This window comes from Oscillospiraceae bacterium CM, assembly GCA_022870705.1.
Taxonomy (GTDB): domain Bacteria; phylum Bacillota; class Clostridia; order Oscillospirales; family Oscillospiraceae; genus Sporobacter.
The window spans coordinates 893,063-950,733 of sequence record CP072107.1 but is presented as its reverse complement, the minus strand read 5'-3'; the positions used below and the strand labels follow the sequence as shown (position 1 = coordinate 950,733).

Genomic DNA, 57,671 nt, shown 5'->3' with positions numbered 1-57,671 from the left:
CTCTACTGCCGGAGCGGCCCGTTCTTTGAAAAAATCCGGTATGACAAGATCAAATACCTCGGTTTGACTGAAAATTTTCTCTCATCGATGGCGCTGTCGCCAGAGCGGATTGAAATTCGCCAGCATGGCAAGGGGTATATTATGGGCACGACGATGATTTCGCCGGAAAACCGCGAGGATTTTTTAGAGAAGCTGAAGGCGCGGTGCAAAAACCTTGACCCCAACGAGAAATAAATCGCCGAAAGGGTGACTTCGATGTGTGGGCGCTACTATATTCCGCCGGAAGACGACGATGCCGGTTTTCAGGCGCTTTTGGAACACCTGAGCAGCGCTTATCATGCGTCACCGCTGGCAGCCCAGATGAAGCGCGGCGAAATTTTGCCAACGGATATCGCACCCGTTCTGACGGATGGCGACGCGGCCTTGATGACATGGGGCTTTCCGCGCTTTGACGGCAAGGGTGTGCTGATTAACGCCCGCTTGGAGACGGCAGCCGAGAAACCGATGTTCAAAAAAGCCTACGGCGCACAGCGCTGCCTTGTTCCTGCCGCTCATTATTTCGAATGGCAGAAGGACGGCGTGAAAAAGCAGAAATTTGCCCTCGGCACTGGCGATATGATCTACATGGCGGGGCTGTACCGTTTTGAGCAGGGCCAACTGCTGCCGTCCTTCGTCATCCTCACCCGCCCCGCCGCACCCGATATTTCTTTTATTCACGACCGCATGCCCATTATCCTTCCAGAGCCTTTTCGAAAGCACTGGCTCTCTGAACCGATGGACGCAGCGGCACTCCTGGAAGCCTCCGAGGAGAATATCTCCTACAAGGCTGTTGTATAAGCCAAAAGACGCCCGGCCAAAACCGAGCGTCTCTCTTTTTTCTCTCTTGCGTTATCACCCGAACCGACGCTTTGACGTCATCTGTCCCACTTGCTGGCGAGAGCTGTAATCTGATCGGCAAACGCCGCAAGGTCCTTGTTTGAACCGCCATAATTTCGGGTGATGACGTCTAATAACCGTGTGCCAGCGGTGAGCAGGCGTGCGTACACCGGCGAATCTTGCCTTCCCTGTGGCTTATTTTTTTGGCCGCCTGTTGCCTGCTCTTTCTCTTTTTCAGCACAGCGCGTCATCTCTCTGCCCTCGGAAGTAAGCGCCCCGCTTATAATATCATAGGAAGCCGTAAATTTCGGTGCGTAGGCGTCGTAGCCGTCGGACCGGAGCTTTTCCGTAAAGATGTCACAAACCTCCTCCTCGCCATGGACGACAAACACCTTTTCCGGTTTTGGGTCAAACGCGCCGACCCATTTTAAAAGCCCGTTTCTGTCAGCGTGGGCACTCATGCCGCGGAAGCTGTAAATCTGGCATTTGACGGCGACCTCCTCGCCGAAAAGGTTAACTTTGTCGACTGTCCGGTCGACAAGGAGCCGACCGAGCGTCCCCTTTGCCTGAAAGCCGACGAAGACGACGGCGCACTCCGGCCGCCAGAGATTATGCTTGAGATGATGGCGGATCCTGCCGGCGTCACACATGCCGCTGGCGGAAATAATCACCTTTGGCGTCGTGTCAAAATTGATGGCCTTGGAATCCTCCGCGGTCTCTGAGATGCGGAGATTGTCAAACGACAGAAACTTTTTGCCGGCGCGGATAACTTCGATGGTCGACTTATCGAGGTACCCGTCAAGCTCGCCTTCATAAATGCGTGTTGCCGCGTTGGCCAACGGACTGTCGACATACACCGGGAAATTGGGCACACTTTTAACAAGCCCACGCTCTTTGATTTCACGGATGAAGTATAAAAGCTCCTGCGTTCTGCCGATGGCAAACGATGGGATGACGACGTTGCCGCCCTCGCCGAGCACCTCGTCAATCAGCCTGCCGAGATCCTCCGTATAGTCGGCGGCAACCTCATGATTGCGGTCGCCATACGTCGACTCCATGAGGGCAATATCAGCCTCTTTAACATACTGCGGGTCACGGATGATGGGCTGGCCGATATTGCCGATATCGCCTGAAAAGACAAGTTTTTTAGTGACGGCGTTTTCCGTCAGCCACATCTCCACAAACGCTGAACCCAAGAGATGCCCGGCATCGGCAAAGCGGATTTTGATGCCCTTGTCGATTTCAATTTCCTGCCCATAGACACATGGGACGAAGTATTGAAAAACGGCCTCGGCGTCTTCAACCGTATACATCGGCTCGGTCTTTTCGTCACCGGTGCGCCTGCTTTTCCGCGACTTCCACTCGGCTTCCATCTCCTGAATGTGCGCGCTGTCGCGCAGCATGATCTTCAGTAGGTTGATCGTCGCCCCTGTCGCGTAGATTTTGTTGCGGAAACCCTGCTTGACGAGCAGCGGAAGCCGGCCCGAATGATCGATGTGCGCGTGCGTCATGACGACATAGTCAATTTTTCCGGGATCAAACGGAAAATCCTGACAGTAATTGTTGTCGCTACCCTGAAGCATGCCGCAGTCCACAAGCATGCGGACCCCACCCGCCTCAACGCCGTGGCAACTACCCGTGACTTCTCTGTCAGCGCCGTAAAAAAACAGTTTCATGCTCATACCTCACCTGTCTTTAAGATTTTAAAACAACGTTGTTTTCACCGAACATCGTGTTGAGTTCCTTGATCAAAGCTTCGTGAACAAGGCATTTTGCCCCATGCCGCTTTTTTGTATCCTCGAAATAGACGACAAGCTGGTCGTCACCGGGGAACATGATTAAAATAAGCTTCAGGCGCTCGTAGAGGGCGCTGTCTTCGCCCGGAACCCGGACATAGAGCTTTTGTTCAGCCGGGGGCGTCTCCCCAGCCATTGGGTCAAAGTCATTGAGCGGCCGGAGCGACTCCAGAACAAGCTGCGGCTCCTTCTCGTCGCGCGATGACAGCCGCCCCGTGACGTAAACGGGTGTGTTTTCCTTGACATAAACGCCAGACGCGTCCAAAACGCGCTGAAAGGCCAAAAGCTCCATACTGCCGGTGGCATCCTCCAGTGTGATGTACGCCATCAGGCTGTTGTTGCGCGTTGTTTTCGTTTTAACGGCGTCAATGACACCGGCGATTGTCACCGTCTGATCATCCTGAAAAACCGTGTTGCCGCCTTCCTTGGCAAAGTCGGCCAGAATCCGGCCGATAGCGACGGCGCCAAGATGCCGCACCGCCGATGCAAACTCGTCCATCGGATGGCCCGTTAAGTAAAGCCCCGTCACCTCATGCTCCATAGCCATCAGTTCGCCTTTTGAAAATTCCGGAACATCCGGCAGCGGAACAGACTGGCCCGGCGCTGTTTTATCGGTCTGCTCGGACAGGCCGAACAAGTCAAGCTGGCCTTCCAGATTGCGGCGCTTCGCGTCGGCCACCGCGTCAAGCACCAACTGGCAGACGGTCATCAACTGGCGGCGGTGGACACCGAAGCTGTCAAACCCGCCGCATTTGATAAGGCTTTCCAACGCGCGGCGGTTTAAGTCGCCGCCGTACATCCGCCGACAGAACTCCTCAAAATCGTGAAACGGCCCGTTTTCCGCCCGCTCGGCCATGAGGTCACGGATGAAGCCGCGGCCGATGTTCTTGACGGCCACAAGACCGTAGCGGATGTTGGCGCCGGAGACGGTGAACATATCATCGGACTCGTTAACGTCCGGCGGCAGAAGGCCGATGCCAAGCTCACGGCACTCAGCCGTATACTCGGCGACCTTTTCGGGGTAATCAAGCACCGAGCTTAAAAGCGCCGCCATGTATTCCCGTGGGTAATGGCATTTTAGATAGGCCGTTTGGTAGGAGATAACGGCATAGGCAACGGCGTGTGCCTTGTTAAAGGCGTAATTAGCAAAATCATAGATCTCGTCGTAGATGGCGGCGGCAACATCACGCGCCACGCCGTTTTTGACAGCACCGCTGATGTGGCGCTCGTCGTCGCCGTCGATAAACGTTTTGCGCTCGCGCTCAATCTCCGCCTGCTTTTTTTTGGACATGGCCCGGCGGATCATATCGGCCTGGCCGAGTGAATAGCCGCCGAGGCGGCGGAAGATCTCAATCACCTGCTCCTGATAAACAATGCAGCCATATGTGACCTTCAAAATCGGCTCTAAAAGCGGATGCTTATAGGTGATTTTGTCCGGATGTCTGTTGTTCTCCAGAAAGCGCGGGATGGAATCCATCGGCCCGGGTCGATAGAGGGCGATGATGGCAGTGATATCCTCAATGCTCTTTGGGGCAAGGCCGGTGCATACGCCCGTCATGCCGGTCGACTCCAACTGAAACACGCCCGACGTTTTCCCGGCTGCCAGCATGTCAAACGTCATCTTATCGTCGTCGGGAATTTCGTCGACGGAGAAAGCGGGTGTTGTTCTGCGGATATCATTTTCGGCATCGCGGATAACCGTTAGGTTCCGAAGGCCGAGAAAATCCATTTTGAGAAGGCCGAGCTCTTCCAGCGTCGTCATAACATACTGCGTGGCGATAGAATCGTCCTTTTTTGACAGCGCGAGCGGCACATAGTCACTGACGGGGTTTTTTGTAATCACAACGCCGGCGGCATGCGTGCCGGAGTCCTTCGGCATATCCTCCAGCGCCATGGCCGTGTCGACGACGCGGCGAATGCGCGTGTCGCCGTCATACATTTCCTTTAAGCGCTTTGAGGACACAAGCGCCTGCTCGAGTTTAATATTTAAGACACTAGGAATTTCGCGCGCCAGTTCGCTCTCCTCGGCAAACGTCAGCCCAAGCGCTTTGGCAACGCTCCGGACGGCGTTTTTCGCTTTGAGCGTATTAAAGGTGATAATCTGCGCAACGTGGTCTTCCCCATATTTTTGTTTGACATAGTCGATGACTTCACCGCGGCGTCGCTCACAGAAGTCAATGTCGATATCGGGCATTGAGACGCGCTCCGGATTTAAAAAGCGCTCGAAATAGAGCCCGTATTTAATGGGGTCAACCGTGGTGATATCAAGACAGTAGGACACAACGCTGCCCGCCGCTGAGCCGCGCCCCGGCCCGACGGGAATGCCTTGGCGCTTGGCAAACGCGATAAAGTCCGACACGATGAGAAAATAGTCCGTAAAGCCCATTTGGGCAATCATGTTCAGCTCGTAAAAAAGCTGTTTTTGAACGTCTTCCCTGCCTGGTCCGTATTTTTTGTCAAAACCGAGCAGACAGAGCTCTTTTAAATAGTCGGTGGCATGTTGATTCTCCGGCGGATGAAATTCCGGCAGGTGGTAGCGGCCGAATTCAAATCGGACGTCGCACATGTCGGCAATTTTTGCCGTATTGTCGGCGGCCTCCGGCCTGTCGGGGAACAAATCGCGCATTTCCGCCTCGTCTTTCAGGTAAAACGCGTCTGTTTCAAAGCGCATGCGGTCGCTGTCGGTCACTGTTTTCCCCGTCTGTATACACATGAGAACATCCTGCGCATCGGCGTTTCCCCGTGTGAGATAGTGCACGTCGTTTGTCACGACGAGGGGGATGCCCGTCTCATGGCTTATTTTGATGAGTCCGTCGTTGACGGCCTTTTGCTCGCGGATGCCGTGATCCTGCAGCTCCAGATAGAAGCTGTCCGGCCCGAATAAATCGCGCATTTCAAGCGCTTTAATTGTCGCGTCCTCAAAGCGGCCTTGCTGCAGCAGCCTGGGGATTTCACCGGCAAGGCATGCCGACAGGGCAATGAGGCCCTCGTGATGATCGCGCAGGAGCGCCAGATCAATGCGCGGCTTGATATAAAACCCCTCTGTAAACGCGCGGCTGACAAGCTGGCAGAGGTTTTTGTACCCCGTTTCGTTTTTGCACAGCAGCACAAGATGACTGCGCCCGGCATCCGAATGATGCTCGGTGTCAAACCGGGAGCGCGACGCAACATAAACCTCGCACCCAATGATTGGGCGGATTCCGGCTTTTAACGCCTCCTTGTAAAACTGGATGGCGCCGTACATCGCGCCGTGGTCGGTCACGGCGACGGCCGTCTGCCCGAGCTCTTTGGCGCGCGCGACAAGGTCTTTAATGCGGCAGGCGCCGTCTAGCAGGCTGTATTCGCTGTGCACATGCAGGTGTACAAAAGCCACGCACCGCACCGCCCTTTCAAATCGAGGTATATTATGTCTATTTTAAACCTTAACCGGTGTGAAATCAACCGTTGAAACCTTGCTGCAAATTTGACTGGATTTTTTCACTTGTGTAAGATAACATACTGTTATTGCAAATATTTTCTGTCATCTGACGGATAAAATCGAGGAGGCCATTGAATGAAAAGTCTTGTCGTCTGCTATTCGCTCGAAGGGCACACAGCGAGCGTTGCCGATATCATCATGAAGGAAACCGGCGGTGATATCTGTCTGCTTCTTCCCAAAAGTTCAACGGGTAAATCCGGGTTTTCTAAGTATTTTTTGGGCGGTATGCGCGCCTTGTTTCATCAAAAACCAAAGCTTTTAAATGACATGCCTCGCCTTACTGCTTACGACACCATTTATATCGGCACACCGATTTGGGCTTCGCGCCCCACACCGGCCGTCAATTCATTTTTAGCAGCCTGTGATCTCACGGCGAAAAAGGTCTTCTTTTTTACGACGAGCGGCGGCGGTGACGCCGGGCAATGCCTGACGCTGCTTAAAAGCCGCCTGAGGGGCGGCACCGTTTGCGGAACGCTCTCCTTAACACAAGAGGAAGCTGCCAACGCGGCTATTGCCGAAGGTCGTGTTAAGGCGTGGCTTTCACGCACCTGAATAATTGACAACTTAAGGGGGCGCGGCAATTGCCGCGCCCCGCACTTTTTGCTGCCGAACTGTCACGTTACATTGTTAGCGTGCCTTTGTCACTCTCCTGCAAAATCAGAATCCGCTCCTCCGCCCCCGTTATGGCGTTGATATAGACGATATAGCGGCTGCCGCTTTCGTTGACGCATTTGAATTCATGGCAAAATGCCTCATTCTTCCCGCTCGTCGGAATAATTGCCAGCTCATGCGTCTGAACGCTCAGATGCGGCGAGACTTTGGCCTTAGCCGCCGCTTCCGTCACCTTTACCGCTGGAATGTCACGCGTGTGGTGGTTCATTACATAACCCTGGCTTTCAAACCCGACGATACTGCCCTTGTCAAGCGCGACAGAGACCTTGATGAGGTCGGGGTAGCAGATAACGCCATGCGCTGTATAGGCGTAATTCACCGTCAACGTATTGCCGTCAATGCTATAATAGCTCTCCTTCATGTTTTTATAGCCCTTTTTCTCCAGATAGCGGGCGGCAATACCAACGGCATCCTTCGCCGGGATAATACTCTTTTTAACGATCCGTCCGTTAAACGCATCGAGGACGATGCCGCCTTTTTTAGTGACCTCCACGCTAAGCGTGCCCTTGTCCATATTTGTGTAAAACAGATAGACCGGCAGATTGCCTGCACGCTCGCCGTTTGGTTTTAATGCGCTGGCATCAATCCCCAGAAACGCGGCGGCCTTTTCCTGCGCTTTTTCGGGCGTCACGTCACTTTTGCCTTCGAGAAATTTCGGGGTGAGACCGGCGATGTGCGAGGAAAACGGTCCGTCATAGATGAGTGACGGCGTTTCCGGGAATTCTCCCTCGATGGCCGAAAGGCTTGTTTGAAACGCATCAGGGGCAGCATTCTCCCCCATCATTCCCGCCTCGGCAGTCAAATCGTTGATTTTCGATAGAGAGACATTACCGTTATTGATTTCACCCATCAGGTTGTTTAAATTGCCCGACAGGACGTTGGCTGTTTCCGAAAGACTGACGAGATTTCCATGCTCCTCTTCCGTCCCGGCTATGCCTGTTCCGGCTTTTTTCGCGAGCATAAACGCGTAGTCGCCGACCTTTGTCACAAAGCCTGCCATGTTCTGCAGCTGGCTGCTTGATTGCGGCAGCTCGCCGAGCGCCAGCAGCACCGACTGCGCCTTGCCGTACACTTCCGTACAAACGGCGGCCAGCATCGGCGGCGTCGTCGCGTACAGGCTTTTCTGCAGCGCCGCGTCGAGGTCGCCGACGCCGGACGCGAGTTCGGAAAACGCATGCTGATATGTGTTTTCCATTTGCAGTTTATATCCCTCGGCCGTCATATAATTATAGAGCGCAAGCCCGCCCAAGGCGGCAAAGCCTGCCAGCGTATAGCTGATTATTAAAATTTTCAGTTTTTGTCGTTTCATATACCGCTCCGTTTATCTCCCAAAATCGCCGTGCTAATTTCCGGCATTTTGTCATTTTGCGCAAAAAATACCCCTTTATGGCTTACTATCTGCCATAAAGGGGTGTTTATGTCATGCAAAAAATGGCGTTATGCGGCCGAGAGCGACAAGGTCTTGAGCAACTGCCCCAACAGAGCTCTTTCGGCATCCTGATGTTCAAGGCTTAAGCTTGTCACAACCGCGAGAACACCCGCGTCCGTGTTCACAAGCCAGGCCGTCACTTCAGTTGTCCCGTCGTCGGCTGTCACGGTTTGACCGGAAATCTCCGTGCCATCGATGTAATTATCCCCGGAATTGCTGAAATTTTTAAAATCAATGTAGGCATTGAGAAAACCCGGTGCAATTGACGCGGCATTGGCGTCTTGGATAAAATAGAGCTTCAAATAGGCGTTTTTGTCTGCCAACAAGCGGAAAATGTACCCGCCGTCGGCCGTTGTTACCTCGAACATCGCGTCGTCAACCGTCACCGTGCAGGAGATGGCGGGGTCTTTACTTGTGACGGTAAACGCTTTTCCCGCTGCTGTGACGGGCGGCTCTTCGCTCGGTGTTGTGTACCCCGTCACGGCGACGGACGGTGACGGCGTAGACGATTTGCCAAGCGGGTCGATGACGAATATTTCGAGCAGTACGCCCGCCGTGACAACGATGATGAGCAGAATAAGAAAAATAAGCCCCTTTTTGATGATCTTGATCACTGCGCTCCCCCCGATAATTTTTTTATTCCGGCTTCCAAGCGTAATAACGTCTCCTCGCGGCCTAAAATCGCGCATATTTCAACGGCGCCGCCCGGTGTGACGGCTTTGCCCGCGGCGGCGATGCGCACCGGCCATAAAAGCGTTGCGTTTTTGACCGCCAGCTGCTCGGCAAGGCTAATAAGAGCATCGTGAATCGCCTCCTGCGTCCACGCGCCGACAGCGCGCAGCACAGGCAGCGCAGCCTCGAGCATCTGAAGCGACACCGCCTCGTCCGTCTTTGATTTTTTATGAACGTACAGCGCCGTGTCATAATCCGGCAAATGCTCAAAAAAGTCAATTTTCTCCGGAATATCCGTCAGCTTTTCGCAGCGCGGCTGTAAAATCGCCGCGACGGACAAAACGTCAACCGCCGGATTTTGAATAACCAAACGGATCGTCGGCCCGGCGATGGCGGCAAACGCCTCCGGCGTGAGCGCGCGGATATAGGCACTGTTAAAATACGTCAACTTGTCGAGGTCAAAGATGGCGGGCGACTTGGATATACCCGAAACGTCAAAGACAGACACGAGCTCGTCGAGCGTGAAGAGCTCGCGCTCGCCGCCGGGGCTCCAGCCGAGGAGCGCCACATAGTTGACGATGGCTTCCGTGAGGTAGCCCTCTCGGATCAGGTCTTCAAAAGAGGGGTCACCGTGGCGCTTGGACATTTTATTCTGCGCGTCGCGCATCACAGGGCTGCAGTGAATATAGACAGGCACGTCCCACCCAAACGCCTCATAAAGCAGGTTATATTTCGGTGCAGAAGAGAGGTATTCACTTCCGCGGACGACGTGCGTGATGCCCATGAGGTGGTCGTCTACAACGTTTGCGAAGTTATACGTCGGCAGCCCGTCGGATTTAATAAGGACGTTATCGTCGAGACTGTCGTTCGGCACGGTAATGGCCCCGAAAACGGCGTCTTGAAACGTCGTTACCCCGTCACGCGGGATTTTCTGGCGGATGACATACGGCTCGCCCGCTTGAAGCTTTAAGTCGATTTCGGCGGCTGTCAGATTGGCACAGCGGCCGTCGTATTTTGAAAAGCCCTCGTCCGCCGACTCTTCCTTCCGGCAGAAGCAGCGGTAAGCCCCGCCCCGCTCGATGAGCAGCTCGGCGTATTTGGCGTAGAGCGCGCGCCGCTCTGTCTGAACGTATGGGCCGACCGGGCCACCGATGTCCGGCCCTTCGTCATGGGAAAGACCGCATTTTTTGAGCGTGTCATAGATGACGTCAACAGCGCCCGCGACGAAGCGCTCCTGATCGGTGTCCTCAATGCGGAGGATAAACGTCCCGCCCCGGGCGCGGGCGATGAGATACGTGTACAGCGCCGTTCGGAGGTTGCCGACGTGCATATAGCCGGTCGGGCTGGGCGCAAAGCGCGTGCGCACCGCATTTTTCGGAATTCGTGCTTCCATCTCGTCAAACCAAGTGTGATCTAGTGCCATCGTTATTCCCGCCGAAGCGGGACTCCTTTCCGGTGTTGGGTCTGCTGTGAAATCGGGCGTATATAGGCGATTGATAATCGCCCCTACAACAGGACAGTGGATTATGCACTGTCCTGTTGGCTTTATAACGGTTTATGGTGTATTGGGCCTATTCAATTCAATGGGGTCATAGGGGCGAAGCCCCTATACATCTGTTGGGCGGGGGGTGGGTTTAGTTAAAACGGGGCGTCGTCCGGCGGCGATGAATAGTCATCGCGGATGCCAAGCTCGGGGCCGGTCGGGGCCGTCCCCTGGATATATTGCATTTCACGCCACTGCTGGCGCGTGATGAGCAGCGGGCGCGGCTTCGAGCCTTCGAACGGGCCCACAATGTTCATCTGCTCCATCTGGTCCACGATGCGCGCCGCGCGCGAGTAGCCCAGCTTTAGCCGACGCTGCAGCATGGAGACGGACGCCTGCCCCGATTCAAAGATGACATCAACGGCCTGTGGCAATAGCTCGTCATAATCGACGCCACTCGCGGCGTCTCCGTCGCCCTTAGAATCGGACTTCTCCTCAGCCGCTTTGTCAATCTGGCGGATAACCTCTTCAGAGTAGTTCGGCTGGGCGCTTTTCTTTATGAATTCAACGACTTCCTCACGCTCGGCGTCCGACACCCACGTGCCCTGAATGCGCACGGGCTTGGCCGACCCGATCGGCGCGTATAGCATGTCGCCATTGCCGACGAGCTTGTCGGCATTGCCTCCGGCGTCAAGGATAATGCGAGACTCCAGAGCGCTTGAAACCTTCAGCGCGATGCGCGAGGGAATGTTAGCCTTCATGAGGCCAGTAATCACGTCGGCGCGCGGGCTTTGTGTGGCGATGACGAGATGAACGCCTGCCGCGCGCCCCATCTGCGCGACGCGGCAAATGGACTCTTCCACCTCTTTGGCAGCCGTCAGCATGAGGTCGGCCAGCTCGTCAATGACGACGATGACCTGCGGCAGCGCCGCGCCGTCTTCCGACTTCCGCATGATTTTGTTGTATCCGTCGAGGTCTCTGGCGTTTGCTTCCGAAAAAAGCTTATACCGCTTCATCATCTCGACAACGGCCCACTGCAGCGCGCCGGAAGCTTTCTTCACGTCGGTGACGACCGGGACTAAAAGATGCGGAATGCCGTTATAGACGCGGAATTCCACCATTTTTGGGTCTATCATGATGAATCGGACTTCATCGGGTGTCGATTTATAGAGAATACTTAATATCAGTGAGTTGAGGCAGACGGATTTTCCTGAGCCTGTCGTTCCGGCGACCAGCATGTGCGGCAAGCGCGCGATATCGCCGACGATGGCTTCGCCGCCGATGTTTTTGCCGATGGCAAAGGTGAGCTTTGACGGTGCGTTTTTAAACGTCGGCGAATCGATGATGTCCCGGAGAAAGACCTTGCTGACAAGCTTGTTCGGCACTTCGATGCCGACTGTTGAAATTTTGTTCGGCATGGCCGCGATGCGCACGCCGCTGGCTCCCAGCGATAGGGCGATATCGTCGGCAAGGCTTGTGAGCCTGTTAAGTTTGACACCGGCTTCGAGCTCGGCCTCATAGCGCGTCACCGTTGGCCCGCGCGTATAACCAGTGATGCGGACGTTAACGCCGAAGCTTTTGAAGGCGGCGACGAGGCGCTCCACATTGAGGCGCACTTCCTCCGACCCGTCAACGCGCCCGGCTGGTGACCCGGCCGCCAGAAGGTTCAGCGGTGGATAGTTATAGGAGCCGCTGCCTGCCTTTGCCGTGTCGCCAAACGGCTGCGCCGATTTCGCGGGCTCCATGCGCGCAGGCGGTGTTTGATCGGCTATGTCTGTTTTACTATCTGTCTTGGTCTCCATAAACGGGATGTCAAACGGCACATCTCCCGTTTGCGTGCGCTTTGCCAGCGGCTGATTGGCAGCTGCGAGACCGCCGAGCACCATGTCCGGCGGCTGAACGCCCGCGTTTTGGTCAAAGAGCGGCGCGTGCTTTTTTGAGCGGAAGACGGACGCCGTCCCGCGCGGCTTCGGGTCGTCGAGCGGAATATCGATCATACGGCGCTGCGCTCTCGATGTAACCGGCAGAATTGGCTGAGCTGTTTGTTCCGGCTCGTCTGCCGCGTCGTCATACGCGTCTTCCTTCAGACGGTTATAAAAGGCACGGAAGGCGTCTGCAATGTCTGAAACCGTTTTATTGAGCGCCACCATCAGAAAGAAGGCTGTCATACTGATGAAAATGACGGCCGAGCCAAACATGCTGAAAAGATATGTAAGAATGACCGACAACGAGCCGCCGACGGCCCCGCCGCTTTTCAGATCGTTACCGGCGTCCCACAGGCTATGTACCATGGCAAATGAGACCGGATAATATGTTTTATTCAAAAACAGATGCGCCAGCGCCCCGGTCGTCATAAGCAGCAGCAGCGCCGAAATGACACGGAAGCGGACGGGCTCCCCCCTGTGAAAAGCCAGAATAACGGCGCAGAGAAACAAAACAGGCGGCGCGGCAAGATATCCCCAGCCGAAAAGTCCCTTCAGCAGCATGCAGAAATAGCCAAGCAGGACGCCGCTGGCGCCGAAATATCCGATCAAAGCAAAAATGCCGAGCAACAGGAAGATGACGGCCGATATTTCGCGCACGTATGATTTCCCGCGGCTGACGGCCTCGGCCGCTTTTGGGCGGCCTGGCTTTTTCTTGGCCGGGCTTTTTCGTTTTGCTTTTGATTGTGCCATAAGCCACCTCAAAGCTAGAGTATGAAGGATAAAATCACCGTTAAAAAGCCCGCGCCCCAGAGGTAAAAGGAAAAATACTTAAGCCTGCGCTGCGCTGTTAAGATGCGAAGCGTTTGAATCGCGAGATAACCCGTCAAAACGGACAGAATAAACGCGACAAGATAGGTAAAGAAGGACGGCCACGTCATGCCGCCTTTGAAAATCGAAAAGAAAGAAATAAATGTTGCAATAATGAGCGACGGCAGCGAAAGCCAAACGGAAAAGCGGACGGCAAAATCCTTATCAAGCCCCTGCGCGAGAGAGAGCGAGAGCGATGTCCCAACCCGCGACAGACCCGGTATAGCGGCAAACGCCTGTGCCAAACCAATGATGAGCGCGTCTTTTGTATCCATCGTCTTTTCTGTCTTCTTGCCATATTGGATAAATCGATCCGACGCGAACAAAACGGCGCCCATGGCGAGCATCGCGCAGCCGACAAACGTCACATTTTGCATCAGAATATCGGCCCGCTGATTAATCGGCACGGAGAGAATGAGCGGCAGCGTGGCGATGACGATAAAGTATATCATGCGCAGCGGCGGTGTCAGCCGCCCCTCACCCACATGATTTGTCTCTGTTTTGCCGCGCAGAAAGTCCGCGCCCTCACGAAACATCGAAACAAGCTCGTCCCGCCAGACGAGAAAAATCGATACGAGCGTGCTTAAATTCATCAGAAAATTAAAAAACCCGATCCCTTCCGAGGGGACGTCCAGATGAAACAGATTATGAATGATGGCCTGATGGGCCGATGTGGAAACTGGCAAAAATGACGTGACACCCTGAATGAGCCCCAGTAAAATTGCCGTAAAAAACGACATGCTTATCCCTCCAACCGGGGCACCGAGCGCCCCTATACGGCAGGGCCTCTCTACACAGTCTTCCCCTCTTGCCCGCCGTACCGACTGATGCGCAAAACATCCGCAGACACCTTGCCAATCATCAGTTTTATATCACATCTTATCATAATGGACGGATAATTGCCAGTATTTTTATACGAAAAGCCTTCTGATTGCGCCATTTTACGGCATTTTCACCGCATCACGGGGCAATCTGCTGCGCCTTTAGCCCAAGCCACTTGCGCCGTCCTTTTCCTTTTTCTCCGCGGCAATTTGCGTGTGGAGCCAGCTGAGCGCGTCCGACAGGCCGCCGAGCTGGTCAATCAGGCCGCTCTGAACGGCCTCCTCACCGTAAATGACCGTTCCGACGTCGGCAGCAAGCTCGCCCGTTTTGAGCATCATATCAATAAACCGCTCACGCTTAATGCCGGAATTCGTCGTTACAAACTGGACGATGCGCTCTTGAATTTTGCCGAAGTAATTATACGTCTGCGGTACGCCGATGACAACGCCCGTCAGGCGGACGGGATGAATCGTCATCGCGGCTGACGGGGCAATAATAGAGCGCTTGGCCGCGACAGCCAGCGGAACGCCGATCGAATGGCCGCCGCCAAGGACAAGTGAAACAGTCGGCTTTTTCATGCTGGCTATCAGCTCGGCGATGCCGAGCCCCGCCTCAATATCACCGCCGACGGTGTTGAGCAAAATCAGAAGGCCTTCTATCTCCTCCGACTCCTCAATGGCCGCCAGCTGCGGCATGACGTGTTCATACTTTGTTGTTTTCGTATCCTGCGGGAGAATCTGGTGGCCTTCAATCTGCCCCACGATTGTCAGGCAGTGGATGACGCCCTTGTTGGTCCGCGTTGTCGTAGAGCCCATATCATTGATCTGCGCGCGCTGGTATTCACCGATGATCTGCGCTTCCTCACGCTTACTTTCATCATGGGTGTCCTTATTTGTCTCTTCCAAAAATAATCACCTCTGCGACAGTATTAGCCCGCAGAGGTGAAACAATGCATATGAACTTGGTCAGGCGTCAGACAACCCATGTTTCCTCGGCGGACTCCCATTCGCGCCGTTTCGAGCGGCTCATGAGATCCTTCATCGCCGTCATCGCCGATTTTCCTTCGTACAACACGCGATAAGCCTCCGTCGAAATCGGCATGTCGATGCCTGTTTTTTGGGACAGCTCATAGGCGGCCTTCGCGGCATAATAACCCTCTACAACGGCCCCGACTTCCTGCATGGCCTCCTGAATATCCATCCCTTTGCCGATCAAGACGCCCGCGCGCCTGTTGCGCGAGTGCTTGGAGGTGCATGTAACGATCAGGTCACCAAGGCCGGCAAGACCAGCCAGCGTTGATTTCCGGCCGCCAAGGGCAACACAGAGCTCCGCCATTTCAGCCAAGCCGCGCGTCATCAGCATGGCAATCGTATTGTCGCCGAAGCCGAGCCCGTCACTGATGCCTGCACCGAGCGCGATGACATTTTTAAGTGCCGCGCCGAGCTCAACGCCGATAACGTCTGTCGATGTATAAACGCGGAAGTAGTCGTTCATGAAAATATCCTGCACCGCCTCGGCTGTCGCGATATCCTCGGACGCGGCGACACAGGCCGTCGGAATCTGGCGGCCGACCTCTTCAGCGTGCGTCGGGCCGGACAGGGACACAAGGCGTGCGCCGTCGCCGAGCGCCTCACGCAGGATTGTTGAAAACAGGCGCGTCGTATCCTTTTCAATGCCCTTTGAGACACACACAACGATGCAATCCGGCTTGAGCCGGTCTTTCAGCAGCAGCGCCGTTTCCGCCACGGCAAACGACGGCGTTGCCATAACAGCAACGTCCAACCCGTCGGCCGCGTCGTCAAGCGACGTTGTGATGGCAATGCCTTCCGGAATTTTAACGCCGCGCAAAAGCGGGTTTTCACGCGTTTTGGTCAGCGTTTCGACTTCCTTTTCAAATTTGGACCATAGCGTGACGGCATGGCCGTTTTCATGCAGCACTTTTGCGATGGCCGTTCCCCATCCGCCGCTGCCGAATACAGAAATTTTCATATTCGATTCCTCTAAGCCTCTTTTTTTCTATGGAAACTGAATTTCGATTCCGTGCCCTTGAAAAGCCGCTTGATATTTTCCCGATGCCGATAAATCAGAAGGCCCGCGCTCAGCGAGGCTACGACGATCTCCCAGAAGCCGCCGTCCCCGAGCACGCCGACCATGACAGGATATGACAGGACACCAATAATAGAGCCCAGTGAAACATACCGCGTGACGAGTGTGAGAAGTATAAACACACCCCAGCAAATGAGCGCGATGCGCCAATCGATAAAGAAAACAACAGTGCCTACTGCCATAACGCCCTTTCCGCCCCGAAACCCGTAGAAGAGCGGAAAGCAGTGGCCGAGAATGACAAAGAATCCGGCCCAAGCACTGCCGAAGAAATTCAGCCCGAAGGCGGCGCCGTTGCCACTGGGAAAAACTGACGGATCGACAAAAAGACCAAACAGAATACCGCCGATAATCACAGGGCCAACCGTTTTCAGCACGTCAATCAAAACAACAAGCGCGGCACCGCCCTTGCCGAAGACGCGGAAAAAATTCGTCAGGCCGGGGTTGCCGCTGCCGAATTTGCGGATGTCTTTGCGGTAGAAATATTTTGATGTGATAATGGCGCCGTTGACGCCGCCGATAACGTATGCCTGCGCGGCCGTTATTAATAATAATAAAATAAGCACGTTCGTAATCCTCCGATGATGCGTGTCTGGCGATAGGCATAATTCGTCACTTCTCGTCGTCGCCCTTTTGACGAATAAACAGGCGGATGGGCGTTCCCTCCAGCCCAAAGACGCCCCGGATTTGGTTTTCCAGATAGCGCTGATAGGAGAAGTGAAAGAGCGCCGCGTCGTTACAGAAGCAGACAAAGGTCGGCGGTCGGACGCCCGTCTGCGTCATGTAATAGATTTTCAGGCGCTTACCCTTATCGGTCGGCGGCTGGACGCGGGCAGTGGCGTCCGCTAAGACGTTATTGAGCATCCCCGTTGTGATGCGCATTGACGCCTGATCGTTGACGAAATTGATAAGCTCAAAAAGCCGCTCGACGCGGCGGCCGCTTTTAGCCGAGATGAAAAGGATGGGCGCATACGTCATAAAGCCGAGGTCGCGCATAACCTCCTGGCGCATCCGATCCATGGTATTCGTTTCTTTTTCGACGAGGTCCCATTTGTTAACAAGGATGATGCTCGCTTTCCCGGCCTCGTGGGCAAGCCCCGCCACCTTCGTGTCCTGATCGGTGACGCCTTCGCGGGCATCGATCATAATGAGGCAAACATCGGCGCGTTCGACGGCCATTTCTGATCGGAGCACACTGTATTTCTCAATACTGTCGTTAATCTTTGAGCGGCGGCGGATACCTGCCGTGTCAATGAAAACATAGCGGCCGTCGGCGTTTTCAAACGGCGTGTCAACAGCGTCGCGCGTTGTCCCGGCGATATCACTGACGATGACTCTGTTTTCACCGAGAATGTGGTTGATGAGAGACGACTTGCCGACGTTCGGCTTGCCGATGACGGCAACCTTGATCACGTCGTCCTCTTCCTCCGAGCCGGATGGCGTTGGAAAATGGCGGACACAAGCGTCGAGCACGTCTCCCGTGCCGTGGCCGTGTGTGGCCGACAGGGCGATCGGGTCGCCAAGGCCGAGCGCGTAAAATTCATAAATAGCGGGGTCTGACGGCCCGATAGAATCCATTTTGTTGACCGCCAGAACGACCGGCTTATGTGAGCGGAGCAGCAGCGCGGCGATCTCCTCGTCGGCGGCTGTGACACCCGTCGTGATATCTGTCACAAATAAAATAACGTCGGCCATGTCGATGGCTAACAGCGCCTGTTCGCGCATGAAAAGCAAAATTTCGGAATCGGCCGTCGGTTCGATACCGCCCGTATCAACGATGGAAAAAGCGTGGCCGCTCCAGTCGGACGTGGCGTACAGCCTGTCACGCGTGACGCCGGGCGTGTCTTCCACGATTGACAACCGTCTGCCCGCTATTCTGTTAAAAAGCATGGACTTGCCGACATTCGGCCGACCCACGATGGCAATCAGCGGTTTCGCCACGGTGTTGACACCTCTTTCACTTTTTACCGGCGCACCGGATCATTCCCCGCAGATTGCCCGGATAAAATCCGCGCCATCCTGCGCAACAAATCGGACGGATACACCAAGAACTTTTGAAACGTCTTCCACCGTCACGTCGTCCAGAAAGACGGCCTCGCCGTGCCGGAGCATGCTTTGCGACAGAAGAAGCCTCTTGCCAAGGTCCTGCCCGCGCAACTGACGAATCAAGTCACCGCCCGTAATAAGCCCCGCAACGTCGATGGACGGCCCGAAGAAGTCGTTATCGACAGGTATTATTTTGCCTTTTATCTTAGCATATTTTTCACGTGCTGTGTTTAAAATTTTTTCTAAATAAGAAAAAGCCGCGTGCCCTGTGGCAATTGTAAATGCCTCCCCTGACGGATTTGACGCATTTTTCAGGGCTGATTGCGCCTGTGTTTGGAATAGCCGGAGCATCCCAACGCCATTTTCAAGCTGCGGATAGCCTTCATAAAACGACTCCGGCGGTATGGCGCAGTCGGCCTTTAAATAAAGTTCATCGGCCGGGTAAAAAAGACGCGTGCCAAGCTTGTGGCGGCAGCGATTGGCATATTTTTCGACCTGAGCAAGCGTCTCTCCGGCGCTCTGCCGGTCAAACGGGCGCAGCGGGTACAGCCCGTCTCGAAATTTCGTCAGCCCGACCGGGACGACAGAAACGCTTGCAACATGCGGATACAGCGCGGCGAGATCCGCCATCGTGCGCTCTAGGTGCGTGCCATCATTCAAGCCGGGGCAAACGACAATCTGGCAGTTCATCGTGATCCCGCTTGCGGCAAACGCGCGCATCGTCTCAAGGCCGCGCCCGGCATTTTTCACGCCAAGCAGGAGACTGCGGCATGCCGGGTCCGTCGCGTGGACGGAAATATTGAGCGGGGACAGGCGCATGGCGATAAACCGATCGACATCTGCCTGCGTGAGGTTTGATAGCGTCACATAATTGCCCATCAAAAAAGACAGGCGAATATCGTCGTCTTTAAAATACAGGGAATCCCGCAGCCCCTTGGGAAGCTGGTCGACAAAGCAGAAGACGCACCGGTTGACGCAGGCGCGCGCCGTGTCCATTAAAAAATCGTCAAACAAGAGCCCGAGCGGCTCCCCCGGCGCTTTATGCACGCGGATGAGCTTTATCGCGCCGTCCCGGCCGCGCGCCTCCAGCAGAAGGCGCGCATCATAAGAATAATACTGATAATCGAGCACATCACGGATTTTGTGCCCATTGAGGCGCACGAGCGTATCGCCCACCGTTAGGCGTCTCCCTGCCAAGGGGCTATTATCCGTCATGCCTGTAATAACGGAACCCATGAACGCTCCATAACACCGCCAAAACGGTGCGCCGCCGCTTTCGGCTGGCGGCCCGCCGTGATTAAGTACAAAAAAATACTGCGTCAAAATTGGCCGGTGACGAAAAATGCGGCGGGGTTTTCCCCCGCCGGACACTTTTTATTCAGCGCTGACTTTGATCACTTCACGACCGTTGTATGTGCCGCAGGCCTTGCAGACCCGATGCATCAGACGAAGCTCGCCGCATTTGGAACACTTGACAAGACCGGGAACATCCAGCTTCCAGTGGGAGGAACGCCTCTTGTCTCTTCTCGCGCTCGATGTTTTTCTCTTTGGAACCGCCATGGTGACACCTCCTGTTATGTTTCATTTTCCAGGAGCTGCCCAAGGACAGCGAGCCTGGGATCAATCTGAGCTCCGCACGTGCACGGCCCATTGTTTAAATCGGCCCCGCAGGTGCTGCAGAGGCCTTGGCAGTCTTCTCTGCACAAAATCCTCTGATCCATGTTCAAAACGAAGTCCGTCAGGATAATTTCATCCACGTCGGCATAATCTCCGTCGAGAACATATTTATCCGCTTCGTCCTTGTCGTGCTCCTGTTCCGTCAGGGTGGCCTGACAGCGGAGGTGGACGGATTTGTCAAATTCCTTCAGACATCTGGCACAGGCGCATGCCAAAACGGCATCAACCTCGGCGGTAAAATCGAGTACCCCGGCATTATTTTTAATAAACCCGACGGCGCGTACCGGCGCTTTGACACCTCTGACGGAGCCGAACGCCGTGTCCGACAGATCAGGCGCATAGTCAAACGTGACGGATGCACCGGGAATATTGATAATTTCACGAAGATTAAGCCGCATACCGCACCTTCCATAGTCGCTTTGACATTATAAGTCATCGGGCATATGTTGTCAAACAATTTTTTATATTGTATGATGTCACTGGCCGTTTACAACGGCACCCTCGCCAAGCGCAGCAAACATACGACAGATGAAGGACGGTAAGCGTTTTGAAAGAGTTTACAATACGGCCAAACGACGCACAGCAGCGGCTGGACAGATTTGTCTCAAAGGCCGTGCCGCTTTTGCCTGCTTCTCTCCTCCAAAAGTATATTCGCCTCAAGCGTATCAAGGTCAATGGCAAGGGCGCGGCGCGTGAGACGAAGCTGGCGGCCGGTGATACCGTTCAGATGTACGTTAACGATGAGTTCTTTGAAAAACCGACGGCGGAAAACGCCTATTTAAAGATTACCGCGCCCGCTTTAGACATCGTTTATGAGGACGATAACATCCTGCTCGTCAACAAGAAAGCAGGCGTTTTGTGCCACAGCGACGGCGCGTGGTCGTATAACACGCTGATTGCCCAGATACAAGCGTATCTGTATGCCAAACGTGCGTGGCGGCCGGGCGATGAAAACGCATTTGCCCCCGCCCTGTGCAACAGAATTGACCGGAACACCGCCGGGATCGTCATCGCGGCGAAAAACGCCGAGGCACTGCGTATCATGAATGAAAAAATTAAAGCGCGCGAGGTGGAAAAGTTTTATCTCGCCGTTGTCCACGGGGCGCTGCGCCCACCCTCCGGGCGGTTGGAGGGCCAGCTTTTCAAGGATGCCGTCAAAAATCAGGTCTTTATCAGCGACAAAAATCAAAAAGGGTCAAAAACAGCCGTCACCGAGTATCGGACACTGGCCGTTCAAAAAGGGCTGTCCTTAGTGGAATGCCGCCTTGTCACCGGCCGGACGCATCAAATCAGGGCGCAGCTGGCCCACGCCGGTCACCCGCTTCTTGGCGACGGCAAATATGGGCGCGAAAAAGACAACCGCCCCTACGGGGAGACGGGGCAAGCCCTCTGCTCCTACTGCGTTGTTTTCGATTTCAAAACGGATGCCGGGATTCTCAACAATTTAAAAGGGCGCACCTTCAAGCTGGCGTATGTCGATTTCGCGGAAAAATATTTTCAAAAAAGCTTTCAATAAGCAATTCTCGCGGGAACTTTTTCCGGCACCTGCCGTCTAATGACCATCCGGGACATTCTGATGAACTGTGAGGTCTTCACCATGAAAAAATCGATTTTCCCGCTTTTTCTCACGCTGGCACTGATGCTCAGCCTGATGACCGGCTGCCGCGCGCAGAATTCCGGCACCGGCAAAACGAGCGCAAGCCCCGGCCCGACAGCGCTTACCCTAGTTTCATCATACGCCGATCTTTTCAGCGCCCTTCAGAAAGCAGCAGCCGGGCCAAACGGTGCTTACAAAACGGCTGACACGGCCGCCGGAACAGCCGCGCAGGACAATGGGCAAACGGTCTCATCGTCGCCGGAGGCAATCAAGGAGCCGACACCCACGGACGCCGATTACTCGACGACGAATGTGCAGGTTGACGGTGTTGACGAGGGTGACATCGTCAAAACAGACGGACAGTTCATTTATGTGCTGCGCCAGAATACACTCATAATCTTTCAAGCCGACGGCGCCGCCACAAAACAGGTGTCCGCCTTAAAAATCGGCGGTGACAGCAGCGGCAACAAGACAGCGGACGGCAATTATGCCTCCGAATCGGCAACAGAGCTCTATGTCTCCGGCGACACCGCCGCCGTCGTGACCTCCTATTCAAGTTATATCCCGTATTTGGCCGCCGAATCCGGCAGTGCCGATGCGAAAGTCGCCGCCGGGGCTGTCACGACTGACATCGCGCCGGCAAACAACACGCAGCGATCAACGCTCTATCTCATCAACATATCCGACAAGGCTCACCCCACTCTTAAAAAATCGCTCGGGCAGGACGGCTACCCGCTGACGTCGCGCCTCGTCGGCTCGACGCTGTATCTCATATCGACATATTATGTGTACACGATGGATCAAAACGATCCGTCAACGTATGTCCCACGGCTGTATACGGACGGGAAGGCGTCTCTCGTTGAAGCGGGCCGCATCTCCATCATGCCTATTATCAATTCGGCCGCCTACACTGTTCTCTGTGCGTATAACCTTGACAGCGGCGCACGCGACGCCAACGAGTCTGTCATGGGCGGCGGCTCGGTGGTCTATATGAATAAGGAAACGCTTTATCTTACCTGCAGCACGACGGAACAGACGGCAGGAGACCCGTATACCGACAGTGTCTACACCGTTATCGATTATCAAAGCGAGAGCAAAACGGCCATCACGAGCTTTGACATTTCCGGCGGCGGGCTCAGCCGAAAAGCCGCAGGGACCGTACCCGGCAGCCTCGTCAATCCATATGTGCTTGACGCGTCAGGCGGCAACCTCCGCGTCGTCACAACGACGTATTCCCAAAGTTGGTCGGAGTATACCGACAAAGCCAAGGGCTTTATAAACAGCATCTGGAAGGACCCTGTTTCATCAAACGCCCTTTTTGTCCTTGACGGCGGGCTCAACGCCATTGGCAGCGTCCAAGACCTTTCCAAGGGCGAGCAGGTTTACGGCGTTCGGTTTGACGGCAGCATTGCCTATATCGTCACGTTCCGGCAGGTTGACCCGCTCTTTGCCGTTGACCTCACCGATCCGAAAAACCCGACCGTTTTAAGCGCCTTGAAAATCCCCGGCTTCTCAAGCTATCTGCACGTCTACGGCGAGGGGCGGCTCTTCGGGCTTGGTATGGACGCCGACGAGAAGACAGGCGCCACAAGCGGCATGAAGCTCTCCATGTTCGACACGACAAATCCGAAGGATGTGACCGTTAAACACACCTTAAAGCTCAAGTCAAGCTATTCAAGCGCCTTGTATAACCCGCGGGCTATTTTAATCTCTCCCGATAAAAACATCATCGCCTTCCCTGCCGACAACGGCTATGATATTTACGGCTATTCCGACGCCGAGGGCTTTTACAGCCGCGCGCACGTTGACGCGCTCGACTGGGGCGGCGACAGCCGCGGGCTTTATATCGGGCAGTACGCTTATATCGTGGATGCGAACGCCGTTTATATCCTCGATATGACAAGCTTTAAGCTCGCTAAAAAGCTCGCCTATTCATAACCATCATAATAAATGCCGGGCATCAGCCCGGCATTTATTATTTTTACTGAATTGGCGCTGCTGTTAATCTTTCTTTTTTAAAAACGCCGCCAGCTTTTTCTTCTCGTTATTCTCTTTCCGGTCGATCTTTTCCGGCTTCATTTTCTTCTCTTTTTTCACACGCAGTTCCTCTTCCCCGCGCCGGGCCTTTCTATCGCGGATGATGAGGTAGATATACCCGCCGAGCAGGATGACAAAAACGGCGGCACCGAGCTGAAACCAGATATTATGAAGCGTATCCTGCAACCGCTTTTGGATGAACTTTCCTTTATCCAGACGCACGTCTGATGCTGCGACGAGGCCGACCGTTCCGCAGTTTTCCCCGTCAACCGTTATCGTCATCTGCCCGAGGAGCTCGCCGCTCCGAACGGGCGCCACGAGCGTCCTGCCGCCGGATGTCCCGTAATAGACGATGTCCTTTTTGATGTCAACATCCGTCAGGTCACTGCGGACGACGGCTTTAATGGTATCAGACGGCAGTAGATTCACAATGTCCGTCCCTTCGGCAAGGTCAATTTTCTCGGAGGCAACGGCCGTGTTCTGCTCTGTCAACACCTTCCAGGCAAAGCCCGCAAAGCCCCAGTCCAGAAGGCGCTTTGTTTCCGTAAAGCGCTGATCGACAATGGCACCGTCTGGCGCCGGAATGTCGCTTGCACCGAACGTGACGGCAATCAGTGTCAAATTATCGTTTTTCGAATAGGCCGTCATGCTTTTCTCCCCCGCATCGGAGGACGCGGCGCAGCCCGCAACACTGTTTTTCTCATAGTAGGGGCTGGAATATTGAAGCATTAGATTGCCGTTTATTAGTGCGCGCGGCTTGGACTTGTTCGTCGCCTGCATCTGATAGGCTGTAGTCTCGGCGATTTTCAGAAAAAGCGGGTGGCGCAGCGCTTCCTTAAAGATGAGATACTGATCCCAGGCACTTGTCGTCTGAGTTGCGTCCGCCGTACCGAAGACGTTTGTGAAATGGGTGTTTTTGCAGCCGAGCGCGGCAGCCTGTTTATTCATGCGCTCGACATAAGCGGCGGTGCTCCCGGCAAGGCATGTTGCGATAATACCGGCGGCGTTCGTATCCCCCGCCAGATACGCGTCATACAACAAATCCTCCAGCGTCAGCATCTCGCCGGAGACGATTTTCGGCATGGCGCCACTTCGGCCCGACGGGTCAAACGCGGCGTCGCCCGCAAGGATAGCGTCCGTCAGGGCGGCCTGTCCGTTTTCAATTGCCTCGACCGCCAACAAAACCGTCATCATTTTGACGGCGCCGCCCGGATCAACGGCGGCGTCTTTATTTTTATCATAGAGAACCTTGTCGGACGTGACCTCCACAAGAAGCGCGGAGGACGCCAAGACGGCCGGATCTGCCAGCGCGGCGGCCTGCGGCGGCAAGACGGCGGAGACGAACAGCACAAGCGCGAAAAAGACGATGAAAATGTTGAATTTCCTCATACATATCTTCCAATTTTATGTTATAATAACCGCATGGCGGCGCTTATAACGAATTTTGGTCTGCCTGCTGTGGTAGGTCATGGCGCGGCGCTGTCATGCTGTCGATTTATCTGTGCGGCCTATATCGACACAATTCCCGAAAATAACAGCGATTCCTCTTTGGCCAGTATATCAAAATTTATGCCTGAAACGCAACAGGCATGAAGGTTTTCTGATAATTCTTTTGAAAGAGCGGATTGGGATGAAAAAGCTCTCGCCGTCTGAAGGCGTGCTCATCGCCCTGGCCATCGCCGTTTTGATCTTTACGGCCGGGTTTTTTACCGGCAGATTAACGGCCGCTCGCGTCGTCACGGTGACCGGCCTCGCGGCCGACGCGTCGCCCGCCGGGGCCGCCACCACGTTGCCTGTGCCATCCGCGAGCGCCAAAGCACCCGCTGTAGCGGGGAAAATCAACATTAACACCGCCACCGCCGCCGAGCTGGAGGCGCTTGACGGCATCGGCCCCGTTTTGGCGCAGCGCATCATCGATTACAGGACGCAATACGGCGCTTTCCAAAGCATCTCCCAAATCAAAAACGTCTCGGGCATTGGCGATCAGAAGTTCGAGGCCATTAAAGACTTCATTGCAGTCGGATAGAGGTGAACCGGTGAAAATATTAGTTGTTGACGACGAAAAGCTGCTCGTTAAGGGTATTAAATTCAATCTCGAATCAGAGGGTTATCAGGTTGACGCCGCTTACGACGGCGAGGAGGCCGTTGAGCTTGCCAGGGGCGGCAATTTTGATCTCATCATTCTCGATGTGATGATGCCGAAGCTGGACGGGCTAGAAGCCTGTATGCGCATCCGGGCGTTTTCAAACGTCCCGATCATTATGCTGACGGCCCGCAGTGAGGATACGGACAAGATCATCGGTTTTGAATACGGGGCCGACGACTATGTCACAAAGCCCTTTAACATCATTGAGCTCAAAGCGCGCGTCCGGGCGCTTCTGCGCCGCTCGTCGCTCGTCACCCAGAATACCGGCGACGCGGAAATCACCGTCGGGCCGATCACGATCGATACGGAAAAACGCACGGCGAAGAAAAGCGGCGTTCCCGTCGAGCTGACGGCGCGGGAATTCGACGTTATTGAGCTGCTGGCCAAAAACCCGGACAGGGTCTACAGCCGCGAAAACCTTTTAAACATCGTCTGGGGCTACGACTATCAGGGCGATATCAGAACGGTTGACGTCCACGTCCGGCGGCTGCGCGAAAAGCTGGAGAAAAACCCCGCCGAGCCTGAGCGGATCATGACCAAATGGGGGGTTGGGTACTATATCAAAGGATAACGCGAAAAAATGGCGGGTTTTCGGCAGTATTCGGACGAAGCTGGCGCTGATGTTTGTCTCCACCATCGCCGTCGTCCTGATTCTGATGAACACTTTTTTTCTGACGGCCTCCCGCGATATGATTTTTACCTCAAAGAAAGCCTCGATTGAAAATCAGGCTCGCCTCATCGCATCCAACCTGACGGATACCGAGAGCATCCTCACGATTGGCGGCGTCGAGGACGTGATGACGCGGCTGGACGTGACGGGCCTCACACACGTCACCGTCGTCGGCTCGAGCGGCAACGCCCTCTACGATTCCAACGAGGAGGACGAGAGCGTTGACCCCCTTTTCGTCACCGACAACATCAAAAAAGCACTTGACGGGTACGACGTATTTTTCTCAAAGTTCTCTGGCAGCGCCTTTTCCAGCAGTGCCTTCATGCCGGTTTATAACAGCGACGGGCTCGTCGTCGGAGCTGTCTACGTCCATGAAAACGACGTGGTGCAGGGCGCTATTTTAATCGGCCTGCAAAGTACTATCAAAAGCATTTCGTTTGTGATTGCCGCCCTGTCGCTTCTCATGCTCGGCTTTCTCATCTGGACGATTATGCGCCGCATTACCTCCATCCTCAAGGCGATCAAATCCGTCCGTGAGGGGGAATATAATTATAAAATCCACATCCGCGGCAGCGACGAGCTGACGCTGATTGGCGACGAGTTTAACAGCCTCACAAGCCGCCTGCGCGAAACGGAGGAGGTTCGCCGCCGCTTTGTGGCCGATGCCTCACACGAGCTTAAAACGCCGCTGGCTTCGATCCGCCTCTTGACGGACAGCATTCTGCAAAACGAGCGCATCGATCTCGACACCGCCCGCGAATTCGTCACCGATATCGGCAACGAGGCTGAGCGCCTGTCCCGTACGACGGCAAAGCTGATGACCCTCACACGCCTCGACAACAACGTCACCGCCGCACGCGAGCGCGTTGACATCCGCCACGTCGTCGACAACACCTTGCGCATGCTCCGCCCGCTGGCGCAGAGCTATCAAATCCGGCTGGACGCCGCGCTTGACGACGGCTGTTACGTTTTTTCAACGGAGGACGATATTTACCAAATCGTCTTCAACCTCGTTGAAAACGCCATCAAATACAACATGCCCGGCGGGCGCGTTGACGTGACGCTCGCGCACACGCCGGACGGTATTTCCCTGACCGTTGAGGATACCGGCATCGGTGTGCCGGAATCCGACCTGCCTTATATCTTTGACCGCTTCTACCGTGTTGACAAGGCGCGCAGCCGCGAGGCCGGCGGCAGCGGCCTTGGCCTTGCCATCGTGCGCGACACCGTCCGCGACAACGGCGGCGTCATCAGCGCCGAGCGGCGCGAGACGGGCGGTATGCGCTTTATCGTTCAATTCCCGCCAGCCGAAACACCGCTCAATAACACTTGAAGGGGCAATTACAGATGACATACCGAAAAGATACCGAATGCGTTCAGGCCGGTTATGAGCCGACAAGCGGCCAGCCGCGCATTCTGCCGATTATTCAGAGCACCACCTATAAATATGATACGAGCGCCGATATGGCCCGATTGTTTGACATGGAAGCCGACGGCTATCTCTATTCCCGCATCGCAAACCCCACAAACGACGCCATCGCCAAAAAAATCTGCGCGCTGGAGGGCGGCACGGCCGCGCTGCTCACCGCCTCCGGGCAGGCCGCCGTCTTTTACGCCGTTTTCAATATTGTCTCCTGCGGCGATCACGTCGTCTGCTCGTCCGCCATTTACGGCGGCACATATAATCTCTTCTCCGTCACGATGAAGCGCATGGGCATCGACTTCACGTTTGTGAGCCCGGACGCCACGGCAGACGAGCTCCACGCCGCCTTCCGCCCGAACACAAAGGCCCTTTATGGCGAAACGATTGCCAATCCGGCGCTCGCCGTTCTTGATATCGCGCTGTTTGCCACGGTCGCCCACGCGCACGGCGTGCCGCTCATCGTGGACAACACGTTTCCCACGCCGATTAACTGCCGCCCCTTTGACTGGGGGGCGGACATCGTCGTCCACTCCACGAGCAAATATATGGACGGGCACGCCGCCGTCATCGGCGGGGCCATCGTTGACGCCGGGCGCTTTGACTGGGACGCCCACGCCGACAAATTCCCCGGCCTCACAACGCCGGACGAGAGCTATCACGGCGTTGTCTACACGAAGCAGTTTGGCCTTTCCGGTGCGTATATCACAAAGGCGACCATGCAGCTGATGCGCGACCTCGGTGCCGTCCCCTCCCCGCACAATTCGTTCCTCTTAAACCTCGGGCTGGAGTCGCTCCATGTGCGCGTAGCGCGCCACTGCGAAAACGCCCTGAAAGTCGCCGCGTTTTTAAAGGCGCATGACAAAATTGCCTGGGTGCGGTATTGCTCGCTCCCCGGCGACACATACTATGAGCGCGCCGTGAAGTATCTGCCGAACGGCTCGTGCGGCGTTGTCTCCTTCGGCCTCAAGGGCGGCCGCGCCGCCGCCGAGACTTTTATGAAGGCCTTAAAGCTTGCCGCTATCGTCACGCACGTGGCCGACGCGCGCACATGCGTGCTCCATCCGGCCAGCGCCACACACCGGCAAATGAGCGACGAACAGCTAATCGAAGCCGGTGTCTCAGCCGACCTTGTGCGCCTGTCCGTCGGCATTGAAAACGCCGACGATATCCTCGAAGACCTCAATAACGCGCTGCAAACTATCGGGTAAAATTTTCTTGACAACATGGGTGAAAGACGCTATAATTCAGTTCTGCTGAAGCCTTTTACCCATCATCTAGCGGGATTGTGTAATGGTAGCACGACAGACTCTGACTCTGTTTGTGAGGGTTCGAATCCTTCTCCCGCTGTTAAATAAACGCCCTAAAATGCCTCGTTTTTGGTGTTTTAGGGTGCTTTTTTGCCCATTTTTTATTTCACATCTGTCACAGGATTTTTCAAGAAAAAACATCACTAATTACATCACCAAGTTCAATTTTTGCATTAGTCAATGCCATTTTCAACTTCCTCAAAAAGTCATATTGTTTTACGACTGTATGGCCACTTATTGTCGCACTTGTATTATTTCCTATATTCCTAATAATTTCTTATTTCAACAAATTATGTATTGATTTATGTTTTTTACAGTCATAAAATAGTGTGAGAATTTTGTTGAGGATTGCATATGGATTTTATTTCTTTAATAAAAAAATATGAAGTTGAAAATTTAATCCAGACTTTTTCGTATCAGTCAATTTTAATGTTTAAAGAAATGAAGTCATTTAAAAGGCTTGTTTTTAAAGTTAAACAATTTGAGTTTGTTAATAATATCGAAATCGGTTTATCTGTTTGGGACATTATAGGAATTCAATATGCAGCAGTTTGTCATAGCACCGACTATAGGTCGCAAACAGTGGATAATGATACCAAGTTTTTAGGATTAGTTAATCAGTATAGACGATACGAAAACAAAATTATTGATCCGAGTATTTTAGAAAACGCTTCATTTGAGACCATCAATAAATATTTATTCGGGCTTTCAAACGAGCAATTTCAGTTCTTTAACATGAATTGGATATTTAATAGTTTTAATAGAAATTATCACATCTTAAAGAAGATACAAGATATATCTGATTATGATGCCATATTTAATGAACTATTTAATTTAACAATAGATGAATATTGCAATATTTTGACAATGTTATTTTGGCTTTGTATGCAGAGTCCAGACCCATTAAGCGCCCCTGTTGAATTATATAATAAATCTAATAATACAATTTTAACGAAAGAGAATCTTGAAAAAGTAATTAATTATTATTCAGTCACTTACAAGGGAATTAGAGAATCTCAAATAAAACAACAGATATTGTATGTCAAGCCTTTTATTAGGACTCAAAAGAATAATAGATTATTATTGTCAAATATGTATCTTTTTTCAATCATAAATTGCAAGTGCAAATTGAACACCCCGAGGCAAAATCGTTCCCATCAATTAACCTTGGACACAGATGGTGCCGCAGGCGCTGTCTGTGCCAAGGTTGTCGCAGCCGTCAGGCTGCGTATTCGGAATCAAGAAAGGCTTCAAATAGTTCCTCTGGCGTGTGGTATCCGAGCTTCTTCCGGGGTCGCCCATTTAACTCATCAGCAGCGGACAGGATGTCCTCGTCTGTATACTGCTCAATAGATGTTCCCTTTGGAACGAAGGTCCGGAACAGTCCATTATGCCTTTCGTTCTGAGGACGTTCCCAAGAGCTGTATGGGTGGGCAAAGTAGATCTGGGAACCCCAAGCCTCGACTTCTGCAAAGTCGGCGAACTCGCTGCCGTTGTCTACGGTAATCGTCTTAAAAATCTGTGAAAAACGTTCCCCGTACTCAGCGCGTAGGCTTTTCATGGCAGACATCACCGCATCACTGGTCTTTCCGGGAATACGAATGGCGATGTAGTGCTCGGTCTTCTTCTCCAGCAGAGAGAGTACAACTGCCTCTTTCCCAGCTCGTTTTCCAACCACGGTGTCGCCCTCCCAGTGGCCGCCTTCTATACGAAGGGAAGCGATCTCAGGACGGGCGGAAATGCTTGTGCCGTAGTGCTTTTTGTTTTCCCTGCCCCTGGCCTTTCGGGTGCTGCGTTTTAAGGCTTCCGGCAGTTCGGTCGGCGTGATGGGAAGCAAGCCTGCCCAGACCATGTTGTACAGAGTGCGGGTACAAACCATCTGATCTTCACTGTACAAACGCTGTCGCTTCGCATATCCGCAGCAGGAATCCAGCGACCACTTGTGTTCCCGGATCTGCTTGACTACCCAGTCAATGAAAGTCTTGCAGGAGCCTGCTTTGAGGGGCTTGACACAAGCCCTTCGATTAGCCTTGTAGATGGCCTCGCCGAGTTTCGGAGAATAGCCAGGTGCTTGGCCCCTGTTGCTCTTCCGTGTCGGTGTACCTCGCCTTAACTCGTATGAGATGGTGGACGGTGAACAGCCAATGTTTCGGGCGATGCCGCGTACGCCAAGTCCCTGCTTCAAGAGGGCTTTGACAGCACCACGATCTTCCAAGCTCAAGTGTTGCCCTTTCTTGCGTTCTGCGCTGACTGTGATAGAATCATTGTTATCCATAGTGATTGTATCCTTTCGGTGGCAGATGTTGTGTAGGAACTACATTTTACCACGAAGAATAATCACTATGGATTTTTCTGTTCAAGTGTTCAATTTCATTTTACAATCAACCATCTTTTTTCAATGTTAATCGGCAATAGTTTATATGGGATAATTCGTGATTATTATTTTCAAAAGGGAGAACAAACATTTTTAAATAGCTTTGGCCGTCTTTTTGAGCTTTATTTTGAGGATTTAACATCACGCTACTTAGCTAGCGATCAATATATAAAATTACCAGAAAATATAAAAGGTGCGGATTATAAATTAGAATTTGACAACGTAATATTTATTATTGAAATGAAGTCCGCTCTTTTAAGTATAAAAGGTAAACAACAAAATCCGAATTTGAATACTATTGATGATTTTTTTTCGAGAAATATAACTAAAGCTTATGAACAATTAAAAAGTTCTTGTAATCGAATCGAAGGAAAAAAGCCTGTAATAAAGTTAATATTATTATACGAGAACTTCCGTAACATAAGAATGATAGAAAACAGTTTGCCTGAAATTTTTAATAACGATAAAAATTGTTGGATTATAACTATAGCTGAATTAGAAATCCTCTTAGTTACTTTTAACACTGATAGAATTAAGTTTGATGAAGTTTTAATGAAAATGCTTGAAAGTTCAGCTGATCGAGAAACCTTATTAAATATAATTGACAAACTAAAATTATCAAGAAACTTACCTTTTGTTGGAGAATACGACTATTTTAATAAAAATCTTAAAAGACTAGCATCAGAATTAGGAACAGAATATAAGCCAATATAATATCGAATCGAAGATTTAGTGATGGTGTTATTCAAAATTTATTTTAATTCTAGTAAAACAAATAGCATCTCAAAATATTGGTGTACGTAACAAGAGTTATCAATATATGATTCAATATCGTTATACTTTTTTTGGAGGTAATTATGGGATGGTATGATGTAGCGAAAGACGCAATATCTATAGCACAGAAAATCGATAATGTTGAGCTCATTCAGAAAATCATTGAATTACAAACTCAAATGCTTGATATGCAAGAGGAAAATCGAATACTTAGAGAACAAGTTCAAAAGAACGATAGTTTTCTTGAACTTGAATCAAAATTAGAGAGACACAAAGAGCCATACTATTCAATAAAACACGGTGATCACACGGAAAATATTTGTGCCAACTGCTGGAATCAATATCACTTCAAAAGTTTATTTACAAGACAAGGTGGCATAAATTATATATGCAGTAAATGTGGTACAAAAGCAAAAATCAGAGTTAATGAATCAATTGATCTTGACGAATAAATAAATTATCGCTCAAACCGCAAGAAATATGAGCCTCAGGGATGATATTTTCAACAGGTAAGACATAAGCTTTTTCGCTTGAGACAGCCAGTGTTCTCGATCTGGACTGTGAGCTTGAGCTGTGGTTTAGCGGTCTGGGCAAAGTTAAGTTTGAATTTGTCGCCCGTGCGGATGTCCCGGCAATTGCCCGCATTATCGGCGGGTATTTTTTGTAAACGGCCAAACACTAGATTTCACATTTAATACACACACGCCAAGGCCCGCGGGAGCACCGCGGGCCTTGGTTTATATCTTATTGAAATTACTTTTTTCAAATACCCTTTAGCAGCCGCACTTGTGGTCTTCCGGGAACGAGGAATAGTGAGCGATGACTTGGATTTTAACCTTCTGCTGCTTGCTGCAGATATCCTCCTCCGGGAGAATAAAGCAAAAATCACCGATGGTCAATTCATTCAGGCAGCCGCAGGGCAGGCCGGGGACGGTCAGCTCACAGGTGCGCATGCCCTTGAGGTCTGTATCCATGCACTCTTTTTCAAATAACAGGACGGCGAGCCGGATTTTTCGGCCGCGGCAGACATCTTTAAGCTGAACCCGGACCTTTAAAAGCCTGCCCTCACAATGCAGATGGACGTTATGGACGGTAAAGCTGTCAAATTCCACGCACGGCTTTAAGGTGTGCTCTTCCGACTTGTCTGCGCAGCAATCGCAGATTTCTCTGCAGTCATCCGAATCAATTTCCGGCGGCGGCAGGAATTCCTCTGCCTGCACATCGGACTCTGGCTGCTTCGCGGCCTCCTCGGCCACAGGGCCATAATTGACATCGTTGACGATGACGCCGGAAATAAAAGAACCGTTTGGTGTTTGTTCCATGGATACGTCTCCCTCACAAAAATTATTGGTCTTCCCATCTATGGTATGACGGTTCGTTGTCCCCTGTGCCTGGCCGGTTTTTCACCTTCTTCCCTGTTCCGGTAATAAAGACTGGAAAAGCGCAAATAATCTGAATATAATATACGGGTAGCACATTTATGTGACGGGTGGGAAAACGTATGACCGGAATCTGTTATATCGTCGGCGCGGGGGCTGTGCCGGAATTGACGCTGGAGGCGGGCGCGCGCGACTTTGTGATCGCCGCCGACGCCGGTTACCGGCATTTGTCGGTCTTATCGGCTGTTGCCGACCTCGTTGTCGGTGATTTTGATTCGCTCGGTTTTCGGCCGAACCATCCGAATGTTATCCAGCATCCCCCCGAGAAGGACGAAACCGACATGATGCTGGCTATCACTGAAGGGCTCCGCCGCAGCTATAAAAAGTTTGTGCTGCTTGGCGGCCTCGGCGGCAGACTTGACCACACCATGGCGAACATCCAAGCCCTTAATTATCTTGCCGCCAAAAACGCGCGCGGCTACCTGCTGGGGGACGGCACGGCCGCGACCGTGATCCGAAACGGCAGTCTTTCGTTTGACAGCGGCAGAGAGGGCAGCGTCTCCGTCTTCAGTATTGGGGAAAGCGCCATGGGCGTCACCCTCCGCGGCCTCAAATATGAGCTGAAAAACGCCACGCTGAAGGACACCTTTCCGCTTGGCGCCTGCAACGCGTTTACGGGGGGGCCGGGCGAGGTGTCCGTCATCAGCGGGAGTTTGCTCGTCATTTGGGAGGAAAATGCCGCAGACGTCATTGACAGCCTGAAGGAATCGTGCTATAGTGCCACTTAACAATTCAATTACCGGGGGAGCTTGCAGACAGGCTGAGAGGAAGGTGTGCCCTTCGACCCTTACGTGCGGGAGCATGAAAGCCCGCACGCACCTGATTTGGGTAATGCCAACGTAGGAAGCGTCATCGTCGAAAGCGGACGGGAAATACCATCGGGTGTTTCCCGTTTATTTGTCATTAAGGGCCTTTTATGTCTTTTTATCAACAAAATCGGAGGTTAAATAAATGCTGGGGAAAATTCTTGAAGAGCTGCGGGCGGCGTCCCCGCTCGTCCACTGTATCACGAACTATGTGACCGTTAACGACTGTGCTAACATATTGCTGGCTGCCGGGGCCTCCCCCGTTATGGCTGACGACCCGGACGAGGTCGAGGAAATTACCGCAATCTCGTCCGCCCTTGTCATCAATATCGGCACACTAAACCGCTCGACGATCCCGTCCATGCTGTTGTCCGGCAAAGAGGCAAACGACCTCTCCAAGCCGGTGCTGTTGGACCCGGTCGGTGCCGGGGCGTCGACGCTGCGGACAGAGACGGCGAAACGGCTGATCCGGGATGTCCGCTTCACGGCCATTCGGGGCAACATCTCTGAAATCAAGGCACTGGCCATTGGCGCCGGGACAACGAGAGGCGTTGATGCCGACGATGCCGACGCCGTCACATCGGCGACGCTGGACAGCGTCGTAGCCTTTGCCAAAAGCCTTTCAAAGGAAACGGGGGCCGTCATTGCCATCACCGGCAAAACAGACATCGTCGCCGATGCCAGCTCGGCGTATCTGATACATAACGGCCATCCGATGATGGCGCGCATCACCGGCAGCGGCTGCATGCTTTCGGCGCTGACAGGCGCTTATCTGGCCGCACATCCTGAACGTCCGTTGGACGCTGTGGCGGCGTCTCTCTGCGCGATGGGTCTCTGCGGCGAAATAGCCTACAAACGGCTGGAAGCAACAGGCGGCGGCAACGCAACGTATAGAACCGCCCTCATTGACGCTGTGTACGGTCTGACGGGCGCGATGCTTGACGCGGGTGCCCGATATGACGTTCGATAAAAATGCCCTTTTGCTATATGCCGTGACGGACAGAGCATGGCTGCACGGGAGAACACTTGCCGAGCAGGTCCGCGCCTGCCTGCGCGGCGGCGTCACGTGCCTGCAGCTGCGGGAAAAGGATTTGAATGATGATGCCTTTTTACAGGAGGCGCTTCAAATCAAGGCAATCTGTGAGAGTACCGGCGTTCCTTTCATTATTAACGATAATGTCGCCGTTGCCGTGGGCTGCGCGGCCGACGGCCTCCACGTTGGGCAGGGCGACCTGCGCGCCTGTGACGCGCGGCAGGCACTCGGCGGCGATAAAATCCTCGGCGTCTCCGTCCAGACCGTTGAACAGGCACTCTGCGCCGAGCGCGACGGGGCCGATTATCTCGGCGTCGGTGCCATCTTCCCGACGGATACAAAAAAAGACGCCGACGCCGTCTCCTTCGAATCACTTCAAAATATCTGCCGGGCCGTATCGATTCCCGTTGTTGCAATCGGTGGGATAAACAGGCATAATATCGGTAGGCTTAAAGGAACTGGGATTGCAGGCGTTGCTGTCGTCTCGGCGCTTTTTGCCGAAAGCGATATCGAGGGCGCGGCCAAAACGCTGCGCGCGCTCTCAGCTGAGATGGTGCATGAATGATTGATTATAAAGGCGCAATTTTTGATATGGACGGCACACTGCTTGACTCGATGGTGGTCTGGGATAACGTGGCGGCCGACTACCTCCAAAGCCTTGGCATCACACCGCGAAACGATGTCCGCGAGGCGGTGAGCTCGATGAGCATTCAGCAGGTCTGCGAGCATTTTTGCGCGGTGTACGGTATAAAATTGCGCGAAGATGACATCATCGCCGGGATCAACGCCATGGTTGAAGACTTTTACTATAACCGCGTCACGCTGAAGGCCGGGGTTATGCAGGCGCTGTCCCGTCTGCGCAAAGAGGGCGTTAAAATGTGCGTTGCAACGGCGACGGACCGCTATCTCGCTGAAGCGGCGCTGCGCCGGACCGGCATCGCGCACTTTTTTGACGGGATTTTTACCTGCACGGACGTTGGCGCCGGGAAAGATGAACCGGCAATATTCCTGCAGGCTCTGGCATCTCTCGGAACACCCTTGTGTGACACCGTCGTTTTTGAGGACGCACTGTACGCCATCAAGACGGCGAAGGCGTCGGGCTTTCGCGTCACAGCGCTTTTTGACCCGTCGGCCGACGCGCAGACGGATCGGATCAAGGAACTTGCCGACTGCTATTATCTATCTTTTTCCGACTGGAATGAGGACAATGCTTAAAAAGGTTCTGACCATCGCAGGCTCCGACTGCAGCGGCGGCGCCGGTATTCAGGCCGACATCAAGACGATCACGGCACATAAAATGTATGCCATGAGCGCCATTACGGCGCTGACGGCGCAAAATACGACGGGCGTTTTTGGGATTATGGACGCAACACCCGACTTTGTCGCGCAGCAGCTGGACTGCATTTTTACCGATATCCGGCCGGACGCCGTCAAAATCGGCATGGTGTCCAATCAGGAGATTATTGAGGTCATTGCCCGCAAGCTTCTGGTTTATGGCGCCACGAATATTGTGCTTGACCCCGTGATGGTTGCAACCAGCGGCACGCGGCTGCTCTCACCAGGTGCGGAGGAAGCGCTCATCCGGGCGCTTTTGCCGCTTGCCACCGTCGTCACGCCGAATATTCCGGAGGCGGCCGTTTTAAGCGGGCTGCCAATCGGCAGCGGCAAGACGGGCCGGGACGAGATGGTTTACGCCGCGTCAGCCATCGCGGAAAAAATAAAAGGCGGCGTCCTTGTGAAAGGAGGCCACCTGAACAGCTGCGCCGACGACCTGCTCTATGCAGGCAATACAGCGATTTGGTTTGAAACAGCGCGCGTTGACAATCCGAACACGCATGGGACAGGCTGCACCCTGTCCGCCGCTATTGCCTGCCATCTGGCAGGCGGTCTGACGCTGACCGAAAGCGTTCACCGCGCCAAAGCCTTTTTGACGGGGGCGCTCAAAGCCGGTCTTGATATTGGCAAGGGGCGCGGCCCGCTCGACCACACCTATGGCATCAGGTTATAGCAGAGCCGGGTCGCTTGTCACAACAAATTTATAGCCAAAGCCCCAGACGGTGACAATATACGCGTCATACGGCTTAAGATTATCGCGCAGCATTTTAATGTGGGTGTCAACCGTCCTGTCCGAGCCGATGAACTCGTAGCCCCACACCTCATTGAGGAGCATCTCACGGGAAAACGCCTTGTTGGGGTTCTGGGACATGAAATACAAAAGATCGTACTCCTTCGGCGTGAGCTTGACGACCGCGTCATTGACGAAAACGGCGCGGGAGGCCGTGTCGATATACAGCCCGCTGTATGTAATCTTCGTTCTGGGCGGTGTTTTGAGCCCGGCGCAGCGGTAAATAAAAACGCGGATGCGCGCGAGCAGCTCCTGCTGGGAATACGGCTTGCACAAATAATCGTCCGCCCCGGCGTCAAAGGCCATGAGCTTATCGTTCTCGCCGTTGAGGGCGCTAACGATGATAACAGGTACGTCGGAGAGCTTTCGAATTTGCCGGCAAACGTTCCAGCCGTCCAGGGACGGCAGCTCTGTATCCATCACAACGAGCTGGTAATCATACCGGCGGAAGAGCTTGACGGCCGTGACGCCGTCTGCCGCTGTATCAGCCGTATATCCGGAATTTTCGGCAAGCTTTTTAACGAGCATCCTTGCATGCTCGTCCCTGTCCACGATTAATAGACGGATATCGCTCATTCAAACGCCTCCCAAACCAACATTAGCACGGAAGGTTACGATTTTATATTATTATAGTTCCTCTCCAATTACAACACCAATTTTCAGGCAATGGAAACGGGGCGGTGCGCGACGGCACCGCCCCGTTTCCCGTTCTCCCCTGCTATCTGTCTCTTTTGAGGTAATCGGATATGACGTTTTTAAGAATTTCGACCGTTTCGGCAGTGTCGGCCAGCTCACTTTTAAGCTTTGTGTTCTCCGCCTCAAGCGAAAGAACCTGAACCGTTTGAACACCGGCAAAAACGTCTCTGCCGTCGGCGGGTGCCGCCGCAGCCCGATGGCCTCTAACAACCTCCCGCGCCGGTTTTTTCGCGGTGGGCGCCGCGACGGCGAAGCGTTGCTCCGTCATCTCGTTGCCAATACCACGGCGCACGTAATGCGTGTGAAGATACTTGTGCGAGGCGTGGCTGTTCGGATACTCCAGGAATTCTTTGTACAGCGCAGCGACGTACGGGTTCTCATGCGACTTGCGCAGCGTTTTGCTCTCGTCCTCCGAATAGATCCCCTCCAATCGCTTTTGGCGAACGGCCGGGTCGTCCGAGCGCGGCTGGCCGCCGCCCGTGATGCACCCGCCGGGGCAGCCCATCACTTCAATAAAGTGGTACGGGGACTGGCCCGCAGCCACCTGCTCCATGAGCTGGTTGGCGCCTTTGAGACCGCTCGTGACGGCGACTTTTAAGGTCACGCCGCTCAAATGCTTGTAGGCATCCTTCGGGTTCTCGATGGTGATGGACGCCTCTTTGACGCGGTCGAGACCGACGATGGGCGTGACGTGCAATCCGTCAAACGGAATTTCCCGCCCCGTGACGAGCTCATACGCCGTGCGCAGAGCCGCCTCCATGACGCCGCCCGTCAGGCCGAAAATGTCGGCAGCGCCGGTTGACATGCCGAGCGGATTGTCAAATTCCTCATCGGCCAGGTTATTAAAGTCAATGCCCATTTCTTTGATCATCGACGCCAGCTCCCGCGTTGTGATGACCGCATCGACATTCGGGCAGCCGTCATTTTGCATTTCAGGACGGACGATCTCGAACTTCTTGGCCGTGCAAGGCATGACGGAGACGACGAAAATGTTTTTCGGGTCGACGTTAATTTTGCCCGCGTAATAGGATTTGGCCAGTGCCCCGAGCATCGTATGCGGCGATTTGCACGTTGAGAGATGGCCGAGCTTATCCGGATACGTGTGCTCGACGAATTTAATCCAGCCGGGGCTGCAGCTCGTGATCATCGGCAGGACGGCCTCTTCCCCTGTCAGCGCATTTGTCAGGCGCGACAAAAGCTCTGTGCCTTCCTCCATGATGGTGAGGTCGGCTGTGAAGTTTGTGTCAAACACATCGTCAAAGCCGAGGGCGTGCAGCGCGGCGGCCATTTTGCCGGTTGCGCGCGTGCCGGGCGGATTGCCGAACTCCTCGGCAATGGCGACACGGACGGCGGGGGCCGTCTGGACGACGACGCGCTTTTCCGGGTCGTTGATGGCGTCCCAGACCTTTGTGATGGCGTCCGTCTCCTTGAGGGCGCCGACGGGGCAGACAACGGTGCACTGCCCGCAGAAAGCGCAGTTGACGTTGCCGATCGGGTTTTTCAGCGCCGGGCCGATGACGGTGTTAAATCCCCTGTTCTGCGCGTTGATGATGCCGACACCCTGAATCTCGTTGCAGGCGGTGACGCACCGACGGCACAGAACGCATTTTGACAAATCGCGCGTAATAGAGACAGACATATCAACGGTGCAATCCGACCGCTTGCCATCAAACCGCGTGACTTCGACGCCGAGCGTTTTCCCAAGCTCCTGAAGCTCACAGCTTTGATTGCGCTTGCAGCTGAGGCAGTCCTTCGAGTGGTCGGAAAGCAAAAGCTCATAAAGAACCTTGCGCGCTCTTCGGACTCTGTCAGAATTTGTGCGGATGACCATGCCCTCACTGATTTTTGTCATGCAAGAGGGCATCAAGGTCTTTGCCCCGTCAACCTCGACAACGCAGATGCGGCACGAGCCGAACTCGTGAATCCCTTCAAGCCAGCACAGGCTTGGGATGTGGATGCCGTTTTGTTTGGCGGCTTCGATAATGGTCATGCCCTCGTCGGCCGTGACCTGTTTATTATTAATTGTAATATTCATGACTGACTACCTCCTGTCACACTGCAGGCACCGCATCGCTTCGGCCATGGCGTTGAGCTTATGGTACCCGAGGTTGACTTCGTCAAAGCACGTTTTGCACTTTTCCGTCTCCAGCATTTTCATCTCAAAGCGCGGATGCTCGACGACCTCGTCGTCACTCGTTATGGCGGGGATGTCGATCGGGGCACCCTTGTTCAAAACCCCGCTGCCGCCAAGGTACATATCGATGGCGACGGCGGCATTTTTGCCGTCGGCAATCGCCTGGATGACGGTATCCGGCCCGCGCGCAACGTCGCCGCCCGCAAAGACGCCGGGCATCGTCGTCATCATCGTGTCGTTGTCGATGATGAAGGTCCCCCATGGCGTTAAGCCGATTTCGCTCTTCGGGATAAACGGCAGGTCTGAATACTGGCTGACGGCCGGGATGACGGTATCGACGTCAATGAAGAAATTCGACCCCTCAACCGGGACGGACTTCCGCCGCCCGTCGTCTCCAAAAGCGCCGAGCGTCATGCGGACGCACTCGATTTTGGAGACGCGGCCGTTGCGGCCGCCGATGAAGCGGACAGGGGCGACGAGCTCGATAACCTCTATGCCTTCCTCGACGGCTTCACAGATTTCCTCATCGTAGGCGGGCATGGCATCCCGCGTGCGCCGGTACAGGACGAGCACTTTGTCCGCCCCCAGCCGGACCGCCGTGCGGGCCGAGTCGATGGCCGTATTGCCGCCGCCGATGACGGCGACGGTGCCGGACAGCTTCACATCGTGGCGCAGATTGACGCTCTTTAAAAAGTCAATGCCGTGGATAACGCCGGGCAGGTTTTCGCCGGGAATATTCACCTTTTCGGGGAACTGCGCGCCCGTGGCGACGTAGACGGCGTCATACTTTGACCGGAGCGACTTGAAAGCGATATCCTTGGCAACGTCAACGTTTAAATGAATGTTGACGCCCGCCTGCGCAATGAGGTCAACTTCATGCTGCAGCACCTTTTTGGGCAGCCTGTATTCCGGAATGCCAAAGGCTAAAACGCCGCCCGCAACCGATTCCGACTCAAAGACATCGACTTCATACCCGATGCGCACGAGATAATAACCGCATGTGAGGCCGGATGTCCCCGCGCCGATGATCGCGATCTTCTTCCCGTTTTTGGGGAAAACGACGTCTTTTTTAAATGGCTGCTCGTTTTTGTACGCATAATCGGCCACGTAGCGCTTGAGCTCCCGGATGGCAACGGCCTCGTCCAGCGTGCCGCGGCGGCATTTGCTCTCACAGGGGTGCGTGCAGATGCGCCCGCAAACAGCCGGGAACGGGTTTTCCTGCCGGACAAGGTTGTGCGCGTCCATAAACCGCCCGGCGGCAATGAGCCGGAGATAACCGGGGACGTTGACATTTGCCGGGCACGTGTTCTCGCAGGGCGATATGAACAGATCGGCGCAGACGCCCGCGCGGCAGTATTTATTGCGGATATGCTCGTCATATTCATCGCGGAAATATTTGATGGTGCTGAGAACAGGGTTCGGTGCCGTTTGGCCGAGGCCGCACATCGCCGTATCCTTGATCGTCTCGCCAAGCTCGATGAGAAGCTCTACATCCCCCTCGCGGCCTTCACCGCGCGTGATGCGCTCTAAAATCTCCAGCATCCGCGTTGTGCCGGTACGGCAGGCGTTGCACTTGCCGCACGATTCATCCTTGATGAAATCCATGAAGAACCGGGCCGTGTCCACCATGCAAGTGTCTTCATTCATGGCGATCAGGCCGCCGGAGCCCATGATGGCCCCCAGTTTCTGAATGGCTTCATATTCCGTTGGGGTATTCAGGTTCTCTTTCGTCACGCAGCCACCGGACGGCCCGCCGATTTGCGCGGCTTTGAATTTTTTACCCTCGCGCATGCCGCCGCCGATGCTAAAGAGGATATCACCGAGCGGCATCCCGACAGGAACCTCAATAATGCCGGTATTGACAACGTCGCCGGCCAGCGCGAACACCTTTGTGCCCGTGCTCTTCTCCGTTCCGAACTGTGCGTACCACGTGCCGCCGCGCCGAACGATTTCGGGGATGCTGGCAAGTGTTTCAACATTATTGATAATCGTCGGCTCTTGGAAGAGGCCCGCTTGGAACGGGAACGGCGGCTTCTGCCGCGGTTCGCCGCGCCGGCCTTCGACAGACGCCATCAGTGCCGTCTCCTCGCCGCAGACGAAAGCGCCCGCGCCAATGCGGAGCTCCAAATCAAACTTAAAGTCACTGCCGAACAGGTTCCCACCGAGAAGGCCGCAGGCCCGCGCGTCGTCAATGGCCTTTGTCAGGCGCTCAACGGCGATGGGATATTCCGCGCGGACGTAGATGTAGCCCTTCGTCGCCCCGATGGCATAGCCGCCGAGCATCATGCCTTCAATAACCGCGTGCGGGTCGCCCTCCAGAATGCTCCTGTCCATAAAAGCGCCGGGATCGCCCTCGTCGGCATTACAGATGATAAATTTGCGCGCCCCGGCTGCATCGTGGCCCGACTGCCATTTGACGCCGGTTGGGAAACCCGCGCCGCCGCGCCCGCGGAGGCCGGACTTCTTTACTTCGTTGATAACATCCTGCGGGCTTTTTTCATACAGCGCCTCGGCAATGGCGAAATACCCGTCACGGCTTATGTAGGCGTCAATGCTGTCAAATTCTATGGCACCGCAGTTGCGCAGCGCGATTTTAACCTGCTGCTTGAAAAAGTCAATATCATCGATTTTCGGCACATGTTTTTTCAACGAATAGTCGTAGAACGTGTATTCCGACAGCACCTTGCCGGTTGTGAAATACGTCCGGATGATTAATTTGGCTGTCTCCGGCGTCAGCTTTGTGAAAAAGACGCGCTCGGGGAGAATCAGCATGACGGGGCCGACGGCACAGGTGCCCATGCAGCCCGTCTCCCGGACAAGAACATGCTCCTGCCTGCCGATGTGCTGCAGTTCTTCAATAACGGCGTCTCTGACCTCGGCACAATGGGAGGAGACACACCCCGCCCCGCTGCACACGAGCACCTGATTGGCGTAGGACGCCGATTTTTCGTTATACTGGGTGCGCCGCCGCTTTAAATCGGCGATGTTTTCAATCAATTCCTGGCTCATATCATACCCCTCACTTGTACTGCGACAAAATCGTGTCGAGCTTATTGGGATTGACCTGCTTGTAGACGACGTCGTCAATCATCATGGCGGGGGCGAGGCCGCACGCGCCGATACAGCGCGCCACCTCGAAGGTAAAAAGACCGTCCTTTGTTGTCTCACCGACGTCCACATGCAGCGTCTTCTCCAGCGCGTCGATTATCTTTTTGCCGCCGCGAACGTAACAGGCCGTCCCGAGGCAGACGCGAATCGTATGCTTGCCGCGCGGTTTGGTAGAGAAGAAAGAGTAGAACGTGGCCACACCGCTGACCTCCGAGAGCGGACGGTGCGTCTCCCGGGCGATGAAGTCCAGAAGCTCCGGCGGTAAATAACCGTAAATCTCCTGGGACGCGTGCAGAATTTGAATCAAATTCCCTTCTTTGTCTTTGTAAAGGTCAATGATATTGGCGATTTCGGAAAACTTCTCCTTGTCTTCCGCGCAGGTACATTGGACGAGCTTGGCATTCATGTATCAGACCTCCTTATAAGATAAATGGGGTGGGCACACTTTCGGATGCCATAAGCGTAACAAAAACTTGTGATAAAATGATGATAATTCACCCTTTTTTAATTTTAATTTTTGGTTAATTTTCCGGCATCCGGGCGGCAGGTTCCCGTCTTATCACATTTCTATCACAAATTACCACAGGACAGGCTATGCGTGATGGGCCAATAAAACAACAAGGCCCCATGCCGAAGCATGAGGCCTTGTCACTATAAAACTGCTGATAATGGTTTAAATGAACAGGTTGACGTTAGATTCTTCCGCGTCGCCGAGATAGGTGCCGACGCCCGCGTAATCAATGCCGTCCATGAGCTCTTCTTTCTGAATGCCCATCACGTCCATGCTCATGGTGCAGGCGATAATCTTGACGCCGTTGTCCATGGCTTTTTTTATGAGGGTCTCCAATGAATCGACATTTTTCTGGCGCATCACCATTTTCATCATGGCTGTGCCCATGCCGCCCATATTCATCTTGGACAGCTTGAGCTTGCCGGAGCCGCGCGGCATCATGCCGCCGAACATCGCTTCGATGAAAGACTTTTGGACCTTGACCTTGCTATTCTTCCGTAACGCATTCAGCCCCCAGAAGGTGAAGAACATGGTGACGTGCCGCCCCATCGCCGCCGCGCCGTTGGCGATGATAAAGGAGGCCAGAACTTTGTCGAGATCGCCGGAGAAGACGATAATTGTTTTGTTGTTATTTTCACCGGCGACGGCCGATGTCGGCTTGAGCCCGCCGCCCTTTTGCAAGAGCGCGACGTAATCATTACCCTGTTTTTCGTTCGTCAGGAGCGTATTGCCTGTTCGGCGCGTCCAAGCCACGATATCGCGGGCGAAGCCGGGGTCGGAGGCGGAGACCTGAACAACGTCACCGTCCTTCATGTCTTTCATCGTCTCAAAGACCTTTAAAATCGGGCCGGGGCACTGCATGCCGCTGCAGTCGAGCTGCATGCGCGCCTTGATCTCCGGAATGGCGACGTGGCCGCTGTCGGAAACGGGCTTTGGCAGCGCCTCAACCTCACAGGTGTAATCTTTATAGTGCATCGAGCGGAAAAAGCGCGCGCCTGCCGGATAAATGCGGACGTTTTTAAAGCCGTTGTTCATCAGAATACGCGCGGCGTTATACCCGCGGACGCTGATGGCGCAGAAGACGACGATATCACTGTTTTTATCGAGTTCACCAAGTCTCCCGCGCAGCTGGCCGAGCGGAATATTTTTATAAGACGGCAGGGCGAAAGCCTCAATTTCGACTGGTTCGCGCACGTCGAGCGCAACGATATTATTTTTCGTGACATCAATATCCCACTCGGAGAAGACGGCCTTGCCTGTCAAAACGTTTTCCGCAACGAAACCGGCCATGTTGACAGGGTCCTTTGCCGAGGAATACGGGGGCGCGTAAGCCAGTTCCAGCGTTTTAAGGGCTTCGACGCCGCCGCCGAGGCGAATGGTGACGGCAATCGTGTCGATGCGCTTGTCGACAAGGTCGCCGCCGACGATCTGTGCGCCGTATATTTTCTTGCCGTCCATCGAGAAGATGAGCTTAATCGTCATCGGCATGGAGCCTGGATAGTACGACGCGTGGGAATTCTGCATGATGATGACCGATGTAAAATCCTTGCCCTTCACAAGGCCTTTTTTGACGAGCGTTTTTTCATTCGCGCCAGTCGAGGCGGCCGTCAGGTCAAAGACCTTCGCAACCGACGTGCCCTGCGTGCCTTCGTAACGCTCCGACGCGCCGGCGATGTTATTGGCGGCAATGCGGCCTTGCTTGTTGGCCGGGCCGGCCAGCGGGATCATCGTGCGGCTCTTGTCAATGAAGTCCTCAACCTCGATGACGTCGCCGACGGCATAAATACTGGGGTCGGACGTGACGAGCGTGTCGCTGACGATGATGCCGCCGCGGGCATTCATCTCAAGGCCCGCCGCCTTTGCTATTTCGCCATTCGGGCGCACGCCGATGGAGAGGATAACGAGCTCTGTTTTGATCTGCGCGCCGCTTTTGAGCGACACAGTGACGCTCGACCCCTCGTCTTTAAAGGAATCAACACCGTCCCCAAGGCGCAGGTCAACGCCCTGCTGCGTCATATGCTCATGGAGAAGCTGCGCCATCTCAAAATCAATCGGCGCCATAACCTGATCGAGCATTTCAACAATAGAAACCGCAACACCCGCGTGATGGAGGTTCTCAGCCATCTCAAGTCCGATGAACCCGCCCCCGATAACGACGGCGCTCTTGACGTTTTGCTCCTTGATGAAGCTGCGAATTTTGTCGGTATCCGGCACCGTCCACAGCGTCATGATGCGTTTGGAGTCAATGCCCGGAATCGGCGGGCGCAGCGGCGACGAACCCGTCGAGAGGACGAGCGTGTCATAGCTTTCTGTGTATGTTTCACCGCTGTCGGCTTTCTTGACCGTGACGGTTTTCGCCGTGCGATCAATGGCCGTCACTTCCTGTTTGACACGCACATCGACGTTAAACTTGGCGCGCATCGCTACCGGCGTCTGCAGCAAAAGAGCGCTTCTCTGCTTGATGACGTCACCGACGTGATACGGCAGCCCGCAGTTTGCATAGGAGATATACTCGCCGCGTTCAAAAACAATGATTTCCGCGCTTTCATCAAGACGCCGCAAACGCGCGGCACAGCTGGCACCGCCCGCAACGCCGCCGACAATAACGACTTTTTTACCCATAATGAAGCCCTCCTTATGTTCATGGTCTTATTTTATTCTGTTATTCACATTTAACCGTGACTTTATCACATATAGCCGCGTGTTTGTCTATACATTAACGAGATACTCCCTGTCATGTCAAAAAGTCGGCACTTCATTTGCCAACAATAACGAAAACCCTCCGCTGCAAAGCGCGGAGGGTTTTCATTCAAGTAAGCATCCGTTACGAGGCCTGCTCGAACTGGCTGTTGTAAAGTTCGGCGTAGAAGCCGCCCAGCGCCAGAAGCTCGGCGTGGCTGCCGCTTTCGACGATATCGCCGTCACGCATGACAAGTATGATATCGGCGTTTTTGATCGTTGAGAGCCGGTGGGCAATGACAAAGGACGTCCGCCCCTTCATGAGTTCATCCATTGCCTTTTGGACAAGAACCTCGGTGCGTGTGTCAACGGAGCTCGTTGCCTCGTCCAGAATGAGCAGCGGCGCGTTTTCGATCATGGCGCGCGCGATGGTGAGAAGCTGTTTTTGACCGGCGGAGAGATTGGCGTTGTCGCCGAGCACCGTGTCGTACCCGTTCGGCAGTGTTCGGATGAAGTGGTGCAGGCCGACGGCTTTGCAGGCCGCTTTGACCGTGTCGTCACTGACGCCCGTCTTCGAATAGACGATGTTCTCCCGGATTGTGCCCTCAAACAGCCATGTGTCCTGCAAAACCATGCAGAAAAGATCATGGACATTTTCACGCCGCAGATTTTTGATGGGGACGCCGTCAACAAGGATATCGCCGCTGTCCGTCTCATAAAAGCGCATGAGGAGGTTGACAAGCGTTGTTTTACCGGCGCCCGTCGGCCCGACGATGGCGACCTTCTGACCGGCCTTGATGTCGGCTGAGAAGTTATTAATAATTGTTTTGTCCGGGTTGTAGCCAAAGTGAACATGGTCAAACGCCACATCGCCACGGATGTTGGTAAGCGTTTCCGTTTTGCCCATTTCGTCCGGCAGTTCTTCCTCCTCAAGGAATTCAAAGACGCGCTCGCTGGCGGCCGCCGTAGACTGCAGCGTCGTCGCGGCCTGGGCAATCTGAGCCAGCGGCTGCGTGAACAGGCGGATATAGATCATGAAAGCGACGATGACGCCAAATTCGATCGATCCATTCTTGGCCAGCACCGCGCCAACGACGCAGACGGCGACATAGCCGAAGTTGCCGATGAAGCTCATGAGCGGCATCATGAGTCCGGAGAAAAACTGCGATTTCCAGTTGGAGGCGTATAGCTTCCCATTGATCTCATCAAACTTACGCTGCGCTTCCTTTTCGCCGTTAAAAGCCTTGACGATGTTGTGCCCGGCGTAAATTTCTTCGATGTGGCCGTTAATGTCGCCGAGGTGCTTCTGGTTGCGCGAAAAATATTTCTGCGAAGATTTGAGGATGAGGCTCATGGCGACAAAGCCTATGAGCGTTGCCCCGATGGCGGTAAGCGCCATGAGGACGTTTGTGGCAAGCATCAAGACAATGGCACCTAGAATCAACGTGACGGAGGTGATCAGCAGACCGAGGCTCTGGTTTAACGACTGGCCGAGCGTATCGATATCGTTTGTCACGCGGCTTAAGATATTGCCGACAGTCGTGTTGTCAAAATACCGCAGCGGGAGCTTATTGATCTTCTCCGAGATGTCGCGCCGCATGCTTTTCGTGAGGCGCTGCGTGACGGTTGCCATGATCCAGCCTTGGATGAAGATCAGAACGAAGCCGCCGGCATATAGGATCACAAGCAGAACACAGATATCGGTGATTTTATTCAGGTCGATGTGCGCGCCCGTCATGATCCCTGCGAGCCCATCCGTAATGATGTTGGTGATGTCGCGGAGTTTATCAGGGCCCAAAAGCGACGCGATGGAGCCACCGACGGCGCAAATCACGGCGACGATCATGGCGACGGTGTATTGGCGGCTGTATTGCAGCAGCTTTCCCCAGGATTTCTTGAAATCCTTCGCTTTTTCCCCGCCCATGGCCATGCCGCCGGGGCCGTGCCCGCCGCCAAAGCCGCCGCGCCGGGTCTGATTTTTCATTTGTCCGATTTCGTATTCGTTCTTGCTCATGCGCCGAGTTCCTCCTTTGAAAGCTGCGAGTAGGCAATTTGCTGATAAACCTCGCACGATTTCATCAGCTCGTCATGCGTGCCCATACCAACCATGCCACCGTCCTCTAAAACAATGATGCGGTCGGCGTCGCGGATGGTGCCGATGCGCTGGGCGACAACGAGGCTCGTGACACCCGCCGTCTCCTTCCTAAGCGCCGAGCGCAGCACCCGGTCCGTTTTATAGTCGAGTGCGGAGAACGAGTCGTCAAAGATGTAGATTTCCGGTTTGCGGAAAACGGCGCGGGCAATCGCCAGGCGCTGCTTCTGGCCGCCGGAGACGTTTGTGCCCCCTTGCGCGATGTGCGCATCATATGTGCCTTCCATGTTATCGACGAATTCCGCGCCCTGCGCGATGGCAACGGCCCGACGGATATCCTCTGCCGTCTCATCGTCTGTCCCGCGCTCTTTGCCGTTTTCACCGTAGTCGACGTTCGTCGCGACCGTCCCTGTGAACAGGACTGCCCGCTGCGGGACATAGCCGAGCTTGTTGTGCAGCGCTTCCTGCGTGTACTCGCGCACATCGACGCCATCGACAAGCACCTGGCCGTCCGTCACATCATAAAAGCGCGGCACGAGATTGATAAGCGTTGATTTCCCGCTGCCGGTAGAGCCGATGAAGGCCACCGTTTCGCCGCGGCGCGCTTTAAAGCTGATGTCATGCAGAACATAATCCTCCGCATCGGGATACTTAAAGCTGACGTTTATAAATTCCACCTCACCGGATATGCCTTCCGGCGACGCGGTTCGAGTACCGTCGAGAATCTTCGGCGCCGTGTCAAGCACTTCGTTGATGCGTTTGGCCGAGACGGAAACGCGCGGCAGCATGATGAAAATCATCGTGAGCATCATAAAGGCCATGATCACCATCATCGCGTACATTGAAAAGGCGATCATATCGGCAAAAATGTTCACTTTGTTCGTTATGATATTCATCAAATCCGTCCCGGTGGCGTTTTCAATCAGGAAAGCGCCAATCCAATAGATGCCGAGCGTCAGGCCGCTCAAAATCAGGCGCATACCGGGGTTGAAGATGGACATAGCCCGCATCACCTGCAGATTGTTTGTTGTAATATCGGTATTGGCGACCTCGAACTTGGCTTCCTCATACTTTTCGGCGTTATAGGCTCTGACGACGCGTATGCCCGTCAGGTTCTCGCGCGTGACGCGGTTTAAGTTATCCGTCAGCCATTGAATCTTCTTAAAGCGCGGCAGCGCATACGCCATGATGAGGGCGATCATGACAATGAGCACCACAACAGCCCCGCCGGTGAGCGCCGTCCACTCCCAGCTCTTGAGTGAAATTTTAGCGACGGCCCAGACAGCGAGAATCGGCGCTTTAATGATAACCTGCATGCCCATGGCGATAAAAACCTGCAGCTGCGTAATATCATTCGTCGAGCGTGTGATGAGGCTGGCTGTTGAAAAACCGTTAATCTCCTCCATCGAGAAGTCTTCAACACGATGAAAAAGTTTAGCGCGGATGCGCTGCGAGAAGCCGGCAGCCACCCGGGCGGCAAAAAAGCCGACGATGAGTGACAGCGCGACGCTGCCCAAGGTACACAAAATCATTTTACCACCGGCCGCCCAGATGTCGGACATCTGGCTGCCGGGTGTTTGAACATATTTGGTAATGTCCGTCATGTAATCGGGCAGCTTGAGGTCCAGCCACGTCTGCACGGCGAGCAGCACGACGCTGAATAGGACAACAAGCCAGTCTCCCGGTTTAAAATGCTTGAGAATTTTTATCATTCTGAGTGCTCCTAACTGTTAAAACCTTCTTGATTCGCCGCGACGGTTTTTGATATCTCGATCATCCGTCCGACGATGCGCAGGTATTCCAATGTGTCCTTTTCACCAAGCACCTTGAGAATCTGCTCGACGCGACGGCGTATATCGTCATGCTGGCAGGTGATCATATCCCGCCCGGCCTGCGTCATCGACACCTTGACGCGCCGCCTGTCCTCCTTGTCAACGCGGCGTTCGATAAGACCTTTTCCCTCGAGACTCTTCAGCGCCATTGCCACGCGCGCCGTACTGGTTTTCATGGCCGCTGACAGCTCACTCGGCAAAACGTCACCGCTTTGATGCGAGATGAAATGCAAAATAAACATCTCGCCCTGCAAAAAGGCATGCATCTTTCGTGGCCAGCTCGTTCGCATCAGTTCGCCTGTTTTGGAAAGCATTTCAGCTGCCAACTGCGCGGTATCCATCAAATCCGTCACCCCTTTCTTCCTTATTCAAGTAACATTATTAGCTAAAATTATTAATTGCTAATACTTTTAGGTATTATAGCACGCGTATGAAGCGATGTCTATATCGCGTTTGCCAAAACGACTGCGCCGTCGCGGCGCTCATATTGCTGTTTTGCCCAAAGAATAAAGCGGTCATCCGAGCGGCGGATGACAGCGCTTTAAATTCCATCTTGCTTGTCTGCCCCCGGCATGCTATATTGAAGCTGCCAAGAAGCTTTTGGCAGCGGGTTATATGCCCCGCTCTGCATGTTTTGTATGGGGAGGGATTTGTGATGTCTGCTGAAATCGGCGCCATCGGCTCCGGATCAACCTCTGCGTCGGTCAAAGCTGCCCGCGCAGCCGCTACGTCGGATTTTTCCAGCCTCCTTCAAAAGAGCAGCGGCAACGTTGATCTGGACGTGATTTTCAAAGCCGCCGCCGAGAAATATAACGTCCCTGTGCGTCTTCTCAAAGCTGTGGCGAAAACGGAGTCCAATTATAATCCCAAGGCCACATCCTCCTGCGGCGCAATAGGCATCATGCAGCTGATGCCATCGACAGCCAAGTCTCTCGGCGTGACGGACGCGTATGACCCCGAACAGAACATTATGGGCGGCGCAAAATATTTAAGCCAGCTTTTAAGCCGTTTCGGCGGCAACACGACGCTGGCCGTGGCCGCCTACAACGCGGGCCCCGGCGCCGTTGCCAAATATAACGGTATCCCGCCGTACGACGAGACGCAAAATTACGTCAAAAAGGTTCTCGGCTATCTGGGCAGCGATCTCAATGCCGGGACGGTGGCAACATCTTCCGCCGACACCGGCGTGACGGGCGGCACGGTGACGGAAACGTCCGCCTATTCCTTATTAGCCGCCATGATTTCAAGCGGGCAGCTGTCCAGCGCGGACGGCACAAGCCTGACGAGCATGATCGGCTCACTGAGCGCCAGTGACGGTGACGCCTCGGAGACGTCCAGCAAACTGATGACGTCTATCTATCAAATGCAGCTGGAAATGCTGAAGGGCGGCAGTGATGATGGCGGCACCGGCAGCGTCATCGTATAAAATAATGATCTTTAAAACAAAAAGATTCTTCGGGGCAATTGCCCCTCAGAATGACAACTGAGTCCCGTCATTCTGAGCCGTTCGGCGAAGAATCTTTTATTATTTTAATGTATGCCCTATCTCCTGTCGAAAAACGGCGATTTGCCGGAGACGGACAGCGGAATGCCCATGACGACGGCGCAGTCCCCCAAAAGCTTCAGGGAGGCGGCTGCTTTTCCGACGGAAAACATAACGCGGTTGTCGAGCCGAAGGTCGGCGGCCAGCGAGACAGCCGAGCCAATGGCAATACCGAGGTCAATCGTTGTGTAAACACAGCTGCCGAGGGCATCTTTACAGGCCACGCAGTCTTCATACCCGCAAAGGCCGCAAATTTTGCCAAGGCCGCGCGTGCCCTCCGTGACGCCGACGAGGACGACGGCGCCGCTTTTGTCAACGTTATCGGCATCGCGTGTGAGGAAGGGCACCTGCATGAGCGAGCTGATGCGGCGCATTTCCCGGGCAACAGCGCTTTTATCCTCGCCTGTCAGGACGGCCGTCTTGATAAAGTCGATCCCCCGCCCTTTCGGGGCTGTTCTGGCAGCGGCACATATAGCATACGCGGCGTTTAATACGGCGGTTTCCTCCGCTTGAAGCCCTTGAATGAACATCATAACTCCCCCCGTCGTTTTTCTCGATTATATCAGATGATGAAGGGCGTTTCAAACAGTGTTTCGTCAGGGGACACCAGAAAACCGGAGAGGCTGGCCTCTCCGGTTTATTCACGCGTCTTCTCAAGATCGTCAATTCTGTGGCTGATGATCTTGATATCATTTTCCGCCATAGCGATACGCTCAAAAAGATTGTTATGCTTCTCTACTTTTTTCTCAAGTTGTTCCAGCCGGTAATTAACCAGCTTGTTCGCCACCAAAATTCCGCTAAAAGAGCCTGCCAGTGTCCCGGCAAGCGCGAGCAGCGCCACCCATACTTCGGTTGACAACCTGCGCCCCTCCATCTCCGCCAATGTGGCTTTGCACAATAATAATGTGCAATGTATCTTATGCCGGCGGGGGGAAATGGCAACTTGTCCGCATGTGCCGGTTGCAGCGGTACGTTCAAGCCACGTCGTCGCGGTCCTGGAGGTTTTTGATAAAGACGACGGCGTTCATAAACGCGACAGCGACCGTGACGGCGAAAATGAGGAGAATCGGCAGGTCTGTGTTGCCGGTCATCCGGCTTTTATCGGCAAGGACGACGGTGCCAAAATAGATCGTTGTGAGGTAAGAAAACAGCGTCCAGCCTGTGGCTGCTTTTTTGAAAACATAACCGGCACTGAAATAGGTGGCAAGCGCCGCAGCGGCAATGGCGAGCGTCTCATAGCAGTAGTCAAGCAGAACGGGATTGGAGGCGTTCTCCTTATACAGAACCACAAGCCAGAAGCAGTAAAAGAGCGGCGGCATGATGCTGAAAAAGAGCAGCTCGGCGCCGCCGCGACCTTTATAGGCCGCCCGTGCCAGGAACATGACGGACAGTGCGGCAATCACCGACAGGAAGATAAAGAAAAGCTGAATAAGCCCGGCCGAGTTCCCTTTCAACAGCGACAGAACGTACAGAACATTTGATACAAGCCACACAATGGCAAGCAGATAGGACATACCGATATACGAAAACCCCTCCGGGGCAAACGCGCCTGTATAAGACGGCTCGGCCATATGTGTTCCGGACGTGACGACAGCGGCAAGGATTGCATAAACCAGCACCGCGACAGTCAGGCCGATCAAGGCCAGCGAAACGGGGGCGTACATCACGGGAAAACCGGTCGTACTATCAAACACGGTTTGACGTTCATACAGCCTGACAGCGAACCCAAGGGCACCGGCAATAAGCGCCAGAAGGGGCAGAATGACGGCATTTTTACGCATAATCATCGTCCTGTTCCAATAAAATTAATGAGGCAGACAAGCCATGCTCTATAGGCAGCGCGTTTTTTTTGGAATAATCTGCTGAATTATTGTACATCAGGGCATACCATCCGTCAACGATTCCTTGGAGGGTTATGATGAAAAAAATCATTTTTGTCTCACTTCTGCTGGCTGTTTTCGCGCTGGCATTCTCTATGGCAATGTCGGTTTCAAAGCCGATTGACGCCGACACGGGCAGTGCTTCGTCCGCTTCCCCCGCCGTTTCAGCGTCGCCCGGCAGCACAGCAACGGATGCGCAAGTGACGGTGCGCGTTAAAACAGGTGAAACGGTCGTCACAATGACAATGTCGCAGTATCTGGTGGGTGTCGTCGCCGCCGAAATGCCCGCCGTTTTCAACTTGGAAGCGCTGAAAGCGCAGACTGTTGCCGCCCGCACGGAGACGCTGTATCACATGAACCACGTTTCCGGCACCCATCCCGACGCCGACATCTGCACCGATCCGTCCGACTGCCAGGCGTATCAGGATGATGCGGCGCTCCGCCAAAAATGGGGCGATGCCTATAGCGACTATATCAAAAAAATCACGGACGCCGTGAGCGCGACGGACGGTGTCTGCCTCACGTATGACAACACGCCGATTCAAGCCGTCTTTCATTCGTCGTCAGCCGGGAAAACGGCGGCAAGCGGCGAAGTCTGGACGGCAAGCCTGCCGTACCTTGTCAGTGTCACCAGCCCCGAATCGTCGGCTGATGTGCCCAACTATGTCTCATCCGTCACGGTAACGCTGGCTGATTTCAAGGAAACCGTTCTAAAATACTATCCGGAAGCCGTTTTCGGCAAAGACAGCGCCACCTGGGTCAGCGATATTACCTACACGGAAAGCGGGCGTGTCGGTACCGTTAAGCTCGGGGGTGTCAGCGTCACAGGCCCCGTTTTGCGCAATATGTTCGGCCTGCGCTCGACGGCGGCGTCTATAAAGCTTGATGACAAAAACGTTGTTTTCACGACGACGGGCTATGGCCACGGCGTCGGCATGAGCCAATACGGGGCCAATGCCTTCGCGCAGGAGGGTAAAACATATAGAGAGATTTTAAGCTGGTACTACACGGGCGTCACCTTTTCCGACGAGCTGGCTTTCGTCAAAAAAACGTGACGCTGAATTTGTCGGCTTTTATCCTGTCTTGTTTTCTTTCGGCCGATGCTGTAAAATAAGGCAGCATTTGAAAACATGGGGGCTGACAGATGGATTACGCGCAGGAGTCGCTCCGGCTGCATTATGAGTGGGCCGGTAAAATTGATTATATCCCGAAAATGGACGTTAAAAACAAGCAGGCTTTGTCGCTGGCGTATACGCCCGGCGTTGCGCAGCCCTGCCTTGAAATACAAAAGGACATTACGAAAAGCTACACTCTGACAGGGCGGCACAATCTTGTGGCCGTCGTGACTGACGGGACAGCCGTTCTCGGCCTCGGTGACATCGGCCCGGAGGCCGGGATGCCCGTGATGGAGGGCAAATGCGTCCTGTTCAAAGCGTTCGGCGGCGTAGACGCCGTGCCGCTGTGCATCCGCTCCAAGGACGTCGATGAAATCGTCCGCACGGTGGCGCTTCTGGTCGGAAGCTTCGGCGGGATCAATCTGGAGGACATTTCAGCGCCGCGCTGCTTCGAAATTGAGCGCCGCCTCAAGGAAATCTGCGACATCCCGATTTTTCATGACGATCAGCACGGCACGGCCGTTGTAACGCTCGCGGCCCTTTTAAATGCGCTGAAGCTGACGGGCAGACGCCTAGAGGATATCAAGGTCGTCACCTCCGGCGCGGGCGCTGCTGGCGTGGCAATCATCCGGCTGCTCCTCTCGCTCGGTCTTCAAAACGTCGTCATGTGCGACCGGGAGGGTGCCATATATGAAGGCCGCCCCAATAGCAGCGCCGCCAAGGCGGAAATCGCCGCCGTGACGAATCCCCATAAGCTCTCCGGCAGCCTCTCTGATGTGATCGAAGGCGCCGACGTGTTCATCGGCGTATCCGCCCCTGGTACCGTCACAAAAGAGATGGTGCGCTCTATGGCGAAGGACCCCATTCTCTTCCCGATGGCAAACCCTGTGCCGGAAATCATGCCAAACGAAGCCATTGAAGCCGGCGCCGCCATCGTCGGCACGGGACGGAGCGATTTCCCGAACCAGATCAATAATGTTCTCGCCTTCCCCGGCATCTTTAGAGGCGCGCTCGACGTGCGCGCGTCCGACATCAACGACGCGATGAAGCTTGCCGCCGCCCGGGCGCTCGCCGCGCTTGTCGGAGACGATTTGGCGCGTGACAAAATCATCCCAGAGCCGTTTGACCCGCGCGTCGGCCCCGCCGTCGCCGAGGCGGTGCGTCAGGCCGCGAGAGATTCGGGCGTTGCGCGGATTTAGAACTCCGCTTTTGCTGATTTTTAATCTGTGAAAGGAGAACGACCGATGCCAATGAAGCTGATCGTTGCGGGTGCGTTGCTGATTTTATCTCTTTTTGCCGGTATATGGCTGCGGAAGCTGGGTATCCCCCTTAACACGCCGGTATTCACTATCCACAAGCTTCTCGCTGTCGCCGGTATCGTCGTTGCCGTGACTGGGTTCGTGCAACTGCTGAAGGTGGGCGACGGCGGCGTCCCTATTCTCCTGCTGGCGGCGGGCGCGGGCCTGTTTGCCGCCGGGCTCATCGCCACAGGCGCCGTGATGAGTTTATCGAAAACAATCAGCACAACCGTGTTGAATCTGCACCGAGCCTCAACGCTCCTGCTGATCGCCGATATGATCGGGTCCGTTCTTATGAAAGCTCAGAAATAGCCTCTCAAACGACAGGCACCGCGTTTAGGCGCGGTGCCTGTTTTTGCTCTGCCGCTTTGGGATGTTGGCTCTGAGGCACTGTTCATGCCCCTCAAAATGCTCCTTAGTCAGCTTCGCGACGACGCCGGTCAGGGCCATCACGGCAATGAGATTCGGAATGGCCATCAAGCCGTTGAGCGTGTCGGCAAGCTGCCAGACCGACTCTAAATCCACTGTCGCCCCCGCGACGGTGACAAGCACATAAAGCGCCTGATAATACTTAATACACCCGGTACCGAACAAGTATTCCGCGCAGCGCGTGCCATATAGCGCCCAGCCAAACACCGTTGCCAAGGCGAACATCGACATGCCGACGGCGAGGATGACGCCCGCGGCTTTGTCCCCGAAGACCGTGCCGAACGACGCGATGTTGAGGGCGGTCGTCCCGTGCGTCCCATACGGGATGACAATGCCGCTCATTAAAAGCGTCAGCCCCGTCAGCGTACAGAGCACGATGGTGTCGACAAACACCTCGAAAACGCCGTACAGCCCCTGCTTGACGGGGTTAATTTCGCTTGACGACGCATGGGCGATGGGGGCCGAGCCAAGCCCTGCCTCGTTAGAGAAAACGCCGCGCCGAAAGCCCCAGCCGACAGCCGTTTTAATGGAGATGCCCGCCGCCCCGCCGAGCGCCGCCGCCGGAGAAAAGGCGTCATGCAGGATTTTAGCAAACACCGTGCCAACCGAGCCGATGTTCACAACGATGACGGCGAGCGACGCAAGGATATATAAAGCCGCCATGAACGGCACAATCAGCTCCGTTACCCGGCCGATGCGTTTGACGCCGCCGAACAGCGTTAGCGCCGTCATCACCGCAACGGCAAGGCCAATTATGAGATTAATAAGACCTCGGCT

At 54.2% G+C, this 57,671-nt stretch carries 50 protein-coding genes, 1 tRNA gene and 1 riboswitch (2 of these 52 running past the window's edge); of the genes, 22 read left to right on the top strand and 29 right to left on the bottom strand.

Annotated elements, in window-relative coordinates:
* Together IZU99_04765 and IZU99_04760 are read left to right on the top strand one after the other, a co-directional pair.
* Nucleotides 1-234, top strand: the 3' portion of a protein-coding gene (locus IZU99_04765; GenBank protein UOO38563.1) for a PH domain-containing protein. Its footprint begins 207 nt before the window's first position; 234 of the gene's 441 nt are visible here — the last part of the coding sequence; its start codon lies off the left edge, out of view; it ends in the stop codon at nt 232-234.
* Between the two features lie 21 nt (nt 235-255).
* Nucleotides 256-837 (top strand): SOS response-associated peptidase, encoded by a 582-nt coding sequence (locus IZU99_04760; protein ID UOO38562.1) that lies wholly within the window; start codon nt 256-258, stop codon nt 835-837.
* Nucleotides 838-914: 77 nt separating this feature from the next.
* Here the strand turns inward: IZU99_04760 and IZU99_04755 are convergent, their stop codons facing one another.
* Both IZU99_04755 and IZU99_04750 read right to left on the bottom strand, forming a co-directional pair.
* Nucleotides 915-2,552 (bottom strand): MBL fold metallo-hydrolase, encoded by a 1,638-nt coding sequence (locus tag IZU99_04755; GenBank protein UOO38561.1) that lies wholly within the window; start codon nt 2,550-2,552, stop codon nt 915-917.
* Between the two features lie 19 nt (nt 2,553-2,571).
* Complete coding sequence (locus IZU99_04750; GenBank protein ID UOO38560.1) at nt 2,572-6,045, bottom strand: DNA polymerase III subunit alpha; 3,474 nt, start codon at nt 6,043-6,045, stop codon at nt 2,572-2,574.
* Nucleotides 6,046-6,225: 180 nt separating this feature from the next.
* Between IZU99_04750 and IZU99_04745 the strand changes: the two genes are divergently transcribed.
* A complete protein-coding gene (locus tag IZU99_04745; GenBank protein UOO38559.1) occupies nt 6,226-6,702 on the top strand; it encodes a flavodoxin in 477 nt (158 codons plus the stop codon).
* Between the two features lie 67 nt (nt 6,703-6,769).
* Here IZU99_04745 and ypeB read toward each other — a convergent pair whose 3' ends face one another.
* The 12 genes from ypeB to IZU99_04685 form a co-directional block, all read right to left on the bottom strand.
* On the bottom strand, nt 6,770-8,131 hold the full coding sequence (gene ypeB, locus IZU99_04740; protein ID UOO38558.1) for a germination protein YpeB: 1,362 nt from the start codon (nt 8,129-8,131) through the stop codon (nt 6,770-6,772).
* A gap of 128 nt (nt 8,132-8,259) precedes the next feature.
* Entirely contained in the window at nt 8,260-8,865 is a 606-nt protein-coding gene (locus IZU99_04735) for a hypothetical protein (protein ID UOO38557.1), read from the bottom strand.
* A complete protein-coding gene (locus IZU99_04730; GenBank protein UOO38556.1) occupies nt 8,862-10,346 on the bottom strand; it encodes a glutamate--tRNA ligase in 1,485 nt (494 codons plus the stop codon). The genes IZU99_04735 and IZU99_04730 overlap by 4 nt, the downstream gene beginning before the upstream one ends.
* Nucleotides 10,347-10,561: 215 nt before the next feature.
* A complete protein-coding gene (locus tag IZU99_04725; GenBank protein UOO38747.1) occupies nt 10,562-12,892 on the bottom strand; it encodes a DNA translocase FtsK in 2,331 nt (776 codons plus the stop codon).
* Nucleotides 12,893-13,095: 203 nt separating this feature from the next.
* The gene (locus IZU99_04720; GenBank protein UOO38555.1) at nt 13,096-13,938 is read right to left on the bottom strand and encodes an undecaprenyl-diphosphate phosphatase; all 843 of its coding nucleotides are present in this window, start codon (nt 13,936-13,938) and stop codon (nt 13,096-13,098) included.
* Nucleotides 13,939-14,181: 243 nt separating this feature from the next.
* Nucleotides 14,182-14,835 (bottom strand): ATP-dependent Clp protease proteolytic subunit, encoded by a 654-nt coding sequence (locus IZU99_04715; protein UOO38746.1) that lies wholly within the window; start codon nt 14,833-14,835, stop codon nt 14,182-14,184.
* 157 nt (nt 14,836-14,992) lie between these two features.
* Nucleotides 14,993-16,009: an NAD(P)-dependent glycerol-3-phosphate dehydrogenase gene (locus IZU99_04710; protein ID UOO38554.1), complete on the bottom strand. Its 1,017-nt coding sequence runs from the start codon at nt 16,007-16,009 to the stop codon at nt 14,993-14,995.
* A gap of 11 nt (nt 16,010-16,020) precedes the next feature.
* Nucleotides 16,021-16,698, bottom strand: a complete 678-nt coding sequence (gene plsY / locus IZU99_04705; protein ID UOO38745.1) for a glycerol-3-phosphate 1-O-acyltransferase PlsY — start codon at nt 16,696-16,698, stop codon at nt 16,021-16,023.
* A gap of 37 nt (nt 16,699-16,735) precedes the next feature.
* On the bottom strand, nt 16,736-18,064 hold the full coding sequence (gene der / locus IZU99_04700; protein ID UOO38553.1) for a ribosome biogenesis GTPase Der: 1,329 nt from the start codon (nt 18,062-18,064) through the stop codon (nt 16,736-16,738).
* 39 nt (nt 18,065-18,103) lie between these two features.
* Nucleotides 18,104-19,405 (bottom strand): DUF512 domain-containing protein, encoded by a 1,302-nt coding sequence (locus IZU99_04695; protein UOO38552.1) that lies wholly within the window; start codon nt 19,403-19,405, stop codon nt 18,104-18,106.
* Between the two features lie 138 nt (nt 19,406-19,543).
* Nucleotides 19,544-19,729 carry a 50S ribosomal protein L32 gene (rpmF, locus tag IZU99_04690; protein ID UOO38551.1) on the bottom strand — a complete coding sequence of 62 codons (186 nt, stop codon included), beginning with the start codon at nt 19,727-19,729 and terminating at the stop codon, nt 19,544-19,546.
* Nucleotides 19,730-19,743: 14 nt separating this feature from the next.
* Nucleotides 19,744-20,244 (bottom strand): DUF177 domain-containing protein, encoded by a 501-nt coding sequence (locus tag IZU99_04685; protein UOO38550.1) that lies wholly within the window; start codon nt 20,242-20,244, stop codon nt 19,744-19,746.
* Nucleotides 20,245-20,393: 149 nt separating this feature from the next.
* Here IZU99_04685 and IZU99_04680 point away from each other — a divergent pair, with 149 nt between their 5' ends.
* Both IZU99_04680 and IZU99_04675 read left to right on the top strand, forming a co-directional pair.
* Nucleotides 20,394-21,362, top strand: a complete 969-nt coding sequence (locus IZU99_04680; protein UOO38549.1) for an RluA family pseudouridine synthase — start codon at nt 20,394-20,396, stop codon at nt 21,360-21,362.
* Nucleotides 21,363-21,443: 81 nt separating this feature from the next.
* Nucleotides 21,444-23,381: a beta-propeller domain-containing protein gene (locus tag IZU99_04675; GenBank protein ID UOO38548.1), complete on the top strand. Its 1,938-nt coding sequence runs from the start codon at nt 21,444-21,446 to the stop codon at nt 23,379-23,381.
* 63 nt (nt 23,382-23,444) lie between these two features.
* Here IZU99_04675 and IZU99_04670 read toward each other — a convergent pair whose 3' ends face one another.
* Nucleotides 23,445-24,869, bottom strand: coding sequence for a D-alanyl-D-alanine carboxypeptidase (locus tag IZU99_04670; GenBank protein UOO38547.1), 1,425 nt, complete (start codon nt 24,867-24,869; stop codon nt 23,445-23,447).
* A 79-nt stretch (nt 24,870-24,948) separates the two neighbouring features.
* Here IZU99_04670 and IZU99_04665 point away from each other — a divergent pair, with 79 nt between their 5' ends.
* The 5 genes from IZU99_04665 (at nt 24,949) to IZU99_04645 (ending at nt 29,066) form a co-directional block, all read left to right on the top strand.
* Nucleotides 24,949-25,506, top strand: coding sequence for a helix-hairpin-helix domain-containing protein (locus IZU99_04665; GenBank protein UOO38546.1), 558 nt, complete (start codon nt 24,949-24,951; stop codon nt 25,504-25,506).
* A 10-nt stretch (nt 25,507-25,516) separates the two neighbouring features.
* Nucleotides 25,517-26,197: a response regulator transcription factor gene (locus IZU99_04660; protein ID UOO38545.1), complete on the top strand. Its 681-nt coding sequence runs from the start codon at nt 25,517-25,519 to the stop codon at nt 26,195-26,197.
* Nucleotides 26,175-27,629 carry a HAMP domain-containing histidine kinase gene (locus IZU99_04655; GenBank protein ID UOO38544.1) on the top strand — a complete coding sequence of 485 codons (1,455 nt, stop codon included), beginning with the start codon at nt 26,175-26,177 and terminating at the stop codon, nt 27,627-27,629. The genes IZU99_04660 and IZU99_04655 overlap by 23 nt, the downstream gene beginning before the upstream one ends.
* 14 nt (nt 27,630-27,643) lie before the next feature.
* Nucleotides 27,644-28,927 (top strand): PLP-dependent transferase, encoded by a 1,284-nt coding sequence (locus IZU99_04650; GenBank protein ID UOO38543.1) that lies wholly within the window; start codon nt 27,644-27,646, stop codon nt 28,925-28,927.
* Nucleotides 28,928-28,995: 68 nt separating this feature from the next.
* Nucleotides 28,996-29,066, top strand: a tRNA-Gln gene (locus IZU99_04645).
* A 1,179-nt stretch (nt 29,067-30,245) separates the two neighbouring features.
* Here IZU99_04645 and IZU99_04640 read toward each other — a convergent pair.
* Complete coding sequence (locus IZU99_04640; protein ID UOO38542.1) at nt 30,246-31,301, bottom strand: IS30 family transposase; 1,056 nt, start codon at nt 31,299-31,301, stop codon at nt 30,246-30,248.
* A gap of 123 nt (nt 31,302-31,424) precedes the next feature.
* On the opposite strand from IZU99_04640, the gene IZU99_04635 reads away from it, so the two are divergent.
* The 3 genes from IZU99_04635 to IZU99_04625 all read left to right on the top strand — a co-directional run bounded on the left by IZU99_04635 (nt 31,425) and on the right by IZU99_04625 (nt 32,841).
* A complete protein-coding gene (locus IZU99_04635) occupies nt 31,425-32,114 on the top strand; it encodes a hypothetical protein (protein UOO38541.1) in 690 nt (229 codons plus the stop codon).
* Nucleotides 32,115-32,257: 143 nt separating this feature from the next.
* A complete protein-coding gene (locus tag IZU99_04630; protein UOO38540.1) occupies nt 32,258-32,626 on the top strand; it encodes a hypothetical protein in 369 nt (122 codons plus the stop codon).
* Nucleotides 32,627-32,727: 101 nt separating this feature from the next.
* Nucleotides 32,728-32,841, top strand: a complete 114-nt coding sequence (locus IZU99_04625) for a hypothetical protein (GenBank protein ID UOO38744.1) — start codon at nt 32,728-32,730, stop codon at nt 32,839-32,841.
* A 106-nt stretch (nt 32,842-32,947) separates the two neighbouring features.
* On the opposite strand, the gene IZU99_04620 is transcribed toward IZU99_04625, so the two are convergent.
* Nucleotides 32,948-33,496 (bottom strand): hypothetical protein, encoded by a 549-nt coding sequence (locus IZU99_04620; protein UOO38539.1) that lies wholly within the window; start codon nt 33,494-33,496, stop codon nt 32,948-32,950.
* A gap of 179 nt (nt 33,497-33,675) precedes the next feature.
* Here IZU99_04620 and IZU99_04615 point away from each other — a divergent pair, with 179 nt between their 5' ends.
* The 5 genes from IZU99_04615 to thiD all read left to right on the top strand — a co-directional run bounded on the left by IZU99_04615 (nt 33,676) and on the right by thiD (nt 37,460).
* Nucleotides 33,676-34,341: a thiamine diphosphokinase gene (locus IZU99_04615; protein UOO38538.1), complete on the top strand. Its 666-nt coding sequence runs from the start codon at nt 33,676-33,678 to the stop codon at nt 34,339-34,341.
* 3 nt (nt 34,342-34,344) lie between these two features.
* A riboswitch (TPP riboswitch) is annotated at nt 34,345-34,477 on the top strand.
* An 87-nt stretch (nt 34,478-34,564) separates the two neighbouring features.
* Nucleotides 34,565-35,389 (top strand): hydroxyethylthiazole kinase, encoded by an 825-nt coding sequence (gene thiM, locus IZU99_04610; GenBank protein UOO38537.1) that lies wholly within the window; start codon nt 34,565-34,567, stop codon nt 35,387-35,389.
* On the top strand, nt 35,376-36,017 hold the full coding sequence (gene thiE / locus IZU99_04605; GenBank protein UOO38536.1) for a thiamine phosphate synthase: 642 nt from the start codon (nt 35,376-35,378) through the stop codon (nt 36,015-36,017). The genes thiM and thiE overlap by 14 nt, the downstream gene beginning before the upstream one ends.
* On the top strand, nt 36,014-36,667 hold the full coding sequence (locus IZU99_04600) for an HAD family phosphatase (protein UOO38535.1): 654 nt from the start codon (nt 36,014-36,016) through the stop codon (nt 36,665-36,667). The genes thiE and IZU99_04600 overlap by 4 nt, the downstream gene beginning before the upstream one ends.
* A complete protein-coding gene (gene thiD / locus IZU99_04595; GenBank protein UOO38534.1) occupies nt 36,660-37,460 on the top strand; it encodes a bifunctional hydroxymethylpyrimidine kinase/phosphomethylpyrimidine kinase in 801 nt (266 codons plus the stop codon). Before IZU99_04600 ends, thiD begins: the two co-directional genes overlap by 8 nt.
* On the opposite strand, the gene IZU99_04590 is transcribed toward thiD, so the two are convergent.
* From IZU99_04590 to IZU99_04555, 8 genes are all read right to left on the bottom strand, one after another.
* The gene (locus IZU99_04590; GenBank protein ID UOO38533.1) at nt 37,455-38,153 is read right to left on the bottom strand and encodes a response regulator transcription factor; all 699 of its coding nucleotides are present in this window, start codon (nt 38,151-38,153) and stop codon (nt 37,455-37,457) included. The two genes, thiD and IZU99_04590, sit on opposite strands and share 6 nt — an antisense overlap.
* Nucleotides 38,154-38,295: 142 nt before the next feature.
* Entirely contained in the window at nt 38,296-40,308 is a 2,013-nt protein-coding gene (locus IZU99_04585; protein ID UOO38532.1) for an iron hydrogenase small subunit, read from the bottom strand.
* Between the two features lie 6 nt (nt 40,309-40,314).
* The gene (locus IZU99_04580) at nt 40,315-43,416 is read right to left on the bottom strand and encodes an FAD-dependent oxidoreductase (protein UOO38531.1); all 3,102 of its coding nucleotides are present in this window, start codon (nt 43,414-43,416) and stop codon (nt 40,315-40,317) included.
* Between the two features lie 10 nt (nt 43,417-43,426).
* Nucleotides 43,427-43,921, bottom strand: a complete 495-nt coding sequence (gene nuoE / locus IZU99_04575) for an NADH-quinone oxidoreductase subunit NuoE (GenBank protein ID UOO38530.1) — start codon at nt 43,919-43,921, stop codon at nt 43,427-43,429.
* A 267-nt stretch (nt 43,922-44,188) separates the two neighbouring features.
* Nucleotides 44,189-46,648: an FAD-dependent oxidoreductase gene (locus IZU99_04570; GenBank protein UOO38529.1), complete on the bottom strand. Its 2,460-nt coding sequence runs from the start codon at nt 46,646-46,648 to the stop codon at nt 44,189-44,191.
* Nucleotides 46,649-46,850: 202 nt separating this feature from the next.
* A complete protein-coding gene (locus IZU99_04565; GenBank protein UOO38528.1) occupies nt 46,851-48,719 on the bottom strand; it encodes an ABC transporter ATP-binding protein in 1,869 nt (622 codons plus the stop codon).
* Nucleotides 48,716-50,509 carry an ABC transporter ATP-binding protein gene (locus IZU99_04560; GenBank protein UOO38527.1) on the bottom strand — a complete coding sequence of 598 codons (1,794 nt, stop codon included), beginning with the start codon at nt 50,507-50,509 and terminating at the stop codon, nt 48,716-48,718. Before IZU99_04560 ends, IZU99_04565 begins: the two co-directional genes overlap by 4 nt.
* Nucleotides 50,510-50,520: 11 nt before the next feature.
* A complete protein-coding gene (locus tag IZU99_04555; protein UOO38526.1) occupies nt 50,521-50,982 on the bottom strand; it encodes a winged helix-turn-helix transcriptional regulator in 462 nt (153 codons plus the stop codon).
* A gap of 77 nt (nt 50,983-51,059) precedes the next feature.
* On the opposite strand from IZU99_04555, the gene IZU99_04550 reads away from it, so the two are divergent.
* The gene (locus IZU99_04550; GenBank protein ID UOO38525.1) at nt 51,060-52,055 is read left to right on the top strand and encodes a lytic transglycosylase domain-containing protein; all 996 of its coding nucleotides are present in this window, start codon (nt 51,060-51,062) and stop codon (nt 52,053-52,055) included.
* Between the two features lie 116 nt (nt 52,056-52,171).
* Here the strand turns inward: IZU99_04550 and IZU99_04545 are convergent, their stop codons facing one another.
* From IZU99_04545 to IZU99_04535, 3 genes are all read right to left on the bottom strand, one after another.
* Nucleotides 52,172-52,702, bottom strand: a complete 531-nt coding sequence (locus IZU99_04545; protein ID UOO38743.1) for a ferredoxin — start codon at nt 52,700-52,702, stop codon at nt 52,172-52,174.
* A 107-nt stretch (nt 52,703-52,809) separates the two neighbouring features.
* Nucleotides 52,810-53,031, bottom strand: coding sequence for a hypothetical protein (locus IZU99_04540; GenBank protein ID UOO38524.1), 222 nt, complete (start codon nt 53,029-53,031; stop codon nt 52,810-52,812).
* 115 nt (nt 53,032-53,146) lie between these two features.
* Nucleotides 53,147-53,953, bottom strand: coding sequence for a hypothetical protein (locus IZU99_04535; protein UOO38523.1), 807 nt, complete (start codon nt 53,951-53,953; stop codon nt 53,147-53,149).
* Nucleotides 53,954-54,090: 137 nt separating this feature from the next.
* On the opposite strand from IZU99_04535, the gene spoIID reads away from it, so the two are divergent.
* The 3 genes from spoIID (at nt 54,091) to IZU99_04520 (ending at nt 56,777) form a co-directional block, all read left to right on the top strand.
* The gene (spoIID, locus tag IZU99_04530) at nt 54,091-55,107 is read left to right on the top strand and encodes a stage II sporulation protein D (GenBank protein ID UOO38522.1); all 1,017 of its coding nucleotides are present in this window, start codon (nt 54,091-54,093) and stop codon (nt 55,105-55,107) included.
* An 89-nt stretch (nt 55,108-55,196) separates the two neighbouring features.
* Entirely contained in the window at nt 55,197-56,366 is a 1,170-nt protein-coding gene (locus IZU99_04525; GenBank protein UOO38521.1) for an NADP-dependent malic enzyme, read from the top strand.
* A gap of 45 nt (nt 56,367-56,411) precedes the next feature.
* Nucleotides 56,412-56,777 carry a hypothetical protein gene (locus tag IZU99_04520; protein ID UOO38520.1) on the top strand — a complete coding sequence of 122 codons (366 nt, stop codon included), beginning with the start codon at nt 56,412-56,414 and terminating at the stop codon, nt 56,775-56,777.
* Nucleotides 56,778-56,801: 24 nt separating this feature from the next.
* Here IZU99_04520 and IZU99_04515 read toward each other — a convergent pair whose 3' ends face one another.
* Nucleotides 56,802-57,671: the 3' portion of a sodium:alanine symporter family protein gene (locus IZU99_04515; GenBank protein ID UOO38519.1), read on the bottom strand. Its footprint extends 576 nt past the window's final position; 870 of the gene's 1,446 nt are visible here — the last part of the coding sequence; its start codon lies off the right edge, out of view; it ends in the stop codon at nt 56,802-56,804.

Coding starts and splice junctions, on each gene's coding strand:
- IZU99_04760 (UOO38562.1), top strand. CDS start 256: ATGTGTGGGCGCTACTATATTCCGCCGGAAGACGACGATGCCGGTTTT.
- IZU99_04755 (UOO38561.1), bottom strand. CDS start 2,552: ATGAAACTGTTTTTTTACGGCGCTGACAGAGAAGTCACGGGTAGTTGC.
- IZU99_04745 (UOO38559.1), top strand. CDS start 6,226: ATGAAAAGTCTTGTCGTCTGCTATTCGCTCGAAGGGCACACAGCGAGC.
- ypeB (UOO38558.1), bottom strand. CDS start 8,131: ATGAAACGACAAAAACTGAAAATTTTAATAATCAGCTATACGCTGGCA.
- IZU99_04730 (UOO38556.1), bottom strand. CDS start 10,346: ATGGCACTAGATCACACTTGGTTTGACGAGATGGAAGCACGAATTCCG.
- IZU99_04725 (UOO38747.1), bottom strand. CDS start 12,892: ATGCTGCTGAAGGGACTTTTCGGCTGGGGATATCTTGCCGCGCCGCCT.
- IZU99_04720 (UOO38555.1), bottom strand. CDS start 13,938: ATGTCGTTTTTTACGGCAATTTTACTGGGGCTCATTCAGGGTGTCACG.
- IZU99_04715 (UOO38746.1), bottom strand. CDS start 14,835: ATGGGCTCTACGACAACGCGGACCAACAAGGGCGTCATCCACTGCCTG.
- IZU99_04710 (UOO38554.1), bottom strand. CDS start 16,009: ATGAAAATTTCTGTATTCGGCAGCGGCGGATGGGGAACGGCCATCGCA.
- IZU99_04695 (UOO38552.1), bottom strand. CDS start 19,405: ATGGGTTCCGTTATTACAGGCATGACGGATAATAGCCCCTTGGCAGGG.
- rpmF (UOO38551.1), bottom strand. CDS start 19,729: ATGGCGGTTCCAAAGAGAAAAACATCGAGCGCGAGAAGAGACAAGAGG.
- IZU99_04685 (UOO38550.1), bottom strand. CDS start 20,244: ATGCGGCTTAATCTTCGTGAAATTATCAATATTCCCGGTGCATCCGTC.
- IZU99_04675 (UOO38548.1), top strand. CDS start 21,444: ATGAAAAAATCGATTTTCCCGCTTTTTCTCACGCTGGCACTGATGCTC.
- IZU99_04670 (UOO38547.1), bottom strand. CDS start 24,869: ATGAGGAAATTCAACATTTTCATCGTCTTTTTCGCGCTTGTGCTGTTC.
- IZU99_04665 (UOO38546.1), top strand. CDS start 24,949: ATGGCGCGGCGCTGTCATGCTGTCGATTTATCTGTGCGGCCTATATCG.
- IZU99_04650 (UOO38543.1), top strand. CDS start 27,644: ATGACATACCGAAAAGATACCGAATGCGTTCAGGCCGGTTATGAGCCG.
- IZU99_04640 (UOO38542.1), bottom strand. CDS start 31,301: ATGGATAACAATGATTCTATCACAGTCAGCGCAGAACGCAAGAAAGGG.
- IZU99_04635 (UOO38541.1), top strand. CDS start 31,425: ATGTTAATCGGCAATAGTTTATATGGGATAATTCGTGATTATTATTTT.
- IZU99_04630 (UOO38540.1), top strand. CDS start 32,258: ATGGGATGGTATGATGTAGCGAAAGACGCAATATCTATAGCACAGAAA.
- IZU99_04620 (UOO38539.1), bottom strand. CDS start 33,496: ATGGAACAAACACCAAACGGTTCTTTTATTTCCGGCGTCATCGTCAAC.
- IZU99_04615 (UOO38538.1), top strand. CDS start 33,676: ATGACCGGAATCTGTTATATCGTCGGCGCGGGGGCTGTGCCGGAATTG.
- thiM (UOO38537.1), top strand. CDS start 34,565: ATGCTGGGGAAAATTCTTGAAGAGCTGCGGGCGGCGTCCCCGCTCGTC.
- thiE (UOO38536.1), top strand. CDS start 35,376: ATGACGTTCGATAAAAATGCCCTTTTGCTATATGCCGTGACGGACAGA.
- IZU99_04600 (UOO38535.1), top strand. CDS start 36,014: ATGATTGATTATAAAGGCGCAATTTTTGATATGGACGGCACACTGCTT.
- thiD (UOO38534.1), top strand. CDS start 36,660: ATGCTTAAAAAGGTTCTGACCATCGCAGGCTCCGACTGCAGCGGCGGC.
- IZU99_04590 (UOO38533.1), bottom strand. CDS start 38,153: ATGAGCGATATCCGTCTATTAATCGTGGACAGGGACGAGCATGCAAGG.
- IZU99_04585 (UOO38532.1), bottom strand. CDS start 40,308: ATGAATATTACAATTAATAATAAACAGGTCACGGCCGACGAGGGCATG.
- IZU99_04580 (UOO38531.1), bottom strand. CDS start 43,416: ATGAGCCAGGAATTGATTGAAAACATCGCCGATTTAAAGCGGCGGCGC.
- nuoE (UOO38530.1), bottom strand. CDS start 43,921: ATGAATGCCAAGCTCGTCCAATGTACCTGCGCGGAAGACAAGGAGAAG.
- IZU99_04570 (UOO38529.1), bottom strand. CDS start 46,648: ATGGGTAAAAAAGTCGTTATTGTCGGCGGCGTTGCGGGCGGTGCCAGC.
- IZU99_04565 (UOO38528.1), bottom strand. CDS start 48,719: ATGAGCAAGAACGAATACGAAATCGGACAAATGAAAAATCAGACCCGG.
- IZU99_04560 (UOO38527.1), bottom strand. CDS start 50,509: ATGATAAAAATTCTCAAGCATTTTAAACCGGGAGACTGGCTTGTTGTC.
- IZU99_04550 (UOO38525.1), top strand. CDS start 51,060: ATGAAGCGATGTCTATATCGCGTTTGCCAAAACGACTGCGCCGTCGCG.
- IZU99_04545 (UOO38743.1), bottom strand. CDS start 52,702: ATGTTCATTCAAGGGCTTCAAGCGGAGGAAACCGCCGTATTAAACGCC.
- IZU99_04535 (UOO38523.1), bottom strand. CDS start 53,953: ATGCGTAAAAATGCCGTCATTCTGCCCCTTCTGGCGCTTATTGCCGGT.
- spoIID (UOO38522.1), top strand. CDS start 54,091: ATGAAAAAAATCATTTTTGTCTCACTTCTGCTGGCTGTTTTCGCGCTG.
- IZU99_04525 (UOO38521.1), top strand. CDS start 55,197: ATGGATTACGCGCAGGAGTCGCTCCGGCTGCATTATGAGTGGGCCGGT.
- IZU99_04520 (UOO38520.1), top strand. CDS start 56,412: ATGCCAATGAAGCTGATCGTTGCGGGTGCGTTGCTGATTTTATCTCTT.